This window comes from Pseudomonas farsensis (assembly GCF_014268805.2).
Taxonomy (GTDB): domain Bacteria; phylum Pseudomonadota; class Gammaproteobacteria; order Pseudomonadales; family Pseudomonadaceae; genus Aquipseudomonas; species Aquipseudomonas farsensis.
In genome coordinates this window covers 1-57671 of record NZ_JABWRF020000002.1, presented here as the reverse complement: position 1 = coordinate 57671, position 57671 = coordinate 1, and the positions used below count along the sequence as shown (strand labels likewise).

Annotated in this window: 47 protein-coding genes, 2 tRNA genes and 1 pseudogene (1 of these 50 running past the window's edge); 36 read left to right on the top strand and 14 right to left on the bottom strand. The window is 62.7% G+C overall.

What is annotated here, in order from left to right; translation table 11 throughout:
* The 9 genes from HU719_RS09715 to HU719_RS23765 form a co-directional block, all read left to right on the top strand.
* Positions 1–348, top strand: partial view of a DUF1249 domain-containing protein gene (locus HU719_RS09715; RefSeq protein ID WP_186536924.1) — the 3' portion only. 105 nt of this gene lie to the left of the window's left edge; only the last 348 of its 453 coding nucleotides appear in the window; its start codon lies off the left edge, out of view; the stop codon is at positions 346–348.
* Between the two features lie 85 nt (positions 349–433).
* Positions 434–1237, top strand: coding sequence for a 3',5'-cyclic-AMP phosphodiesterase (gene cpdA, locus HU719_RS09710; protein ID WP_186536925.1), 804 nt, complete (start codon positions 434–436; stop codon positions 1235–1237).
* Positions 1238–1687: 450 nt separating this feature from the next.
* Positions 1688–2296, top strand: a complete 609-nt coding sequence (locus HU719_RS09705; RefSeq protein WP_186537134.1) for a YqiA/YcfP family alpha/beta fold hydrolase — start codon at positions 1688–1690, stop codon at positions 2294–2296.
* 36 nt (positions 2297–2332) lie between these two features.
* Positions 2333–4237 carry a DNA topoisomerase IV subunit B gene (gene parE / locus HU719_RS09700; RefSeq protein WP_186537133.1) on the top strand — a complete coding sequence of 635 codons (1905 nt, stop codon included), beginning with the start codon at positions 2333–2335 and terminating at the stop codon, positions 4235–4237.
* On the top strand, positions 4234–5220 hold the full coding sequence (locus tag HU719_RS09695) for an esterase-like activity of phytase family protein (protein WP_186537132.1): 987 nt from the start codon (positions 4234–4236) through the stop codon (positions 5218–5220). The genes parE and HU719_RS09695 overlap by 4 nt, the downstream gene beginning before the upstream one ends.
* Positions 5217–5735: a retropepsin-like aspartic protease family protein gene (locus HU719_RS09690; protein ID WP_186537131.1), complete on the top strand. Its 519-nt coding sequence runs from the start codon at positions 5217–5219 to the stop codon at positions 5733–5735. The genes HU719_RS09695 and HU719_RS09690 overlap by 4 nt, the downstream gene beginning before the upstream one ends.
* A gap of 10 nt (positions 5736–5745) precedes the next feature.
* A complete protein-coding gene (parC, locus tag HU719_RS09685) occupies positions 5746–8004 on the top strand; it encodes a DNA topoisomerase IV subunit A (protein ID WP_186520543.1) in 2259 nt (752 codons plus the stop codon).
* Between the two features lie 175 nt (positions 8005–8179).
* Positions 8180–8890 carry a PqiC family protein gene (locus HU719_RS09680; RefSeq protein WP_186520544.1) on the top strand — a complete coding sequence of 237 codons (711 nt, stop codon included), beginning with the start codon at positions 8180–8182 and terminating at the stop codon, positions 8888–8890.
* 137 nt (positions 8891–9027) lie between these two features.
* Positions 9028–12225 (top strand): dermonecrotic toxin domain-containing protein, encoded by a 3198-nt coding sequence (locus HU719_RS23765; protein WP_186537130.1) that lies wholly within the window; start codon positions 9028–9030, stop codon positions 12223–12225.
* A gap of 40 nt (positions 12226–12265) precedes the next feature.
* Here the strand turns inward: HU719_RS23765 and HU719_RS09670 are convergent, their stop codons facing one another.
* The gene (locus HU719_RS09670) at positions 12266–13720 is read right to left on the bottom strand and encodes a histidine kinase (protein ID WP_186537129.1); all 1455 of its coding nucleotides are present in this window, start codon (positions 13718–13720) and stop codon (positions 12266–12268) included.
* A 136-nt stretch (positions 13721–13856) separates the two neighbouring features.
* Here HU719_RS09670 and serB point away from each other — a divergent pair, with 136 nt between their 5' ends.
* The gene (serB, locus tag HU719_RS09665; RefSeq protein ID WP_186520547.1) at positions 13857–15071 is read left to right on the top strand and encodes a phosphoserine phosphatase SerB; all 1215 of its coding nucleotides are present in this window, start codon (positions 13857–13859) and stop codon (positions 15069–15071) included.
* A gap of 346 nt (positions 15072–15417) precedes the next feature.
* Here serB and asd read toward each other — a convergent pair whose 3' ends face one another.
* Genes asd through HU719_RS09650 form a run of 3 tightly spaced genes read right to left on the bottom strand, consistent with a single transcriptional unit; the run spans position 15418 to position 18680 of the window.
* The gene (gene asd, locus HU719_RS09660) at positions 15418–16281 is read right to left on the bottom strand and encodes an archaetidylserine decarboxylase (protein ID WP_186520548.1); all 864 of its coding nucleotides are present in this window, start codon (positions 16279–16281) and stop codon (positions 15418–15420) included.
* Positions 16282–16290: 9 nt separating this feature from the next.
* A complete protein-coding gene (locus HU719_RS09655; RefSeq protein WP_186520549.1) occupies positions 16291–17100 on the bottom strand; it encodes a rhodanese-like domain-containing protein in 810 nt (269 codons plus the stop codon).
* A 44-nt stretch (positions 17101–17144) separates the two neighbouring features.
* A complete protein-coding gene (locus HU719_RS09650; RefSeq protein WP_186537128.1) occupies positions 17145–18680 on the bottom strand; it encodes an HDOD domain-containing protein in 1536 nt (511 codons plus the stop codon).
* Between the two features lie 130 nt (positions 18681–18810).
* Here HU719_RS09650 and motA point away from each other — a divergent pair, with 130 nt between their 5' ends.
* A complete protein-coding gene (motA, locus tag HU719_RS09645) occupies positions 18811–19662 on the top strand; it encodes a flagellar motor stator protein MotA (protein ID WP_186520551.1) in 852 nt (283 codons plus the stop codon).
* A 3-nt stretch (positions 19663–19665) separates the two neighbouring features.
* A complete protein-coding gene (gene motB / locus HU719_RS09640; RefSeq protein WP_186537127.1) occupies positions 19666–20676 on the top strand; it encodes a flagellar motor protein MotB in 1011 nt (336 codons plus the stop codon).
* 205 nt (positions 20677–20881) lie between these two features.
* On the opposite strand, the gene rsgA is transcribed toward motB, so the two are convergent.
* Entirely contained in the window at positions 20882–21913 is a 1032-nt protein-coding gene (gene rsgA, locus HU719_RS09635) for a small ribosomal subunit biogenesis GTPase RsgA (protein ID WP_186537126.1), read from the bottom strand.
* Between the two features lie 107 nt (positions 21914–22020).
* On the opposite strand from rsgA, the gene orn reads away from it, so the two are divergent.
* On the top strand, positions 22021–22563 hold the full coding sequence (gene orn / locus HU719_RS09630; protein WP_186537125.1) for an oligoribonuclease: 543 nt from the start codon (positions 22021–22023) through the stop codon (positions 22561–22563).
* A gap of 109 nt (positions 22564–22672) precedes the next feature.
* The gene (locus HU719_RS09625) at positions 22673–23284 is read left to right on the top strand and encodes a trimeric intracellular cation channel family protein (RefSeq protein ID WP_186520555.1); all 612 of its coding nucleotides are present in this window, start codon (positions 22673–22675) and stop codon (positions 23282–23284) included.
* Positions 23285–23628: 344 nt separating this feature from the next.
* On the opposite strand, the gene queG is transcribed toward HU719_RS09625, so the two are convergent.
* Entirely contained in the window at positions 23629–24693 is a 1065-nt protein-coding gene (queG, locus tag HU719_RS09620; RefSeq protein WP_186520556.1) for a tRNA epoxyqueuosine(34) reductase QueG, read from the bottom strand.
* 66 nt (positions 24694–24759) lie between these two features.
* Here queG and HU719_RS09615 point away from each other — a divergent pair, with 66 nt between their 5' ends.
* From HU719_RS09615 to HU719_RS23880, 13 genes and pseudogenes are all read left to right on the top strand, one after another.
* Positions 24760–25614: an NAD(P)H-hydrate dehydratase gene (locus HU719_RS09615; RefSeq protein WP_186536722.1), complete on the top strand. Its 855-nt coding sequence runs from the start codon at positions 24760–24762 to the stop codon at positions 25612–25614.
* A complete protein-coding gene (gene tsaE / locus HU719_RS09610; protein WP_437179660.1) occupies positions 25611–26075 on the top strand; it encodes a tRNA (adenosine(37)-N6)-threonylcarbamoyltransferase complex ATPase subunit type 1 TsaE in 465 nt (154 codons plus the stop codon). The genes HU719_RS09615 and tsaE overlap by 4 nt, the downstream gene beginning before the upstream one ends.
* Positions 26076–26087: 12 nt before the next feature.
* On the top strand, positions 26088–27518 hold the full coding sequence (locus tag HU719_RS09605; RefSeq protein ID WP_186520559.1) for an N-acetylmuramoyl-L-alanine amidase: 1431 nt from the start codon (positions 26088–26090) through the stop codon (positions 27516–27518).
* Positions 27515–29419, top strand: a complete 1905-nt coding sequence (mutL, locus tag HU719_RS09600; protein WP_186536720.1) for a DNA mismatch repair endonuclease MutL — start codon at positions 27515–27517, stop codon at positions 29417–29419. The genes HU719_RS09605 and mutL overlap by 4 nt, the downstream gene beginning before the upstream one ends.
* Before the next feature lies 1 nt (position 29420).
* Entirely contained in the window at positions 29421–30392 is a 972-nt protein-coding gene (gene miaA / locus HU719_RS09595) for a tRNA (adenosine(37)-N6)-dimethylallyltransferase MiaA (protein ID WP_186520561.1), read from the top strand.
* Positions 30393–30485: 93 nt separating this feature from the next.
* On the top strand, positions 30486–30746 hold the full coding sequence (gene hfq / locus HU719_RS09590; protein ID WP_023629894.1) for an RNA chaperone Hfq: 261 nt from the start codon (positions 30486–30488) through the stop codon (positions 30744–30746).
* 15 nt (positions 30747–30761) lie between these two features.
* A complete protein-coding gene (gene hflX, locus HU719_RS09585) occupies positions 30762–32063 on the top strand; it encodes a ribosome rescue GTPase HflX (RefSeq protein WP_186520562.1) in 1302 nt (433 codons plus the stop codon).
* 96 nt (positions 32064–32159) lie between these two features.
* The gene (hflK, locus tag HU719_RS09580) at positions 32160–33350 is read left to right on the top strand and encodes an FtsH protease activity modulator HflK (protein WP_186520563.1); all 1191 of its coding nucleotides are present in this window, start codon (positions 32160–32162) and stop codon (positions 33348–33350) included.
* Positions 33350–34219, top strand: coding sequence for a protease modulator HflC (gene hflC / locus HU719_RS09575; RefSeq protein ID WP_186520564.1), 870 nt, complete (start codon positions 33350–33352; stop codon positions 34217–34219). Before hflK ends, hflC begins: the two co-directional genes overlap by 1 nt.
* A gap of 290 nt (positions 34220–34509) precedes the next feature.
* Complete coding sequence (locus HU719_RS09570; protein WP_186520565.1) at positions 34510–35697, top strand: ATP phosphoribosyltransferase regulatory subunit; 1188 nt, start codon at positions 34510–34512, stop codon at positions 35695–35697.
* A gap of 54 nt (positions 35698–35751) precedes the next feature.
* Positions 35752–37044, top strand: a complete 1293-nt coding sequence (locus HU719_RS09565; RefSeq protein ID WP_186520566.1) for an adenylosuccinate synthase — start codon at positions 35752–35754, stop codon at positions 37042–37044.
* 636 nt (positions 37045–37680) lie between these two features.
* Positions 37681–38373, top strand: a pseudogene (locus tag HU719_RS23885) (methyl-accepting chemotaxis protein); the annotation flags it as partial.
* Positions 38374–38394: 21 nt separating this feature from the next.
* The gene (locus HU719_RS23880) at positions 38395–39279 is read left to right on the top strand and encodes a methyl-accepting chemotaxis protein (protein WP_424803971.1); all 885 of its coding nucleotides are present in this window, start codon (positions 38395–38397) and stop codon (positions 39277–39279) included.
* 361 nt (positions 39280–39640) lie between these two features.
* Here the strand turns inward: HU719_RS23880 and HU719_RS09555 are convergent, their stop codons facing one another.
* From HU719_RS09555 to HU719_RS09540, 4 genes are all read right to left on the bottom strand, one after another.
* Positions 39641–41206 (bottom strand): ABC transporter permease, encoded by a 1566-nt coding sequence (locus HU719_RS09555; protein ID WP_186523600.1) that lies wholly within the window; start codon positions 41204–41206, stop codon positions 39641–39643.
* Positions 41206–42219, bottom strand: a complete 1014-nt coding sequence (locus HU719_RS09550) for an extracellular solute-binding protein (RefSeq protein WP_186523599.1) — start codon at positions 42217–42219, stop codon at positions 41206–41208. The genes HU719_RS09555 and HU719_RS09550 overlap by 1 nt, the downstream gene beginning before the upstream one ends.
* Positions 42220–42386: 167 nt before the next feature.
* Positions 42387–42473, bottom strand: a tRNA-Leu gene (locus tag HU719_RS09545).
* Between the two features lie 86 nt (positions 42474–42559).
* Positions 42560–42646: transfer RNA gene (locus tag HU719_RS09540), tRNA-Leu, on the bottom strand.
* A gap of 269 nt (positions 42647–42915) precedes the next feature.
* Between HU719_RS09540 and rnr the strand changes: the two genes are divergently transcribed.
* The 7 genes from rnr (at position 42916) to dnaB (ending at position 50299) form a co-directional block, all read left to right on the top strand.
* On the top strand, positions 42916–45507 hold the full coding sequence (gene rnr / locus HU719_RS09535; RefSeq protein ID WP_186523035.1) for a ribonuclease R: 2592 nt from the start codon (positions 42916–42918) through the stop codon (positions 45505–45507).
* Positions 45504–46250: a 23S rRNA (guanosine(2251)-2'-O)-methyltransferase RlmB gene (gene rlmB / locus HU719_RS09530; RefSeq protein WP_186537314.1), complete on the top strand. Its 747-nt coding sequence runs from the start codon at positions 45504–45506 to the stop codon at positions 46248–46250. Before rnr ends, rlmB begins: the two co-directional genes overlap by 4 nt.
* A gap of 493 nt (positions 46251–46743) precedes the next feature.
* Positions 46744–47169: a 30S ribosomal protein S6 gene (gene rpsF, locus HU719_RS09525; protein WP_186523033.1), complete on the top strand. Its 426-nt coding sequence runs from the start codon at positions 46744–46746 to the stop codon at positions 47167–47169.
* Positions 47170–47197: 28 nt separating this feature from the next.
* Positions 47198–47428 carry a 30S ribosomal protein S18 gene (rpsR, locus tag HU719_RS09520; protein ID WP_003249563.1) on the top strand — a complete coding sequence of 77 codons (231 nt, stop codon included), beginning with the start codon at positions 47198–47200 and terminating at the stop codon, positions 47426–47428.
* 34 nt (positions 47429–47462) lie between these two features.
* Positions 47463–48329: a hypothetical protein gene (locus tag HU719_RS09515; RefSeq protein WP_186537313.1), complete on the top strand. Its 867-nt coding sequence runs from the start codon at positions 47463–47465 to the stop codon at positions 48327–48329.
* A gap of 20 nt (positions 48330–48349) precedes the next feature.
* On the top strand, positions 48350–48796 hold the full coding sequence (gene rplI, locus HU719_RS09510; RefSeq protein WP_186523031.1) for a 50S ribosomal protein L9: 447 nt from the start codon (positions 48350–48352) through the stop codon (positions 48794–48796).
* Between the two features lie 105 nt (positions 48797–48901).
* Positions 48902–50299 carry a replicative DNA helicase gene (gene dnaB, locus HU719_RS09505; RefSeq protein WP_186523030.1) on the top strand — a complete coding sequence of 466 codons (1398 nt, stop codon included), beginning with the start codon at positions 48902–48904 and terminating at the stop codon, positions 50297–50299.
* 43 nt (positions 50300–50342) lie between these two features.
* Here dnaB and HU719_RS09500 read toward each other — a convergent pair whose 3' ends face one another.
* The gene (locus HU719_RS09500; protein ID WP_225917206.1) at positions 50343–51164 is read right to left on the bottom strand and encodes an RHS repeat-associated core domain-containing protein; all 822 of its coding nucleotides are present in this window, start codon (positions 51162–51164) and stop codon (positions 50343–50345) included.
* Between the two features lie 455 nt (positions 51165–51619).
* Between HU719_RS09500 and HU719_RS09495 the strand changes: the two genes are divergently transcribed.
* Positions 51620–53917: a YgiQ family radical SAM protein gene (locus tag HU719_RS09495; protein ID WP_186537312.1), complete on the top strand. Its 2298-nt coding sequence runs from the start codon at positions 51620–51622 to the stop codon at positions 53915–53917.
* A 115-nt stretch (positions 53918–54032) separates the two neighbouring features.
* Here the strand turns inward: HU719_RS09495 and HU719_RS09490 are convergent, their stop codons facing one another.
* Positions 54033–54620 (bottom strand): cytokinin riboside 5'-monophosphate phosphoribohydrolase, encoded by a 588-nt coding sequence (locus HU719_RS09490; RefSeq protein ID WP_186523024.1) that lies wholly within the window; start codon positions 54618–54620, stop codon positions 54033–54035.
* Positions 54621–54964: 344 nt separating this feature from the next.
* On the opposite strand from HU719_RS09490, the gene azu reads away from it, so the two are divergent.
* Positions 54965–55414: an azurin gene (azu, locus tag HU719_RS09485; RefSeq protein ID WP_186537311.1), complete on the top strand. Its 450-nt coding sequence runs from the start codon at positions 54965–54967 to the stop codon at positions 55412–55414.
* 104 nt (positions 55415–55518) lie between these two features.
* Here the strand turns inward: azu and nadE are convergent, their stop codons facing one another.
* On the bottom strand, positions 55519–56346 hold the full coding sequence (gene nadE / locus HU719_RS09480) for an NAD(+) synthase (protein WP_186537310.1): 828 nt from the start codon (positions 56344–56346) through the stop codon (positions 55519–55521).
* A gap of 3 nt (positions 56347–56349) precedes the next feature.
* Entirely contained in the window at positions 56350–57555 is a 1206-nt protein-coding gene (pncB, locus tag HU719_RS09475) for a nicotinate phosphoribosyltransferase (RefSeq protein WP_186523612.1), read from the bottom strand.
* Positions 57556–57671 lie beyond the last annotated feature (116 nt).

Below are 57671 nucleotides of genomic sequence, written 5' to 3'. Positions count from 1 at the left end.
CGCACCACGCAAAGCTCGCGGCGTATCGGCATGACCCAAGGCGACCAGATGCTCGGCGTGCTGGTGCTCGAAGTGTTGCTGGCCTGCCCGTACACCACCACCCTGCGCATTCGCCAGGAACACAGCCTGCCGTGGCTGCCGGTGCCGGAGCTTGAAGTACAGGTGTATCACGATGCGCGCATGGCCGAGGTGGTCAGCGCCGAGCACACCCGGCGGCTGCGCAGCATTTACCCATACCCCAACAACGCGATGCACCAGCCGGACGAAAAAGCCCAGCTAAACCTGTTTCTGGGTGAATGGCTGAGCCACTGCCTGGCCTGTGGCCATGAACTGGCGGCCGTGCGCTGAAATGTGACGTGGTTTGGGTTGGCGTATTTGCTCACGCGTCATGCACCGCCATAATCGCTGCTGAATCCGCTTGAGGAGACGGCCGTTGCCGCACCCATCTTCCTACCCGTCACCCGTGCATGTGGTGCAAGTGACCGACGCCCACCTGTTTGCCGACCCGGCAGGCACCTTGCTGGGCCTCGATACCCGCGCCAGCCTCAGCCATGTGCTTGGCCAGGTGCGCCGAGAGCAGCCGCGTATCGATCTGGTGCTGTGCACGGGCGACCTGTCCCAGGACGCAAGCCGTGCCTCCTACGAAGCGTTTCGCGATCTGACCGATAGCCTGGGTGCCCCGACCCGCTGGTTGCCGGGCAACCACGATGAAGCCCGGGTCATGGCCGAAGTGGCGCCGCACTTGGTGCAGGCGGTTACCGATATCGGCGCCTGGCGTATCGTCATGCTGGATTCGGCAGTGATCGGCGCCACCTTCGGGTTGCTCGACGAGCAGCAACTGGCGGTGCTGGACGAGGCGTTGACCACAGCCGGCGCGCGCTATTGCCTGGTGTGCTGCCACCATCAGCCGGTGGATATCGGCTGTGCCTGGATGGCGCCCATCGGCCTGCGCAACGCCGATGCGCTGCTAGCGCGGGTAAAGCGTTATCCACAGGTCAAGGCCGTGCTGTGGGGGCATGTACATCAGGAATACGACCAAGAGCATGAAGGTGTGCGTTACCTGGCCACGCCCTCGACTTGCATCCAGTTCGCGCCCGGCAGTGAGGACTTCAAGGTCAGCGAAGAGCAACCCGGCTACCGCTGGCTGCGCCTGCATGACGACGGCAGGCTGGACACCGGCGTGGAGCGGGCGCTGGATTTAGTGGTGACCCTGGACTTCGACAGCCCTGGCTATTAATAGCGCGATGGCTTGCGATAACTGACAGGCATCAGGGCAAGCCCACTGCACCTCGGTTATGTGCCACCTGCACGGGCCTCATCGCAGGCTGGCGCCAGCTCCCACAGTGAACGCGCCCGTCTCGAATTTGGGGGCTGACACCGACCCTGAGGGAGATTCTAGGGGGGCGGGCAAGTCGCTTTTGATTGTGTAGGAGCGGCCTTGTGTCGCGAAAGGGCTGCGGAGCAGCCCCAGCGATTCTGGTGGGTGCGCAGATCCTGGGGCTGCTCCGCAGCCCTTTCGCGACACAAGGCCGCTCCTACACTGACCGCGTAGACGGCATCGATATGGGGATGGGCGAGCTCTGTGGGAGATCCGTGCAGGTAGTCAGGAGTGTGTTACGAAAACCCCTCCGGTGAACCAATGCCCTTCGAACAGGCTACACTGCGCGTCTTTGCGTCCGGGGGCAGCATGTCGGGTTCCATACTCTATATCCATGGTTTGAACAGCTCGCCGCTGTCTACCAAGGCGTCGCAGCTTCAGGCCGTCATGCAGCAGCTTGGCCTGGCTGAGCGCTTGCGCGTCCCGGCGCTGCACCACCACCCGCGCCAGGCCATGCAGCAACTCGAAGCGGCCATTGCCGAGCTTGGCGCGCCGCTGCTGGTCGGCAGCTCCCTTGGCGGCTACTATGCCACCCATCTGGCCGAGCGCCACGGGCTCAAGGCCCTGTTGATCAACCCGGCGGTCGCCCCGCACCGGCTGTTCGACGGCTACCTCGGCCCCCAGCGCAACCACTACACCGACCAAACCTGGGAACTGACCCAGGACCACGTCGTGGCTCTGGCTGAGCTTGAGGTGCCGCCGCCTGCGGACCCTGCGCGCTATCAAGTGTGGTTGCAGACCGCCGACGAAACACTGGACTATCGTCACGCCGAGCGCTATTACCGGGCCTGTGCCCTGCGCATCCAGGCCGGTGGCGACCACAGCTTCCAGGGCTTCGCCGAGCAGTTGCCGGCGTTGCTGGCCTTCGCAGGTATTGCCCGTGGGCAATACGCGGCGTTGGATTTTTCCGTACTTTGAGCTTTTTTGCATTCACCAGACTGACGACGAGACCCCATGGCCAATCCCAGCGCTAGCGCCTATAACGCAGACGCCATCGAAGTCCTCTCCGGCCTCGACCCGGTTCGCAAGCGGCCGGGCATGTACACCGACACCAGCCGGCCCAACCACCTGGCCCAGGAAGTCATCGACAACAGCGTCGACGAAGCCCTGGCAGGCCACGCCCGCTCGGTGCAAGTCATCCTGCATGCCGACCACTCGCTGGAAGTCAGCGACGATGGCCGTGGCATGCCGGTGGACATCCACCCCGAAGAGGGCGTATCTGGCGTCGAGCTGATCCTCACCAAACTGCACGCCGGCGGCAAGTTCTCCAACAAGAACTATCAGTTCTCCGGCGGCCTGCACGGCGTGGGTATTTCGGTGGTCAACGCCCTGTCCACGCAGGTGCGCGTGCGGGTCAAGCGCGACGGCAACGAATACCAGATGACCTTTGCCGATGGCTTCAAGGCCACCGAGCTGGAAGTGGTCGGCACGGTGGGCAAGCGCAACACCGGCACCAGCGTGTATTTCAGTCCCGACCCCAAGTATTTCGATTCGCCGAAGTTCTCCATCAGCCGCCTCAAGCACGTGCTCAAGGCCAAGGCGGTGCTGTGCCCGGGCCTGTCGATCAGCTTCGAAGACAAAGCCAGCGGCGAGAAGGTCGAGTGGCATTACGAAGACGGCTTGCGCTCCTACTTGGTCGACTCGGTCAGTGAGTACCTGCGCCTGCCTGACGAGCCGTTCTGCGGCAGCCTTGCCGGCAACAAGGAGGCGGTCGACTGGGCCTTGCTGTGGCTGCCCGAGGGCGGCGAGAGCATCCAGGAAAGCTACGTCAACCTGATCCCCACCGCCCAGGGCGGTACCCACGTCAACGGCCTGCGTCAGGGCCTGCTCGAAGCCATGCGCGAGTTCTGCGAGTTCCGCAACCTGCTGCCGCGTGGCGTCAAGCTGGCGCCCGAGGACGTCTGGGAGCGCATCAGCTTCGTGCTGTCGATGAAAATGCAGGAACCGCAGTTCTCGGGCCAGACCAAAGAGCGCCTGTCGTCGCGTGAAGCGGCGGCGTTCGTTTCGGGCGTGGTCAAGGACGCCTTCAGCCTGTGGCTCAACGCCCACCCAGAGCTGGGCATGCAACTGGCGGAGCTGGCTATCAGCAACGCCGGCCGCCGCCTCAAGGCCAGCAAGAAAGTCGAGCGCAAACGCATTACCCAAGGCCCGGCGCTGCCTGGCAAGCTGGCCGATTGCGCAGGCCAGGACCCGATGCGCGCCGAGCTGTTCCTGGTCGAGGGTGACTCTGCCGGTGGTTCGGCCAAGCAGGCCCGGGACAAAGAGTTCCAGGCCATCCTGCCGCTGCGCGGCAAGATCCTCAACACCTGGGAAGTCGATGGCGGCGAAGTATTGGCCAGCCAGGAAGTGCACAACATCGCCGTGGCGATCGGCGTTGACCCCGGCGCCACCGACCTTGGGCAACTGCGCTACGGCAAAGTGTGCATCCTGGCGGACGCCGACTCCGACGGCCTGCACATCGCCACTTTGCTGTGCGCGCTGTTCGTCCAGCACTTCCGGTCGCTGGTCGAAGCCGGGCACGTATACGTCGCCATGCCGCCGCTGTACCGCATCGACCTGGGCAAAGAAATCTACTACGCCCTGGACGAAGCCGAGCGTGACGGCATCCTTGACCGCCTGGTGGCCGAGAAGAAACGCGGCAAGCCGCAGGTCACCCGATTCAAGGGCCTGGGCGAAATGAACCCGCCGCAACTGCGCGAAACCACCATGGACCCGAACACTCGGCGCCTGGTGCAGCTGACCCTGGACGACGTGGCCGGCACGACCGAGATCATGGACATGCTGCTGGCAAAAAAACGCGCAGGCGATCGCAAGAACTGGCTGGAGACCAAAGGCAACCTGGCCGAGGTTCTGGTTTGATTCGTCCGCTACTGGCGGTCTGCCTGGCGCTGTTCACGTTACCGGCCCTGGCCGCTGACTGGCCAGAGCTCAAGCTGACCGCCGAGCATGCCGTTGACGGCATGCGCGGTGGCAACCTTTCGGGGCTGGCGCAGTGCCGGGGGGCGCTGTGGGCGGTGTCCGACCGTGACGATGACCGCATCTACCGGCTGGACCAGGCCGAAGCCACCTGGCGCGCCGCGCCGCTGGAGTTCATCGCGCCCATCCCGCCAGACACCGGCCTGCCGTGGGGGCTCAAGTCGCGCAGTTGGGCGGCTTCGTATATTCGCGGCGGTGAGCTGGACTTTGAAGGCATCACCTGCGATCAGGCGGGCAACCTCTACATTGTCAGCGAAGCCCATGCGGCTGTGCTGCAGTTACCGGTGGAGGGTGAGCCTGACTGGTTGAAAATTGACCAATCGATGGTTCGCCAGGCGCGCGCCAGCGGCATGTTGCTCAATTTCAATGCACTGTTCGAAGGCCTGGCCATCAACCCGGTCGGTGATCGGCTGTGGCTGGCCGCCGAGCGCGAGCGCCGTGGCCTGGTGTTGGTGCAGCGCCAGCAGTCGGTCTGGACCTGCGGGCAGAGCTGTGTGCTGTTCAGCGAAGCCGGGGTCGAGATGCAGCCGGCGCAGTTTCCGGGGGCCCGTGAGCAATCGCGCGACTTTGCCGACCTGGCATTGTTCGCCGGCAAGCTGTTTACCCTGGAGCGCAATGCTTACCGCATTTGCCGGCGTGATGCCGACAGCGGTGCAATCGAGCGCTGCTGGTCGTTCGCCGCTGATGCCTTGTTGCCTTCACGGCAGTACGCCGCGCCCTACGGCCTGGCCGAGGCGTTGGTAATCGACCAGGACGGCGCCTGGATTGGTGTCGACAACAACAACGACACCCGCGCCGATGGCGAAACACGGCCCATCGTCTGGCGCTTCGCCGCGCCCGATGGCGGCTGGAGTGCCAAACCATGAGCCAGGAGCCGGGCAAGCGCGCCGGCAAGGTATTGATGATGCTCGCCTGGGTGGCGGCGATGTTCCTCGCCACGCGGTTTTTCGGGCAATGGGAAGAGCGCCGGCAAAACCCCAACAGCGTGGTGCAAAGCCAGCAGGGCGATGGCTTCATCGAGGTGCGGCTGCTGGCCAACAGCCAAGGCCACTTCGTCGCCGATGGCGCGATCAACGGGCGGGTGGTGCATTTCATGCTCGACACCGGCGCCACCGACGTGGCCATCCCCGAGGCGCTGGCCGGCGAACTGGACCTGGCCCGCGGTGCGCCGGTCACCCTCAGTACCGCCAACGGCCGTGCCGAGGGCTATCGCACCCGCCTTGATACCCTGCAGCTGGGCGATATCCAGCTGCGCAATGTGCGCGCCGTGGTGGTGCCAGGCCTGGATGGCCGGGCCGTGCTGCTGGGCATGAGCGCACTGAAACAACTTGAATTCACCCAGCGCGGCGGCACCATGCTGCTGCGCCAGAACCTGAAATGACGAGGCCCGCATGAGCGACTCACTGGAACTCAGCCTAGACGGCGTCGAACGCCGTTCACTGGCTGACTTCACCGAACAGGCCTACCTCAACTACTCCATGTACGTGATCATGGACCGCGCGCTGCCGCACATCGGTGACGGCCTCAAGCCCGTGCAGCGCCGCATCGTCTATGCCATGAGCGAGTTGGGGCTCGATGCCGATTCCAAGCACAAGAAGTCGGCGCGCACCGTCGGCGACGTGCTGGGCAAGTTCCACCCCCACGGCGATTCGGCCTGCTATGAAGCCATGGTGCTGATGGCCCAGCCGTTCAGCTACCGCTACACCCTGGTCGACGGCCAGGGCAACTGGGGTGCGCCGGACGATCCGAAGTCGTTCGCCGCCATGCGTTACACCGAGGCGCGCCTGTCGCGCTACTCCGAGGTGCTGCTCAGCGAGCTAGGTCAGGGTACTGCCGACTGGGTGCCGAACTTCGACGGCACCTTGCAGGAACCGGCTGTGCTGCCGGCGCGCCTGCCGAACATTCTGCTCAACGGCACCACCGGCATTGCCGTGGGCATGGCCACCGACGTACCGCCGCACAACCTGCGTGAAGTGGCCAGCGCCTGTGTGCGCCTGCTCGACGAGCCCAAGGCCACCCTTGAACAGTTGTGCGAGCACATTCAGGGCCCGGACTACCCGACCGAAGCGGAAATCATCACCCCGCGTGCCGATATCCTGAAAATCTACGAAACCGGCAAAGGCTCGATCCGCATGCGTGCGGTGTATCGCGTCGAAGACGGCGACATCGTCGTTACCGCGCTGCCGCACCAAGTGTCCGGGGCCAAGGTGCTGGAGCAGATCGCCGCGCAGATGCAGGCCAAGAAACTGCCCATGGTCGCCGACCTGCGCGATGAGTCAGACCACGAGAACCCATGCCGCATCGTCATCATTCCGCGCTCCAACCGCGTCGATGCTGCCGAACTGATGCAGCATCTGTTCGCCACCACCGAGCTTGAGAGCACCTACCGGGTCAACGTCAACATCATCGGCCTGGACGGGCGCCCACAGCTGAAGAACCTGCGGGCCCTGCTGCTGGAGTGGCTGGAGTTCCGTATCGGCACCGTCCGTCGTCGCCTGCAGCACCGCCTGGACAAGGTCGACCGCCGCCTGCACCTGTTGGATGGTTTGCTCACAGCGTTCCTCAACCTGGATGAAGTGATCCACATCATCCGCACCGAGGAGCACCCCAAGCAGGCGCTGATCGCCCGCTTCGAGCTGACCGAAACCCAGGCCGACTACATCCTCGAGACCCGCCTGCGCCAGTTGGCCCGTCTTGAAGAAATGAAAATCCGCGGCGAGCAGGACGAGCTGCTTAAAGAGCAGAAACGCCTGACCACCTTGCTGGGCAGCGATGCCAAGCTGCGCAAACTGGTACGCAGCGAGCTGATTGCCGACGCCGAAACCTATGGCGATGACCGCCGTTCGCCGATCGTCGCCCGCGCCGAGGCCAAGGCCCTGTCGGAAAACGAGCTGATGCCGACCGAGCCGGTGACGGTGGTGTTGTCGGAGAAGGGCTGGGTGCGCTGTGCCAAGGGCCACGACATCGACGCCACGGGGCTTTCCTATAAAGCCGGGGACGGCTTCAAGGCTGCAGCGGCGGGGCGCTCCAACCAATTTGCCGTGCTTATCGATTCAACCGGGCGCAGCTATTCGCTGGCCGCCCACAGCCTGCCTTCTGCACGTGGCCAGGGCGAGCCGTTGACCGGCCGTCTGACGCCGCCGCCGGGCGCCACGTTCGAATGCGTGCTGCTGCCTGAGGACGACGCGCTGTATGTGGTGGCCTCCGATGCCGGCTACGGTTTCGTGGTCAAGGGCGAAGATTTGCAGGCCAAGAACAAGGCCGGCAAGGGCCTGTTGAGCCTGCCCAATGGTGCCAAGGTCATGACCCCACGCCCGGTTGCGAGCCGCGAGCAGGACTGGCTGGCGGCGGTCACCACCGAAGGCCGGCTGCTGGTATTCAAGGTCGCCGACTTGCCGCAACTGGGTAAAGGCAAGGGCAACAAGATCATCGGCGTGCCGGGTGACCGAGTGGCCAGCCGTGAAGAGTTCGTCACCGATCTTGCGGTGATCAGTGAGGGATCTACCCTTGTATTGCAGGCTGGCAAGCGTACCCTGTCTCTCAAGCCTGACGATCTTGAGCACTACAAAGGTGAGCGCGGCCGTCGTGGTAGCAAATTGCCCCGTGGCTTCCAGCGCGTTGATGCGTTGCTGGTGGAAAATCCGGCCTGACGCCGCAACGAGTCTGAAACGCCACTTTCGGCGCTTTTGCAGGCAGAAATGCTGGAGTCGGGCGGTCATTTCGCGGATGATAGCCCCCTCGCGGCGCCGGCGTGGCCGAGCGCCCAGACGAATTTACCTGAGTATCACTGCGGTCAGTCTTGTGACGGCCGCCTGGATGGGATGAATGAAATTTCTGCGCCTTCCATTTGCACTGCTGATGACAGGCCTGCTGGGCCTGAGCGGATGCAGCATGCATCAGCCGGTCGCGCTTTATCAGCTCGACAGCGGTGAACCCGGCCAGCCTTCACAGGCAGCGGGGATGGCAGTGGTCGTGGGCCCGGTATCGGTGGCCGACTACCTGCAACGCGAAACCTTTTTGCAACGCCAGGCCGATGGCAGCCTGACCGCAGCGACCAACGGTCGTTGGGCCGGCAGCCTTTCGTCGGATATCGACCAGTTGCTGGTGCGCCAGCTCGCCTGGCGCCTGGACAGCCAACGCGTGGTGCTGGCACCGGCCAGCGCCGGCTTTACCCCGGATGTACAGGTGCTGCTGAGCATTACCCGCCTGGACTCAGGCAAGAATCAACCGGCGATCCTGGATGCGCAGTGGCGTGTGCTGGACCGTCGTGGCCGGGTGCGTGACAACCGCATCGTGCACCTCGAACAGCCCCATGAGGGCAGTGAGTCGGCGCAGGTTCAAGCCCAGGGCCAGTTGCTGCAAAAACTCGCCGAGCAGCTCAGCGCCACGGTCAAGCCGCTGGCCAACCAACCGGCCATTGCCGAAGAAACACCGCGCCGGCAGGCTGCGCCGGTACAGGTGAAGAAGGAACCTGAGAAGCCAAAGATCCCCATGGCATCGCCGATCCGTACCGATATGGAAGTCTTCCGCTTCTGACCCGCCATACATGAAAAACCCGCAGCGATGCGGGTTTTTTTTCGACTGTGCGCAGCGCAGGTGCGGTATTCCTGCATCGCCACCAGCGCGAGGTATAAAAGTACGGTTGCTGCTCACTCAAGCCAGAGAGCACGACTGTGGCATACCGTCCTACACATCCCGAGACACCGGAACCGGGCGAGCCCTATAGCCCTGAGCCTGCAACACACCCCGATACCGACTTCGAAGCGGGCTCGCATCACTTTGTTTCGCTGGTGCCCGCCGCCCCTGAGGAGGATGAAGATATCCTTCTGTCCATCAAGCAGGGCTTTGACCGAGAACATATCCAGCTGCAGACCCCGCACGACTTCGCTGCAGCCAGCTTGCGAGAGTTTCTGGACAAGCATGGCATCAGTGACTCCCCCGACGACCTGTTGCTCACCACCCTGTACCTGCATCTGGTCAACGAACGGCCTGGCCCTTGGCGCGCCCAGGTCGCTCATTCGATGACGCTCACCCAGGCACTGATCGCCAACTGGCAGCAGGAAGGTAGCGGCAGCCTGACCGATCACCTGGGTTTTCCCAAGCCTTGGCGCAGCGGGGGCTACGAAGTATCGGAAACAGTCGAACTAAGCTACAACGAGCAAGGTGACAGCTGGTCGTACGATGCCATCTATCGCCGCACAGATGCGCAAACCTACGGCGCGGCCACTCAGATCGAGCTCGACCCGGCCGTACTGCGTGCGTTCATCTGGGATGCGAAGTTACAGGGCCATTATCTGGAGTATCTGAGGCATTTCTGGAGTAATCATGGTGCTGATTACCCAATCATGTTCAAAGGCAATTTGGTGCATGCTGCGCTGCTGCAGCGCGATGAAAAATCGCTGAGTGCCGAGCACGCCGCGCTGGTGCTCAAAAGCATGATGCTGAGCCCCGACACCAGCTGGGAAAATACATCATTCCAGTATTTCGCCGACAACCCGGTTTCGACGAAGCGAACCCTATCGTCGCTGAAGATTTACGGTTTTGAAGCAACGGACATATTGGTATTCGCCGAACATGGCAGCGACCATACCGTGCTGTATATCCCAGGCAATTCTTCGCCGTTACATGGCTTCGCCAACATGCAGGAGTTGCGCGACTGGTTCACCCAGCAGTGCCGCGATCCGCGTAAGAGGGCGGCACTGGCCAGCCATTTCAGCAGCAAGGACCGCAAAGATGGCTTCTTCAGTAGTGGCGTCAATACCGCTCTGGATGGCTTGGCAGTGCACCCTCGGCGCCTCAACGACAGCACCGGGCACTGGTATCCCGCTAGCACCATCACCGTTGGCGATGCGCTGTTCCCCAGCCCGTTCGAGCATATAAGCGAGCGTATCCGGCAGCGCATGTTCAGCGATGCTGATTACGACATTGGCAGCCAGGGCAAGTACTACCGCCGGGTGCTTGGCTATGGCATGGAGCTGGCAGCCAACGTGGTGGGTGCAATAGCACTGGCGGTGCCGGTGCTCACACCTGTAGCCGTTGCCCTTGGGGTCGGCCTGGTGGTAGTCGGCGCTGGGGAGATGATCACTGCCCATGATCGTGAGGAGCAGGTCGAGGGCGCCCAGCGCCTGGCTTTCGGGCTGCTGAATGCGTTGCCGCTGCTGGGGGAAGTGTCGCAGTTGACGGCAGTCAAGGCCACGCTCAGTGCAACGCAGCGCGCCCCTGCCGAGGCCTCAGAGGCGGAACATGCCGCGCAGCTGGTCGCGGATACCGCCTTGGAGGGTGTCCAGGGCGAGGTACCTGACACGTTCGAGGAGTTCAAGGTCGTGCGCCCGGTGCACGATACCTTGCCGGATTACCTCAAGGGCCAGCTCAAGGATCTCGCGATCGACCGGCCAGTAACAGTGGTGGGCGGCGGCAAGGGCACTTTTCTTGATGACGGCAAGCTGTACGTCAGGATCCGGCCGCAGGTCTACCGTGTGCAGTGGCTGGAACACGAGCAGCAACTGCGCATTCGCTCGGAGGGCGAACCCGTGGTCTGGGGGCCGTTCCTGCGAAGCATGGACAGCGGTTACTGGGACATTGACCTGCGGTTTGGGCTGCGCGGCGGCACGACGCCGGTCACGGTGTTGGAGCATGCGCCGTTGCCGTCTGAGGTGATCGACGGGATCGCGAGCGAACCGCTGGTGCCCAAGGTCGAAACCAGTTTTGCCGTGGATGACTTGATCTGGAGCCATGAAAACGAGTGCTACGAGGCAGATATCGTGCTGACCCATGATGATCTCGGCGAGAAGTTCGACGAAAAGGTCACCTCGCGTCAGCCGGTCTGGTATGACGCAGACGCCGCTGCCTGGCGCCGCTTTGCCACCGACCACTATATCTGGCGCGAGTCCTACGGGCGCGACGGTGCAATTCGTTGGCGAGCCGGTAGCGCCAAGGATTTTGCTCGGGTGCGCCACCGCCTGCCATTCGAACAGAATATCAGCGAGTATCGGTTTCCTGACTTGCCGCAAATTCCAGTCGATGCGGCGCCCATCGCCAATGAAATCCATATGATCTGGGTGGGCGAGAAGGAACTTAACTACATGATCAAACGCAATATTCTGAAGAATACCCGTAACAAGCACTTCAAGTTCATCCTGCACCTGGACTGTGACGAGGTTGCGCTGCAAGCCAACCAGGCTTGGTGCGAGCAAATCGGCATCGAGTCGCGAAACCTGCGCGAACAACCTTATTTCAATGCGTTTATTGCCGATGCCCAGGGTGCTGCCTACAACTATTTCCGCAATCCGGTCGCTACTTCACGCAACTACGCAGCAGCCTCGGACTACCTGCGGCTGCGGTTGATCGATGAGAACGGAGGTATCTACATGGATGTCGATGACGTGTTGCTTACCCCTGATCCTAAGCCGCTGCTGGCCGCCCCCGAGGATGTTCTGGTTGGCGGGCAGTACCGGATGCCGTGGAACAAGCAGATGCGGGTCAACACCTCACACTTTGCCAGCCACCCTGGTAATCCGGTGCTCAAGCGCCTGCTGAGGGAGGCTGCGGATCGTTTCGATAAGTTGCCTTACACCTTCAAGAACTCGCCTCGGCCGGTCGTCAGAGATTTCACCAGCAAAGCTGAAGCTGAGCGCGTGATGAACGCGTACATGCAGACCATTTCGGACTTGGCAGGCCCTGACGCCTTTAACAAAGGCATGAAGGCCATCAGGCCGAATTCGTTCGGCTTGATCCAGCGCCAGCAGGGGTGGGTGCATTCCCAGGTATACGAAGAGTTTTACGAGGCAGCGCTCGAGCACTGGTTCCCGCTGCGGATGGGCGGCTCAATAGGGGCACAGCCAGGTAGCGCGCACACCTGGATGCATACCTGAAGGTCGACGGGCTGCGCGCTTGCAGCCCGTCGCGTGCCGATCAGGCCCGGCGTTCGTGCATACGCGCCAGCTGGCGCTCCAGCATAGATGGATAGGGCTCCATCAGGCGCTCGACACAGCACGCCCCCTCGGGGCTTGCGATCGGGCGAATGCGCGCACGCTGGCGCAGCAGCACGTCATCATTGATGCGGCGCTCCACCAGCAGCAGGTTGCGGCTGTGTTGCGACAGCGCCAGGGCATCCTGGGCCGGCTCGGTGATCAGCACGTCGACCAGTTCCAGCCCTTGCAGGTCATTGGCCAGCACCAGGCCCAGTTGCAGTTGCAAGGTGATGCCACTGTCGGCTACCTCGATTTGCAGGGCATGGCCCAAGGCACGCAACAACTCACCACAGCACACGGCGTTGGTCAGGTAGTCCTCGCCGCTGTCACGGCTGTGGAACAGCACCAGTGTGCTGCCGTCGTTCAGCGTATGCACTTCGCCTTCATAGAGCGACGCCGCCTGGTCGAGGCAGTCGCGATAACGCTCCAGCAGCTCGGTCAGACGGGTGCGAGGCAGGCGCCGCAGTTGTTCCTGCGAACCCAGTTGCACGGCCAGGATGGCGCTGCTCTGCGGCTCGTCGGACTCAATGGCGACCGGCTTGGCGGGTGCGGTTTCGTCGTCCATCAGGCCGGCGAAGGCGTCGTCGTCGTGCTCATCGGCTGGCGCTACGGCCGCTTTGGCGCGCGGAGCGGTTTTGACGAGTGCTGGGGCGTCGTCGTAATCGTCGTCGTCCTCGTCCTCATCTTCGGGCTCTGGCGGCGGCGGCGGTGCCAGGCGGGCGTGCAGCTGGCGGGCCAGGTCGCCGATTTCGTCCTGGCGATCGATGGCCGGCGTATACGGATGCGGGTCGCGCAGCCAGACGCGCAACTGCAGCAGCGGGGTGGAAATGAACCGCCCCAGGCGCAGGCTCAGGGTCAATGCCAATGCCAGCAGGATGGCCGCAAGGATGCCCATGCTTTGCAGGCTGATCAGCATCGGCTGCTGAAACTGACTCATGTCCAGGCTGATGCGCAACTGACCAGCGGTCACGTCCTGGAAGGTGATCTTGGTCTGGTAGAGGCCCTCGGCTTCGCCCAACAGGGTGTTGCGCGGACGCTGGCCGGCCTCGGCGAGGATGCGGTTGTCGACGCTGTAGATGGCGGCGTGGGCCACCAGCGGGTTCTTCACCAGGTTGCCCAGCAGCACGTTGAGGCTGAGGATGTCGTTGGACACCAACAGTTCGGTGGCCGAGGTGGCGGTCTGCGTGGTCAGGCTCTGCCCGACGGCGTCGGCCTGCTCGTGCATGGCCTGTTTGAACTGCAAACCCATTACGCAGGCATAGATCACCAAGGCCAAGGCCACCAGGAAGATGTTATGGCTGGCAATGCGCAAAGCCAGCGGGATTCGCCGTTGGCTCAGGGCTCGATAGATCATCAGGAAGAAGTTTTCGTTTTTGACTGGCGTGGGCCGGTTCACAGAGCGCGGCTCTTTATGGCGAGAAAGTTGCTGCGCAGTATAGCGACCGGAGTTTTGTCGGCAAAGTATCGATGGCGCCCGTCTGGCACTGAAAGTGAGTAGAATGCGCATTTTTCATCGAAGTCGGAGCCCGGTCTTGCGCGAAATCGTCCTGATCAACATCACTGGTGAAGACCGTCCGGGTCTGACCGCTGCCATCACCGGCGTCCTGCTCCAGGGCGGTGTGAACATTCTCGACATCGGTCTTGCGGTCATGCACGGCACGTTGTCGTTCGGCATCTTGGTCGACATCCCCGACAACGAAGTGGCCACGGCGCTGTTGCACAGCGTGCAATCCAAGGCTCACGAACTCAATTTACAGGCCCGCTACACGCCGGTTTCCGAGGCTGACTACCAGCATTGGGCGGACAGCCAGGGCGATGCGCGGCAGGTCGTTACCCTGCTGAGCCGCAAGATCACCCCCGAGCAACTGCAGCGGGTGAGTGCGGTGATCAGCCAGTACGGCCTGACCATCGAGCGCATCGAGCGCCTTTCGGCGCGTGTACTGCTGGATGCCGAGCAGGACAAGAGCAAGGCCGCGCTGGAAATTTCCGTGCGCGGCGAGCCGAGCGATGCCCAGGCCCTGCGCGCGGCGTTCTTTGCGCTGTCCGATGAGCTGAACATCGACATTGCCTTCCAGCGCGACGACCTGTTCCGCCGCAACCGCCGTCTGGCGGTGTTCGACATGGACTCGACGCTGATCGAGGCTGAAGTGATCGACGAGCTGGCCAAGGCAGCCGGTGTTGGCGAGCAAGTTGCGGCCATCACCGAGCGGGCGATGCGCGGCGAGCTGGATTTCCGTGCCAGCTTCAAGGAACGCATGGCGCTGCTCAAAGGCCTGGACGTCGGCGTGCTGGACCAGATTGGCGCTTCGCTGCGCCTGACCGAAGGTGCCGAGCACCTGTTCGCCGAGCTCAAGCGCCTGGGTTACAAGACGGCAATCCTGTCCGGCGGCTTTACCTACTTTGCCAAGCAGGTGCAGGCGCGCCTGGGTATCGACTATGTGTTCGCCAACGAGCTCGAAGTGGTCGATGGCAAGGTGACGGGCGTTGCGGTCGAGCCAATTGTCGACGCCCAGCGCAAGGCCGAGCTGCTGCAGCAGTTGGCTAGCCAGGAAGGTTTGCAGTTGGAGCAGACCATTGCCGTAGGCGATGGCGCCAACGATTTGCCGATGCTGGCGCTGGCCGGGCTGGGCGTGGCCTTCCGTGCCAAGCCGCTGGTGCGCCAGTCGGCCAGGCAGGCGATTTCGACCTTGGGCCTGGATGGTGTGCTGTATCTGCTGGGCGTGCGTGACCGCGAGGCCCGCGGTTGAGCTGAAACAGCGGGGCTGCTGTGCAGCCCTTTCGCGGCACAAGGCCGCTCCTACAGGGGGCATGAACCCTGCTTTTGTGGGAAATTCTATGGTTTTGTACAACCCTGTCCGGGCCTCATCGCAGGCTGTCGCCAGCTCCCACAAAGACCGCGCACAAACCCAATATCGAGGCCTGACCTGGGTTCCTGTGGGAGCTGGCGTCAGCCTGCGATGAGGCCAGGACAGGCCTGCACATGACTGTGCCCCCCAAAACCCGGCGTGGGAGCGGGCTTGCCCCGCGATGGGCCGCAAAGCGGCCCCAATAAAAAGGCCCTGCATGCGCAGGGCCTTTTTTATAGCGCGGCAATCAGGCCTGTGCAGGCACTGCCAGCAACTCACCCATGCGCACAGCCGACGCTGCGCCCAGGTTCTGCGCCCACTTCACCTGCTCTGGTCCGAACAGCACGATCGCGGTAGAACCCAGCTTGAAGCGCCCCAGTTCAGCGCCTTTTTCCAGGTGGATAGGCGCACGGCTGGCGTCGTCGTAGCGGAAGGTCTTCAGCTCACGCTTGGGGGGGGTGACCAGGCCAGCCCAGACGGTCTCGATGGAGGCGACGATCATCGCGCCGACCAGCACCACAGCCATTGGCCCGCGCTCGGTATCGAACAGGCATACCACACGCTCGTTGCGGGCGAACAGCTCCGGCACGTTTTCGGCAGTAGTCTGGTTGACCGAGAACAGCCGGCCCGGCACATAGACCATTTCGCGCAGGGTGCCTGCCAGCGGCATGTGTACGCGGTGGTAGTCCTTCGGCGACAGGTAGATGGTCGCGAACTCGCCGCCCATGAACGGCGCTGCCAGCGCCGGGTCGCCGCCGAGCAGCTCCAGCGCGCTGAAGCTATGGCCTTTGGCCTGGAAAATACGGCCGTGCTCGATAGGGCCCAGCTGGCTTACCGCGCCGTCTGCGGGGCAAACAATAGCGCCCGGGGTTTCGTCCAGCGGGCGTGCGCCTGGTTTGAGGGCGCGAGTAAAGAAGGCGTTGAAGTGCTCGTAGGCGCTTAGGTCTTCGACCAGTGCCTCGGACATGTTGACCTGGTAGCGCTTGGCGAACCAGGCCGTAAAGGCATTCTTGAACCAGCGCGCGCGGCACTCGGCAACGCAGCCGGCCAACCGCGACAGCAGGTGGTGCGGCAACAGGTGCTGGCTGATGATGAACAGACGGGATTTCATGCGGGTTCCTTAAACTTCTACAGGCGTGTCCGGGTGGTTGCCCCATTCGCTCCACGAACCGGCATAGGCCTTGATACGTGGGTAGCCGAGGGCTTTGGCCACCAGGTAGGTGAAGCCGGAGCGGCGGTGGGTCTGGCAATGGGTGATCACCTCTTTGTCAGGGGTGATGCCCAGTTGTTCGAGCACTTGGGCGATGTCCTTGCGGATGCGCAGGTGGTCGTTGAGGTCCATGCCGGCGGTCCATTCGAAATTGATCGCGCCGGGGATGTGCCCGCCTTTGGCGGCAAGCACCTTCTCGCCGTTGAATTCCTGTGGGCCGCGGGCATCCCAGATGACCAGGTCATCGGCGCCCAGGCGGCTTTGCAGGTATTCACGGGTGGCAGTTGGCTCGCTGTGGAGCTGCAAGCGCACGGGAGTATTGCCAGGCGCAGGCACGTCGGTGGACAACAGGTCGGCAGGCCAGGCCTGAATACCGCCGTTCAGGTAGTGGTAGCGGGTGTGGCCGATGACATCGAGCAGCCAGATGAAGCGCCCGGCCCAACCGCCGCCTTCGTCGTCGTACACCACATAGACGGCATCGTCACGGTGGCCGAGTTCGCTGAACAGTTTTTCAAGGTCAGCCTGGGCCGGCAGCAGGCCCGGGGCTGGCGGCTGGCCGAGTTGCGTGCGCTTGCCTTCGACAAAGCGCGCCCCGGGGATATGCCCGCTGACATAGCGGTTGGCGCTGCTCAGGTCGACCAGAATCAGCTGCTGCGAGCCAAGGCGCGGTAGCAGCTCAGCCGCTTCGATCACCAGGGGCAAGCCGGAAAAGTCAGTCATCCACGGTCTCCGGGGTGCAAAGAGAGGCGATTGTAGCGCAAGGCTCACGCATTGCGACTGGCAAACACTGCCAGGGCACGCTCGATGCATTGCGCGGTTTTACCAAACGCCTGCACACTGACATCGGCCAGCGGTTTGCCGCCTTGGTCGGCCACTGCCAGCATCAGCACCTGGTTGTTCACTGCCAGCGAGCGCAACAGCAGGTGCTCGCCACGGAAGAACGCGCGCAGCGGCGCCGGCAGCAAGGCCGAGAATTGCGCGTGGTTGTCTGGGGTCAGGCGCAGCTGGCCGGCCTGGGCCATGAGCTTTTTCAGCAGTTTGTTCTGGCCCAGCGGCAACGCCATGGTGCTCGCCTCGGCAGGCAGCCCGGCGATTTGCTGCACGCGCAGGTAGTCGCAGGCCTTGTCCAGGCTCAGCAGCATCACCCGCTCCATGCCACACGCCTGCAGTGCTTCACGGGCATGACTGGCCAGGTGCACGGTGTTGCTGAACGACGTCGGCTGGCTCAGCAGTTCCTGGCACAGCGCACGCCAGCGGGCGAGGTCTTCGGTTTTGGGCGGTGGCGGGGTGAGCATGTCCGGGTGTGGGCGGCGCTGGTGCCAGGGCCAGATCAACGCCTCGGCCGGGTGGAACAGCGCGTGGCGGGCATGATGACGGGCACTGGCGGCGGCCTGCTGGTGAACCTGCTGCTGGACGTCGTCCAGCGAGGTCTGCAGGTACAGCGCGGTCAGCAACTGCCAGCGCAGCAGGTGCGGGTTGTCCCAGCCCACCTGGGCGGCCAGCGCCAGGCCGTTGGCCAGCAGCACGGTGTTGGGCGGCTGGTTGAACCAGCGCCGCAGCGCCGGCTCTTCGTCAAGGCGGTGCTGCTGCACCAGCGGGTCGGGCTCACGGGCGATGTTCAGCACCTGGGCCAGCAATTCGCGCTCTTCGAGCAGCAGGTGGTAGCCCTGGGTCACCCAGCCCGGCAGCCGCCAGTGCTCGGCAACGGCTTGGCACAGCGGCATCAGGCGTACGCCGAACAGCTCGTGCTCGACTTCGGCAGCATCCTCGCCCTTGTGGATAACCCGCAGCTCCCACGCATCGAGCAGTTTGGGGTAAGCCAGGGCCATGGCCCACATCGGCGACAGAAACAACAGGCTGCCCCAATGGATGTCTTGCCACAGGCGCGCCAGGCGCGCACCGAACAAGCCGTTGGCCTGCTGGGTGGCATGCTGGCTGATCAACAGAAACTGGCGCAGCACGGGCGGGATGTCATCGCCGGGCACCGCCGGCAGGCGGGCCAACAGCTCGCTGGCGCGGCTCAGGCCCAGGCGGGTGAGGGCCACTTCGAGGCTTTCGGCGGGCGCGGCCTGGCTGGCGTTGGCCGGGTGATTGGCCTCGCGCATCACGCACAGCGCCAGGGCCGGGCTGTCCTGCATCAGGTCGGCGATCTCGCGCATCGACCGGCGGCTGTCGTTGATTGCCTGCAGGACGCGGTCATGGCTCTCTTTGGGGATGGGTATGCGCACCCCGTCGAGCAGCTTTACCCAAGCCTCAAGACTTGAAGGGACGCGAGTTGGTACCTTGGTTTCAATTGGCATTTTGACATCAGTCCGAACTGGCTTTTCGCTTGGAGTGGCTATAGTCTGGCGCAGTTCTGCCGATAAGTAGAAGAAGAGTTTTAAAGCTCCCGTCCCCGACCCTGACCACGACAGCAAGTGCTTTGAACCTATGGCTAAGATTATCGGCATCATCGTCGTATTCGCGAGCGTGCTCGGCGGGTACGTGCTTTCCCACGGCAAGATCGCTGCACTGATTCAGCCATTTGAAGTGCTGATCATCGGTGGCGCGGCGCTTGGCGCGTTCCTCCAGGCCAACCCTGGTTGGATGACCATGCACGTGCTCAAGAAGTCGCTGAAGATGTTCGGCAGCCGCTTCACCCACACCTTCTACCTTGAGGTGCTGGGCCTGGTGTACGAAATTCTCAACAAGAGTCGCCGCGAGGGCATGATGGCCATCGAGGGCGACATCGAAGACGCCTCGTCCAGCCCGATCTTCGCCAAGTACCCAGCGGTACTGGGCGATGAGCGCATGACCGCGTATATCTGCGACTACCTGCGCATCATGTCCACCGGCAACATGGCGCCGCACGAGCTCGAAGGCCTGTTCGACATGGAACTGCTGAGCCTGAAGGAAGAACTCGAGCACCCATCCCATGCGGTCAACGGCATCGCCGACGGCATGCCCGGCTTCGGTATCGTCGCGGCAGTACTGGGTATCGTGGTGACCATGGCTTCGCTGGGTGATGGCGATCAGGCGTCCATCGGCCTGCACGTCGGTGCGGCGTTGGTGGGTACCTTCTTCGGTATTCTGGCGGCCTATGGCTTCTTCGGCCCGCTGGCCAAGTGCCTGGAGCACGATGCCAAGGAAGAAGTGAACCTGTACGAATCGATCAAGGCGTCGCTGGTGGCTTCGGCCTCGGGCATGCCGCCGTCGCTGGCCGTGGAATTCGGGCGCAAGGTGCTGTACCCCAAGCACCGTCCGAGCTTTGCCGAGCTGGAACAAGCAGTTCGCGGTCGCTGAGTCATGGAAAACAACCAGCCGATAATCATCAAGCGCGTCAAGCGCTTCGGTGGCGGGCACCATGGCGGTGCCTGGAAAATCGCCTTCGCCGACTTCGCGACGGCGATGATGGCGTTTTTCCTTGTACTGTGGCTGCTGTCGACCGCCACCCCCGAGCAGAAGCTGGCCATCGCCGGCTACTTCAAGGACCCGATCGGCTTCTCCGAAAGCGGCACGCCCTACATCATCGACCTGGGCGGTACGCCGGAGCTCGCCCCAGAAAAGACCATCAACCCGGAAGTCAAATCCGAACCTACCCCTGACACCAGCCTGCAGCTGGACAAGGACAAGGTCGAGACCCTGGCCGAGCAGGTTGAGCGCGAGCGCCTCGAGCTGCTGTTGCAAGAGCTGCAGAACAAGGTCGAAGAGAACCCGCAACTGCAGAAGTTCAAGGACCAGATCCTGTTCGAGATTACCCAGGACGGCCTGCGCATCCAGATCATGGATGCCGAGAACCGGCCGATGTTCGACATCGGCAGCGCGCGACTGCAGCCGTATTTCGAAGACATTTTGCTGGCCATGGCCGACACCATCAAGGCGGTGCCGAACAAGATCAGCGTCAGTGGCCACACCGATGCCAAGCCGTTTGCCGGGATGGGTGATTTTGGCAACTGGGAATTGTCGGCCAACCGTGCCAACGCTGCGCGCCGCGCCTTGGTGGCCGGTGGCTACCCGGACGGGCAGGTGGCGCGGGTGGTGGGGTATGCGTCGTCGTCGCTGTTTGACCGCAAGAACCCGTTCAACCCGGTCAACCGCCGTATCGATATCATCGTGCTGACCAAAAAGGCCCAGCGCGACATCGAAGGCGAGCAGGGTACGCCAGAGGCTCCGTCCGCTACACCGCCGGCGGGTGCTGCACCTGGCGCGGCGACACCTGGCGATGCCGGTGCACCGATGCAGCCGCGTGAGCTTCGGCAGAAGCTGAACATCTTCGAAGATGGTGTGTTGAAGATGGACGATGCCAAAGAGCAGTAACTGAGAAGGGCCGCTGATGCGGTGATGCTGTTCACTCGGGGCTGCCGTGCAGCCCATCGCGACACAAGGCCGCTCCTGCCTGGGACTACGGTCTTCTGTAGGAGCGGCCTTGTGCCGCGATGGGCCGCAAAGCGGCCCCGGCGATCTCAAGTGAGCAGCATTACGCTGATGCGGCCCTTTTTCATGACCGCTCCAACGACAACGGCTAGTAGCTATCCTGCGGCAGGCTGGCGATGATCGAGCGGTAGCTGTTCATGCGCTGCTGGGTTACCTGGCCTTCTTCAAGGCCCTTGAGCAGTGCGCAGCCAGGTTCGCGGTCGTGCTTGCAGTCGCGGAAGCGGCAGTTGCCGATCAGCTCGCGGAACTCGATGAAGCCGTCCTCGACGTCATCCCGGCTGACATGCCCCAGGCCGAACTCGCGGATGCCCGGTGAGTCGATCAGGTCGCCGCCGTTGGGGAAGTGATACAGCCGCGCGGTGGTGGTGGTGTGGGTACCCTGGCCCGACCATTCCGACAGGTCTCCAACGCGGGTGCCGGCGTCCGGCAGCAGGCTGTTGACCAGCGACGACTTGCCCACCCCCGACTGCCCTACGAACACGCTGATGTGCCCATCGAGCGCCTGCTGCAGGCGTTGCATGCCGTCACCGTGGTGCGCCGACACTTCCAGCAGCGGGTAGCCGAGGCCGCGGTACACCTCAAGCATGGCGTTGAGCACTGGCGCGTTGTCGTCGTTGATCAGGTCGGCCTTGTTCAGCAGCAGCAGCGGGCGAATGCCGGCGTGCTCGGCGGCTACCAGGTAGCGGTCGATCAGGTTGGGGTGCGGCTCGGGCGCCGGAGCGAAGACGATGACGATCAAGTCAACGTTGGAGGCGACCGGTTTGAGCTGCCCATGGTTGTTTGGCCGGCACAGCTCGGTGGTGCGTGGCATCTGCGCCACGATCACGCCGATACCCTGGTTGCCGGCACGCCACACCACGCGGTCGCCAGTGACCAATGCAGGCAGGTTGGCGCGCAGGTGGCAGCGGAATACCTGGCCGGCGACGTCGCCGTCCTGTGCTTCGACTTCTACCTGGACGCCAAAGTGGGCGATGACCAGGCCCAACTGCTCAGGCCCCAGATCGCCGCCTTCAAGCTCCTGCAGCGCGTGCTGCTCGCGTTTGGCGGCGCGGGCGGCGCGTTCACCTTGGATCTTTTCGATGCGCCAGTTCTGGCGGCGGTTGAGCTGGCGTTTGGCCATGAAGGTTCCGTGTCGGCATGCAATAGGAAAACGGTTCGCAGTCTAGCACGGTGCGCCCATCGCCAGCCGCGCTAGGCTACTATGGCGGCCTATCCGAGGAGCCTTTCATGCAAAACCCACAGAACCTGATCTGGATCGATCTGGAAATGACCGGTCTGGACCCTGATCACGATGTCATCATCGAGATGGCTACCATCGTCACCGACAGCCAACTGAACACCTTGGCCGAAGGCCCGGTGATCGCCATCCATCAAAGCGACGAAGTGCTGGCGCGCATGGATGAGTGGAATACCCGCACCCACGGCAACTCGGGCCTGACCCAGCGTGTGCGCGAGAGCAAGGTCAGCATGGCCGAGGCCGAGGCGCAGACCATCGCATTCCTTGAGCAGTGGGTGCCCAAAGGCAAGTCGCCGATCTGCGGCAACAGCATCTGCCAGGACCGTCGCTTCCTTTATCGCCACATGCGTGCGCTGGAAAACTACTTCCACTACCGCAACCTGGACGTTTCGACCCTCAAGGAGCTCGCCGCGCGCTGGGCGCCAGAGGTGCGTGACAGCTTCCAGAAGGGCGGCACCCACCTGGCCCTGGACGACATTCGCGAGTCGATCGCAGAACTGCGCCACTACCGCGAGCACTTCATCAAGGTGTAAGCCGCAAGCCGCAGCGGGTCGGCAGCGTCCTTGGGGCCGGGTGATGTTCCCGGGCCATGGGCTTTTGCCTACAGATTGCAGCTTTTCATTTCTTTTCTGGGCTCGAAACATGTTGTTGATGCTTTACCTCATCGCCATCACTGCTGAGGCGATGACCGGCGCGCTGTCTGCGGGGCGCCGTGGCATGGACTGGTTTGGTGTGGTGCTGATCGCCTGTGTGACCGCGCTAGGCGGCGGCTCGGTGCGTGATGTGCTACTGGGCCATTACCCGCTGACCTGGGTCAAACACCCCGAATACCTGGTGCTGACCAGCCTGGCGGCGCTGTTGACTATTTTCATCGCGCCCTTGATGCGCCACTTGCGCTCGCTGTTTCTGGTGCTCGATGCGCTAGGGCTGGTGGCCTTCACCCTGATCGGCTGCATGACCGCGCTGGAAATGGGGCAGGGCATGCTGGTGGCCTCGATCAGCGGGGTGATCACAGGTGTGTTCGGCGGCATCCTGCGGGATATCTTCTGCAACGATATTCCGCTGGTGTTCCGCCGTGAGCTGTATGCCAGTGTGTCGTTTGCGGCGGCTTGGTTCTACCTGGGCTGCGTGTACTTCAAGGTGCCAGCGGAGCAGGCCATGCTGCTGACCCTGTTCGGTGGCTTTCTGGTGCGGTTGTTGGCGATCCGCTTCCATTGGGAAATGCCCAAGTTCCACTACAACGACCAGCAGTGAGATCGCCGGGGCTGCGCTGCAGCCCATCGCAGGCTAGCGCCAGCTCCCACGCAGGCCGTGCTCAACCGCAACATTGGTGGTTGGACCCAATCCTGAGGGAAATGATAGAGAGTCGTGGCGAGCGGGCTTGTCCCGCGTTGGGCTGCAGCAGCCCCGAAAACCCCAGGGGCTGCTGCGCAGCCCAACGCGGGACAAGCCCGCTCGCCACAAGTAGATATATCTGGCGGGAACAGGCTTGTACCAACCCATAGAATCTTCCACAGGAATCGAGCCAGACACCCATGTTGCAGCTGGCGCGGTCACTGTGGGAGCTGGCGCCAGCCTGCGATGAGGCCGTAACAGGCTCAAGCAACCCCGTGCTGGGCCAGCGCCCACTGCACATGCTCGCGCACCAGCTCCGACGGGTCGTCCTGGCGCGCCTTCAGTGCTTCGATCACCGGTATGGTCGATGGCGCATTGCCCAGCCCGACCGCAAGGTTGCGCGAAAACCGTTCGTAGCCAGCGCGGCGTAACGGTGAACCCTCGGTACGTGCCAGAAAACGCTTTTCATCCCAGCCGAACAGCTCGGCCAGCTCGATGTTGTCCAGCCCACGGCGGGGCATGAAGTCATCTTCGGTGGTGGTCTTGGCGAAGCGGTTCCACGGGCATACCAGCTGGCAGTCGTCACAGCCGAACACGCGGTTGCCGATCAGTGGGCGCAATTCCACCGGGATGGCGTGGCGCAGCTCGATGGTCAGGTACGAGATGCAGCGCCGCGCATCGAGCTGGTAAGGGCCGACGAAGGCCTGGGTTGGGCAGATATCCAGGCAGGCCTGGCAGCGGCCGCAGTGGTCGCTGCCCTGGACGCCGTCAATTGGCAGCGGCAGGTCGACAAACAGCTCGGCCAGGAAGAAGTAACTGCCAGCCTTGCGGTTGAGCAGCAGGGTATTCTTGCCGATCCAGCCCAGCCCGGCTTCCTGCGCCAGGGCCTTTTCCAGCACCGGGGCGCTATCGACGAAGGCGCGGTAGCCGAATGGGCCAATGGCCTGCTGGATGCGGTCAGCAAAGTGCTGCACCCGCTTGCGCACCAGCTTGTGGTAATCGCGGCCCAGCGCGTAGCGGGCGATATAGGCTTTTTCCGGCTCGGCCAGGCGCTTGGCCATCTCGGTGTCGCCGGGCAGGTAGTCCATGCGCAGCGAAATTACCCGCACGGTGCCCGGTATCAACTGGTCGGGGTGCGACCGCTTGCTGCCGTGCTCGCCCATGTACTCCATCTCGCCGTTATACCCGGCCTCGAGCCAGCGCTGCAGGTGCTGTTCATGTTCGCCAAGGTCGACCCCGGCGATGCCGACATGGGCAAAACCGAGTTCCTGGCCCCAATCCTTGATCGATTGGGCCAGCGCGGCGGGGTCTGGATGAGTCACGGACATTGGAAGGGGCAAGCATTACAGGGAGAGGTGCGTATAATTCTGCCAGACATCGGAGCCTTTGACCCCATGCCTCAGACCAAACACCCGGCCAATGCGCCGCAAGCCCTCGATCGCCTGGCCTTGGCGGGCCTTGCGCCGCGCCCGTTGGATGCCCACAAAGGCGATTTTGGCCATGTGCTGGTGGTCGGCGGCGACCTGGGCACGGGCGGGGCGGTGATGCTCAGTGCGCAGGCGGCGCTGCGCTGTGGCGCCGGGCTGGTCAGCGTGGCTACGCGGCCCGAGCATGTGGGCGCGGGCCTGGCCCGGCTGCCTGAAACCATGTGGCTTGGCGTCAGTTCGGCCAACCAGTTGCCGGGTGTGCTGGCGCGGGCCAGTGTGGTCGTGGTCGGGCCCGGCCTTGGCCAGGCGGCATGGGGGCGCAGCCTGCTGTCGGCCGTGGCCGGTGCGCACGTTGCGCAGGTGTGGGATGCCGATGCGCTCAACCTGCTGGCCGGCGCCCCGCTAAGCGTGCCTGGCGGCAGCGTGCTGACCCCGCATCCGGGTGAGGCTGCGCGCCTGCTGGGCATCTCTACCGAGGCCGTGCAGGCTGACCGCCCGGGCGCTGCGCGCAAACTGGCACGGCGTTACGCAAGTGTCTGTGTGCTCAAGGGGGCAGGCACGCTGATAGCAGGCCCCGATGGGCGCCTGGCGCTGTGCGAGCGTGGCCACCCGGCGATGGCAGGTGCCGGGCTGGGCGATGTGCTGACAGGCGTGCTGGCCGCGTTGCTGGCCCAAGGCCTGCAAGCGTGGCAGGCGGCGTGCCTTGGCGTCTGGCTGCATGCCCGCGCCGGCGAGCGCCTGGGGCGCGGGGGGAGAGGGCTGGCCGCCAGCGATCTGGTGCCGGTCATAAGAGAGTTACTTGAGGAGCATTGTGCGTGTTGACCCTGTTTCTGGCCGACGAATCGGCCACTGAAGTGTTTGGCGCGACGCTCGCCCAGGTGACTGGCGGGCATGGCGTGATTTTTCTCGAAGGTGACCTGGGCGCGGGCAAGACCACGCTGTCGCGCGGTCTGATCCGCGGGCTGGGCCATGCCGGGCCGGTCAAGAGCCCGACCTTCACCGTGGTTGAACCTTATGAGATTGGCGACATCCGAGCCTTTCACTTCGACCTGTATCGCCTGGTCGATCCGGAAGAACTCGAGTACCTGGGTATTCGCGATTACTTCGAAGGCGACGCCTTGTGCCTGTTCGAGTGGCCAGATAAAGGTGCGGGCGTTTTGCCAAAGCCTGACCTGACCATTACCATAAGCCCGCAAGCGGGCGGACGCTCGTTGCACCTTGCGCCACAAGGCGCGCGCGGCGAGGCATGGTGTGCCGTCCTGGCCAAAGAATTCTTAAAGTAAGTGGGGAAAGGTATGCGCATACGCGCACTGGTCGCTGTCGTTGGATTGCTGCTGACAACGGTGGCCGTGGAGGCTCTGGCCGTCACTCAAGTCAAGAGCGTGCGCCTGTGGCGCGCGCCGGACAACACGCGGCTGGTCTTCGACCTGTCCGGGCCTGTGCAGCACAGCGTCTTCACCCTGTCCGCGCCTGATCGGCTGGTCATCGACATCAATGGTGCCACCTTGGGCGGGCCATTGAACGTTGCCACCTCGAACACGCCGATCACCAGCGTGCGTTCGGCCCAGCGCACCCCCACCGACCTGCGCGTGGTGGTCGACCTGAAAAAGTCGGTCACCCCGAAAAGCTTCACCCTGGCGCCCAACGCCCAGTATGGCAACCGCCTGGTGGTCGACCTGTACGACCAGGAAGCCGATGCCATCGCTGCCAGCAACCCGACGCCTACGCCGCCGCCACAAACCCCGGCCACTACCCCGGCGGTGCCCGTTACCCCGGCACAGCCGGCTATCAAGCTGCCGCCAGTGCCTTCGGGCAAGCGTGACATCGTGGTGGCCATCGACGCCGGCCACGGCGGTGAAGACCCAGGCGCCTCTGGTTCGCGTGGCCAGCACGAAAAAGACATCGTGCTGCAGATCGCCAAGGAGCTGCAGCGCCAGATCAACGCCGAGAAAGGCTTCCGGGCCGAGCTGACCCGCACCGGCGACTACTTCATCCCGTTGCGCAAGCGCACCGAGATCGCCCGCAAGAAGGGCGCCGACCTGTTCGTGTCGATCCACGCCGATGCCGCGCCGTCCAAGGCCGCCTTTGGCGCCTCGGTGTTCGCCCTGTCAGACCGTGGCGCCACCTCCGAAACCGCGCGCTGGCTGGCCGATACCGAAAACCGTTCCGACCTGATCGGTGGTGCTGGCAACGTCAGCCTCGATGACAAGGACCGCATGCTCGCCGGCGTGCTGCTCGACCTGTCGATGACCGCGACCCTCAGTTCCAGCCTCAACGTCGGGCAGAAGGTGCTGGGCAACATGGGCCGGGTCACGCCGCTGCACAAGCAGCGCGTCGAGCAGGCCGGGTTCATGGTGCTGAAGTCGCCGGATATCCCGTCGATCCTGGTCGAAACCGGGTTTATCTCCAACGCCAACGAAGCCGCCAAACTGGCCACGGCCAGCCACCAGCAAGCCCTGGCGCGCTCGATCCACACCGGCGTGCGGCAGTTCTTCCAGCAGAACCCGCCGCCAGGCACCTACATTGCCTGGCTGCGCGACAGCGGCAAGATCGCCCAGGGCCCGCGTGACCATACCGTGCGCTCCGGCGAGACCCTGGCGATGATTGCCGTACGCTATCAGGTGAGCGTTGCCAGCCTGCGCGCCAGTAACAACCTCAAGACGGACGAACTGAAAATCGGCCAGCACCTGGACATCCCGGCTACCACCCTGGCGTCGCAACAATGAGTGGTGGCTCGCGCATCCAGCTGCTCAGCCCGCGGCTGGCCAACCAGATTGCTGCGGGCGAAGTCGTCGAGCGGCCGGCGTCGGTGGCCAAGGAACTGCTGGAAAACAGCCTCGACTCCGGTGCCCGGCGCATCGAGGTCGAGGTCGAGCAGGGCGGCGTGAAGCTGCTGCGGGTACGTGACAACGGCAGCGGTATCTCCGCTGATGACCTGCCACTGGCCCTGGCCCGCCATGCCACCAGCAAAATCCGCGAACTTGAAGACCTCGAAGGCGTGCTCAGCCTCGGTTTTCGCGGGGAGGCGCTGGCCTCGATCAGCTCGGTGGCGCGCCTGACCATGACCTCGCGCACTGCCGACGCCACCGAGGCCTGGCAGGTCGAAACCGAGGGCCGCGACATGGTCCCGCGCGTGCAGCCCGCCGCACACCCGGTCGGCACGTCGGTGGAAGTGCGCGACCTGTTCTTCAATACCCCGGCCCGGCGCAAGTTCCTCAAGGCCGAGAAGACCGAATTCGATCACCTGCAGGAAGTCATCCGGCGCCTGGCGCTGGCGCGCTTCGATGTGGGCTTTCACCTGCGCCACAACGGCAAGACCGTCTTCAGCCTGCACGAGGCCGGCGACGACATGGCCCGCGCGCGGCGCGTCGGCACCATCTGCGGCCCCGGCTTCCTGGAGCAGGCGCTGCCCATTGATGTCGAGCGCAATGGCTTGCGCCTGTGGGGCTGGGTTGGGTTGCCGACCTTCTCGCGCAGCCAGGCCGACCTGCAGTACTTTTTCGTCAATGGCCGCGCCGTGCGCGACAAACTGGTCGCCCATGCGGTGCGCCAGGCTTATCGCGACGTGCTGTTCAATGGCCGGCACCCGACCTTCGTGCTGTTTCTTGAACTCGACCCCACAGGCGTCGACGTCAACGTGCACCCGACCAAGCATGAAGTGCGCTTCCGTGAAGGGCGCTCGGTGCACGACTTTCTGTACGGCACCTTGCACCGCGCCCTCGCTGATGTGCGCCCCGAAGACCAGTTGGCGGCACCCGCTGCAACCACCGAGATGCTCCGCCCCAGTGGCCAGCAGGCCGGTGAATTCGGGCCCCAGGGCGAGATGCGCCTGGCCTCGCCGGTGCTGGAGCAGCCCCAAGGCGAGCCGCGGCAGCCGTTCACCTCTTCGGGTGCCGGCGCCGGCTACCAGTATCAATACACGCCGCGCCCGGCACAGCCGCTGAACAGCGGTGAAAGCCAGGCGGTGTATCGCGAGTTCTACGCGCCGCTGGCCAACGGCACTGCCGCCCCCGCGTCAGCATTGCCGGACAGCCAGGGCGACATTCCGCCGCTGGGCTACGCGCTGGCGCAGCTCAAGGGTATCTACATACTGGCTGAAAACGCTGTCGGCCTGGTGCTGGTGGACATGCACGCCGCCCACGAGCGCATCATGTACGAGCGTTTGAAGGTGGCCATGGCCAGCGAGGGCCTTAGCGGTCAGCCGCTGCTGGTGCCCGAAACGTTGGCCCTGAGCCAGCGCGAAGCAGATTGCGCCGAAGAGCACGCGCAGTGGTTCCAGCGCCTGGGCTTCGAGCTGCAGCGCCTTGGCCCGGAAACCCTGGCCATCCGGCAGATCCCGGCCTTGCTCAAGCAGGCCGAGGCCAACCGCCTGGTGATGGATGTGCTGGCCGACCTCATGGAGTACGGCACCAGCGACCGCATTCAGGCGCACCTGAACGAACTGCTGGGCACCATGGCCTGCCACGGCGCGGTGCGTGCCAACCGGCGCCTGGCCATCCCCGAGATGAACGCGCTGCTGCGCGACATGGAAAACACCGAGCGCAGCGGCCAGTGCAACCATGGCCGGCCGACCTGGACCCAGATGGGCCTGGACGATCTCGACAAGCTGTTCCTGCGGGGGCGATGACATGAGCAGCCTGCCTCCGGCGATTTTCCTCATGGGCCCGACCGCAGCCGGCAAGACCGACCTTGCCATCGAGCTGACCAAGGTGCTGCCGTGCGAGCTGATCAGCGTCGACTCGGCGCTCGTCTACCGCGACATGGACATCGGTACCGCAAAACCGTCCAAGGACATTCTCGCCGCCTATCCGCACCGCCTGGTCGACATCATCGACCCGGCCGAAAGCTATTCGGCCAAGCAATTCTGCACCGATGCGCTGGCGGCCATGGCCGAAATCACCGCGCGCGGCAAGATTCCGCTGCTGGTCGGCGGCACCATGCTGTATTACAAGGCGTTGCTCGAAGGCCTGGCCGACATGCCGCCGGCCGACCCTGAAGTGCGTGCTTCGCTTGAGGCCCAGGCCCGTGCCCTGGGGCTTGGCGAGCTGCACCGGCAGTTGGCCGAGGTCGACCCCGAGTCGGCGGCACGCATCCATCCGAATGACCCGCAGCGGCTGATTCGCGCACTTGAGGTGTACCGGGTCAGCGGCCTGAGCATGACCGCGCACCGCCAGCGTCAATTGGCGCAAAGTAGCGGCGCAGACGCAGGCGCGAACGGGCATTTGCCCTATACTGTGGCCAGTCTCGCCATCGCCCCTGCAGATCGTCACGTTCTGCATGAGCGAATTGCGCTACGATTTTCGCAGATGCTGGAACAGGGCTTTGTCGACGAGGTCCGATCGTTGCGGGCCAGAAGTGACTTGCACGTGGGGCTGCCGTCTATACGGGCAGTGGGGTATCGGCAGGTCTGGGAGTATCTCGACGGCGCGCTGGATGAGAATGAGATGCGCGAACGCGGTATCATTGCTACGCGTCAGCTGGCCAAGCGGCAGTTTACCTGGCTGCGTGGCTGGTCCGATGTGCATTGGCTCGATAGCCTGGCCTGCGACAATCTGTCCCGCACCTTGAAATACCTGGGAAGCGTCTCCATATTGAGCTGAGTCCCTGCTCATCGCCGTCCAGTCTTTCGACGGGCGGTGTGAATCACTGAATTCATTACTTTTTTATTATTGATCCTTACAGGAGTGCGGCACATGTCAAAAGGGCATTCGCTACAAGACCCTTACTTGAACACCTTGAGAAAAGAAAAGGTCCCGGTTTCGATCTATCTGGTAAACGGCATCAAGCTGCAGGGCCAGATCGAATCGTTTGACCAGTTCGTTGTGCTGCTGAAGAACACTGTCAGCCAGATGGTCTACAAGCACGCAATTTCCACTGTCGTGCCTGCCCGTCCTGTACGTCTGCCTAGCCCGACTGATGGCGAGCACGGCGACAGCGAGCCAGGTAACGCTTGAAAGTAGGAGCCTGCATTGTTCTTTGAGCGCCACGGTGGTGGTGAGCGGGCGTTGCTCGTTCACTTGGAAGGTCAGAACCCTGAGGCGCGCGAAGACCCGCAGGAGTTTCAGGAGCTGGCGTTGTCGGCCGGAGCCGATATCGTCTCGCTGTTGACAGTGACGCGGCATCAGCCCTCCGCCAAGTTTCTGATCGGCAGCGGCAAGGTCGAAGAGCTACGCGACCTGGTCAAAACTGCTGAAGCCGACCTTGTGATTTTCAATCACACCCTCACGCCCAGCCAGGAACGCAACCTCGAGCGCGTCTTCGAGTGTCGCGTGCTGGATCGCACCGGGCTGATCCTCGATATCTTCGCCCAGCGGGCGCGTACTCACGAAGGCAAGCTGCAGGTCGAACTGGCCCAGCTTGAGCACATGAGCACGCGGCTGGTACGCGGCTGGACCCACCTTGAGCGGCAAAAAGGGGGTATTGGCCTGCGCGGCCCGGGTGAAACCCAGCTCGAAACCGACCGCCGCCTGTTGCGGGTGCGTCTGCGCCAGATCAAAGGGCGCCTGGAGAAGGTGCGCAGCCAGCGCGAGCAGGCTCGCCGTGGGCGCAAGCGCGCCGACATCCCTTCGGTATCGCTGGTCGGCTACACCAACGCCGGCAAGTCGACGCTGTTCAACGCGCTGACGCATTCCGATGTGTACGCCGCCGACCAGCTGTTCGCCACCCTCGACCCCACGCTGCGCCGGCTTGAACTGGCGGACCTTGGGCCGATCGTGCTGGCCGATACCGTGGGCTTCATCCGCCACCTGCCGCACAAGCTGGTCGAGGCATTTCGGGCTACGCTCGAAGAGTCGAGCAACTCCGACCTTCTGCTGCACGTCATCGACGCCCATGAGCCTGAGCGCATGGAGCAGATCGAACAGGTGCTGGCGGTGTTGGGCGAGATCGGTGCTGAAGGCTTGCCGATCCTTGAGGTGTATAACAAACTCGACCTGCTTGAAGGCGTCGAGCCGCAGATTCAGCGCGATGCCGACGGCAAGCCGCAGCGGGTCTGGGTGTCGGCCCGTGATGGGCGCGGCCTGGAGCTGGTGGGGCAGGCGGTTGCCGAACTGCTGGGCAATGATCTGTTTGTCGCCACCCTGTGTCTTGAGCAGCGTTTTGCCCGCTTGCGCGCGCAATTCTTTGCCTTGGGGGCGGTGCAGAGCGAAGAGCACGATGAAGAAGGGCGCAGCCTGCTGAGCGTGCGACTGCCCAGGGTGGAACTCAACCGCTTGGTCAGCCGCGAAGGCATGGAGCCGCAAGTGTTTGTCGAGCAACACACTTTGCAATAAATGCTCGTCGAGGTCGCCGGGCAGCTGTGACAGGCATTCTGTAGCATTGGACGGCGCGCCGTGGGCGCGTCTTTGCTTTATCAGATGGAGAGCGCTATGGCTTGGAATGAGCCGGGTGGCAACTCGAACAATCAGGATCCCTGGGGCGGTCGTCGCGGTGGCGGCGGCGGCGGTGGCGATAAAAAAGGCCCACCGGATCTGGACGAGGCCTTCCGCAAACTGCAGGACAGCCTCAATGGCATGTTCGGCAGCGGCAAAAAAAGAGGCGGTGGCGGCGGCGACCGCAACATCGGCAAGGGTGGCGGCTACGGCTTGCTGGGCATCGGCCTGGCGGTACTGGCGGCTATCTGGCTGTACAACGCCGTGTACGTGGTAGACGAGCAGGAGCAGGCCGTCGTGCTGCGCTTCGGCAAGTACCACGAAACCGTCGGTCCCGGCCTGAATATCTATTTCCCGCCGATCGATCGCAAGTTCATGGAAAACGTGACCCGCGAGCGTGCCTACACCAAGCAGGGCCAGATGCTCACCGAAGACGAGAACATCGTCGAAGTGCCGCTGACCGTGCAGTACCGCATCAGCAACCTGCAGGACTTCGTGCTTAACGTCGACCAGCCGGAAGTCAGCTTGCAGCATGCCACCGACAGCGCCCTGCGCCACGTGGTGGGTTCCACCTCGATGGACCAGGTGCTGACCGAAGGTCGTGAGCAAATGGCCGTGGATATCCGCGAGCGTCTGCAGCGTTTCCTCGACACCTACCGTACCGGTATCACCGTTACCCAGGTGAACGTACAGAGCGCGGCAGCCCCGCGTGAAGTGCAGGAAGCCTTCGATGACGTGATCCGTGCCCGTGAAGACGAGCAGCGTGCCCGCAACCAGGCCGAGTCCTACGCCAACGGCGTGGTCCCCGAGGCCCGTGGTCAGGCGCAGCGCATCATCGAGGACGCCAATGGCTACCGCGATGAAGTCATCGCCCGCGCCAAAGGTGAAGCCGACCGCTTCAGCAAGCTGTACAGCGAGTACCGCAAGGCGCCGGACGTGACCCGTCAGCGTCTGTACCTTGAGACCATGCAGGAGGTTTACAGCAACTCCAGCAAAGTCATGGTGGCAACCAAGGACGGGCAGAACAACCTGCTCTACCTGCCGCTGGACAAAATGGTTGAAGCCGGCCGCAACGCTGCAGCACCGGCCGCGAGCACCGCGCCGTCGGCCAACAATGACGCCGCTGCGCGCGCTGCTGCCCAGGAACTGCAACAACAACCGCCGCTGCGTTCGAGGGAGAGCCGCTGATGAGCAATAAATCGCTGTTCGCCCTGATTGGCGCCGTGGTGCTGGGTATCGCTGCCTGGAACTGCTTCTACATCGTTTCGCAAACCGAACGCGCGGTACTGCTGCAGTTCGGTCGCGTGGTCAAGGCCGATGTCCAGCCTGGCCTGCATGTGAAGGTTCCGTATGTGAACCAGGTGCGCAAGTTCGACGCCCGCCTGATGACCCTCGACGCGCCGACTCAACGGTTCCTGACCCTTGAGAAAAAAGCCGTGATGGTCGACGCCTACGCCAAGTGGCGGGTCAAGGATGCCGAGCGTTTCTACACCGCTACTTCCGGCATGAAGCAGATCGCCGACGAGCGTCTGTCGCGTCGTCTGGAAAGCGGCCTGCGTGACCAGTTCGGCAAGCGCACCCTGCACGAAGTCGTGTCGGGTGAGCGTGACGCGCTGATGGCTGACATCACGGCTTCGCTCAACCGCATGGCCAGCAAAGAGCTGGGCATCGAGGTTGTCGATGTGCGGGTCAAGGCCATCGACCTGCCCAAGGAAGTCAACCGCAGCGTGTTCGACCGTATGAGCACCGAGCGTGAGCGTGAAGCCCGCGAGCACCGTGCCAAAGGTAACGAGCTGGCTGAAGGTATCCGTGCCGACGCCGACCGTCAGCGCCGTGTGCTGCTGGCCGAAGCGTATCGTGAAGCAGAAGAAACCCGTGGTGATGGCGACGCCGAGGCGGCCTCCATCTATGCCAAGGCCTACACCCAGGACGCTGACTTCTATGCGTTCTACCGTAGCCTGCAGGCCTACCGCGAGAGCTTCTCGAACAAGAGCGACGTGCTGATCCTGGACCCGAAGAACGAGTTCTTCCGGTACCTGGACAAGAGCAAGCCCTGATGTTGCTCGCATGACGGGTGCCCCGCCTGGCAGCTAAAACGCCAGGCGGGGTGCATCCTGAATGAAAAGGGGTGTATGATGCGGCAGCCGGGAAATTCCCGGCTTTTTTGCGTCTGCAAGGTCAATTGGGCAGCGCCCAATCGCGGATCCTGGCAGTGCGCAAGGCTATTCGAGGGTATTGGCTACGGTGGTTGCGCTGGGATCAGTGCTGCCCGTTGTAGTGGCCAGTGCCTGCTTTACTCACGGCTCGCCATGGTGCAGGCCGCCCGGACCAGAGGGGAAATGGCGTAATGGCAACGGTAGACCGCTGGCTACTGCCAGATGGCATCGAGGAAGTACTGCCACCTGAGGCGGCGCGTATCGAGATCGCGCGGCGTCAGGTGTTGGACCTGTTCCAGAGTTGGGGTTACGAACTGGTCGTCACTCCGCATATCGAGTACCTGGAATCGCTGCTCACCGGCGCCGGCCAGGACCTGGATCAGCGCACCTTCAAGGTGGTAGACCCGCAGTCCGGCCGCCTGATGGGCTTTCGTGCCGACTTCACCCCGCAGGTAGCGCGTATCGATGCCCATACCCTGCGTCATGAGGGCCCGAGCCGCCTGTGCTACGCCGGCAGCGTACTGCACGCAGAACCGCGTGCCCTGTCCACCTCGCGCAGCCCGATCCAACTGGGCGCCGAGTTGTACGGCGATGCCAGCCCAAGCAGCGATGTCGAAGTCATCAGCCTGATGCTGACCACGCTGCAGCTCACCGATGTGGCAGATGTGCACATGGACCTTGGCCATGTCGGTATCTACCGCGGCCTGGCCCGCGCCGCTGGCCTTTCGGGTGCGGTCGAGCAGCAGCTGTTCGACGCCCTGCAGCGCAAGGCCGTCGATGAAGTACAGGCACTGACCGCCGACCTGCCAAAAGACACCGGCAACATGCTGCGCGCCCTGTGCGAGCTGTGCGGTGGCCGTGAAGTGCTGGCCGAGGCCCGTGTACGCCTGGGCCGTGCCCCGGCCAGCGTGCTGGCTGCACTGGACGACCTGCTGGCCATTGCCGATCGCCTGGCGGCGCGCTACCCGCAGCTGCCGCTGTACTTCGACCTCGGCGAGCTGCGCGGCTACAACTACCACACCGGCGTGGTATTCGCGGTGTTCGTGCCTGGGGTCGGTTCGTCGATTGCCCAGGGCGGTCGCTACGACGACATCGGCGCTGACTTTGGCCGGGCGCGCCCGGCGACTGGTTTCTCAACAGATTTGAAGACCCTGGTCACACTGGGGCGAGCAGAGGTCGTGTTGCCGGCCGGTGGCATCTGGATGCCCGACAGCAGCGATACGGCCCTCTGGCAGCAGGTCTGCCAGTTGCGTAACGAGGGCCAGCGTGTGGTCCAGGCTCTGCCTGGCCAGCCGCTGAGTGCTGCCTTCGAGGCGGATTGTGATCGTCAATTGATTCAGCAAGAAGGGCGCTGGCAGGTACTGCCGCTGACCCATTGATTCTTCGCCGGCAATGGGCCGGCAACCAAGTTTGCGCGAATGAGGACAAGTTTTATGGGTAAGAATGTCGTCGTCCTTGGCACCCAGTGGGGTGATGAAGGCAAAGGCAAGATCGTCGATCTGCTGACCGAACATGCTGCCGCCGTAGTGCGTTACCAAGGCGGTCACAACGCTGGGCACACTCTGGTGATCAACGGTGAGAAGACCGTGCTGCACCTGATCCCGTCCGGCATCCTGCGCGAAGGCGTGCAGTGCCTGATCGGCAACGGCGTCGTCGTTGCGCCCGATGCCTTGATGCGTGAAATCACCAAGCTCGAAGAAAAAGGCGTACCGGTACGTGAGCGCCTGCGCATCAGCCCGGCTGCTCCGCTGATCCTGTCGTATCACGTGGCCCTCGACCAGGCTCGTGAAAAAGCCCGTGGCGAAGCCAAGATCGGCACCACTGGCCGCGGTATCGGCCCAGCCTACGAAGACAAAGTCGCGCGCCGCGGCCTGCGCATTGGCGACCTGTTCCACCGCGAGCGTTTCGCGGCCAAGCTCGGTGAGCTGCTGGACTACCACAACTTCCAGCTGGTCAATTACTACAAAGAGCCGGCCATCGACTTCCAGCAGACCCTGGACGAGTGCATGGCCTACGCCGAGCAGCTCAAGCCGATGATGCTCGACGTCACTGCCGAGCTGCACAACCTGCGCCGCGCCGGCAAGGACATCATGTTCGAAGGTGCCCAGGGCTCGCTGCTGGACATCGACCACGGGACCTACCCGTACGTCACCAGCTCCAACACCACGGCTGGCGGCATCTCCACCGGTTCCGGCGTTGGCCCGATGTACCTGGACTACATCCTCGGTATCACCAAGGCCTACACCACGCGTGTCGGTTCCGGCCCGTTCCCGACCGAGCTGTTCGATGACACCGGCGCCACCCTTGCCAAGCGCGGCCACGAGTTCGGTTCGACCACTGGCCGTGCCCGTCGTTGCGGCTGGTTCGATGCCGTGATCCTGCGTCGCGCCATCGACGTCAACAGCATCTCGGGCATCTGCCTGACCAAGCTGGACGTGCTGGACGGCCTGGAAACCATCAACATCTGTGTTGGCTACAAGAACGAGAACGGCGCTGTCATCGACGCACCGTCCGACGCCGACAGCTACATTGGCCTGGAGCCGGTGTACGAAGAGATGCCGGGCTGGAGCGAGTCGACCCTGGGCGCCAAGACCCTGGAAGAGCTGCCACAGGCTGCGCGCGATTACATCAAGCGCATCGAGGAGCTGGTTGGCGCGCCGATCGACATCATCTCCACCGGCCCGGACCGCAACGAGACCATCGTGCTGCGTCACCCGTTCGCCTGATCCGCGTTCTGCGTTGATCCAACGCCGCGTCCCGCAAGGGGCGCGGCGTTTTTCGTTTCGGCGCCTGGGTGGGCTAATCGCAGGCTGTCGCCAGCTCCCACAGGGTTCTGCGCCAGGCATCGTTATCGCGGCCGGGGGGGGGGCGGTCTCTGTGGGAGCTGGCGACAGCCTGCGATAGGGTTTAAAGCGATGACTCCAGCTATTGGCCGATATACCTGCTGTTTCAGGCACAACCCTTGCTGTAAGAATAGTCTGCGGATGCCATCAAAGTAATGGCTCCAGAAACACGAGGGATTACACGTGTCTGCCATCCTTTCATTGTTACGAAGCCGCCTGTTGCGGCCTGTGTTTGTTGCGCTTGGTATCGCTCTTTTGGTGCAAGTGCTGGTTGCAGTTGCCCTGACTCGGAGCACGGTCACGGCGCTTGAAGCGGATCTTGATCAGCGTTTGGGTAACGATACCCGGCAATTGGCCACGGAGCTTGAGCAGGCCGGCAAGGATGTTCGCGCCGGCCTCGACAGCCTCTCGGCAAGTACCCGCCAGCGCTTGAGCGCAGGCCTTTCCGAGCGGCTGCATGACGAACAGCTGCAATTGCGCGCCACCCTTGAACAAACCCTCAAGGAGTCGGCCAACGACATGGCCGAGCTGCTTGCCTCGGTGGCGCCTCGGGCGATCTGGGACAACGACGTGCCCATGCTTTCGGACTTCGCCCGCCGCGCCCAGCGCAACCCCAATGTGTTGTTCGTGATCTACAACGACGCCGAGGGCCAGCACCTGACCCGCTACCTCAACCGGCAAAACCCGATAAACGAAGCGTTGATGGCCAAAGGGCAGGGCGAGCGTGCGCTGGACAAAGTCATCGACGCGGCGCGCAACGACCCGTCGGTGTACTTCGTCGAAGCACCGATCAGCCCCAATGGCGTGGAAATCGGCAAGGTGCTGATGGGCGTCTCTACTGCAAGCGTCGACCAGCAGCTCAAGGCGCTCGACCAGCGCTTCACTGCGCTGATCGCCAGCGGCGAGCAACTGGTTGGCGACAGCCTGGTGGCGGCTGCCGCCGACAGCGGCAAGGCCCTGCGTGCACGCCTGGAGACGGCGCAGAACAGCGCCACGGCGATGCAGGCCAACACCGCGCAAACCGTCCGCGATGCCGCTGGCGAGCTGCGCTGGCGCATCGGGCTGGGTCTGGTGCTGGTGGGCCTTGGCGTGTTGCTGGTGGTGGCCGTGGTGCTGGGCCGGCGCGTACTGAGCAAGCTGCGGCTGCTGATTACTGCGCTCAATGACCTGGCGGCGGGCGAGGGCGACCTGACCAAGCGGGTGACGCTGGACAGCCGTGACGAGATCGGCGACATGGCTTCGGCCGTGAACCGCTTCGTCGACAAGCTCCAGCCCATCGTGCGCGAGGCCGGTGAAGTGGCCCAGCGCACCGGCGTCGAGATCGGCAGCATGGCCCAGCGCAACGCCGGTGCCGATGCCGCCGCTGCCCTGCAGCGTGACGAAGTGGCGGCCAGCCTGCGTGATCTGTCGAGCATGGCCGATGAGGCCCAGGCTGAAAGCCATGCCATGCAGGCGGCGTTGCAGCAGGTTGTGGATATCCGCCAGGCCACCGATGAAAACAGCGTGGCGTCGACGCAACTGGCGCGGTTGATCGAAAACCTGGCCGGCGAGGTGCAATCGGGCTCGCAGGTGATCGAGCGCTTGGCCAAGCAGAGCGAGCAGATCGAAGTGGTGCTGACGGTGATCCACGGTATTGCCGAGCAGACCAACCTGTTGGCGCTCAACGCGGCCATCGAAGCGGCCCGTGCCGGCGAGACTGGGCGAGGCTTTGCGGTGGTGGCCGACGAAGTGCGCGCGCTAGCCAGCAAGACACAAAGCTCCACCGGCGATATCCAGTCGCACATCACCGCGCTGCAACAAGGGGCCAAGGAGGCGGTGGCGACCATCGGCCAGGCCGGGCGCCAGGCCAGCGAAGGGCTGCTGGTGCTGCGTGACAACGAGCGCCGGCAGCAGTCGGTGCAGGCCGCGGTGGAGCAGGTGCATGCGGCCATTGGCCTGGCCACCCGCGCGGCCGAGCAGCAGGCGCATGGCGCGCAGGCGGTGCGGGGGCGGGTGGAGAATATCCATGCCCAGGCTGAGCGTTCGGCTGAAGTGGTGATGCAGACCACTGCCAGCAGCAAGGTGCTGGATGACCTGGCTGCGCAGTTGCGGGCGAGCCTGGGGCAGTTCAGGGCGTAAAAACGGAGCTGGGAGTGCTGGCCTCATCGCAGGCTAGCGCCAGCTCCCACGCAGGCCGTGCTCAACCGCAACATTGCTGGTTGGACCCTATCCTGTGGAAAATGATAGAGAGCCGTGGCGAGCGGGCTTGTCCCGCGTTGGGCTGCGCAGCAGCCCTGAAAACCCAAGGGGCTGCTGCGCAGCCCAACGCGGGGCAAGCCCGCTCGCCACAAGGGAGCTCGCCACAAGGAGATATGTCTAGTGGGAACAGGCTTGTACAAAACCATAGAATCTCCCACAGAGACCGCGCACAGTCGCAATATTGAGGCCTTATCCAGACCCTGTGGGAGCTGGCGCCAGCCTGCGATGAGGCCGGTATGGCCTACGCCCGGTTCAGATACATTCGCGTCGTCAGCAGATACACCGGCAACCCCGACACCACAATCAACAGCGCCGCATAAGGCGCTGCTGCGGCGAACTCGACGTTGGCGGTATGCGCCCACACCTCGGTGGCCAAGGTGGTCATGCCTGTCGGGCTGAGCAGCAAGGTTGCGGTCAGCTCCTTCATGGCATCCAGAAACACCAGGGCGAATGCTGCCGCCATGGCCGGGAAGATAATCGGCAGGGTCACGCGGCAAAACGCTGTGAAACTGCTCGCGCCCAAGGTCCGTGCTGCCTCTTCAAGGGTCGGTGAGGCCTTGTTCAGCGCCGTTCGCACCGGCGACTGGGCCAGCGGCAGGAACAGCAGGGCGTACGCCAGAATCAGCAGCGCGGTGGTCTGGTACAGCGCCGGCACATAGTGCAGGGCGAAGAACACCAGCGTCAGCGCGATCACCAGCCCCGGCAGGGCATGCAGCAAATACGGCAGGCGTTCGGCCCAGATCGCCAGGCGGCCCTTGTAGCGCACCACCAGGAAACTGATCGGCAGCGCCAGCAGCACACAGAACCCTGCGCCACCCAGCGAAACCGACAACGAAGTCACCAGCGCCTTGCTGATTGCCGCCACCGGGAAGGCCGCCGACGAGCCGACGCTAAGCCAGTAGCCGAGCATGGCCAGCGGAATGCCGCTGCCCAGTATCGCCAGGCCCAGGCAGAAAAGCTGCGCCAGCGGCGTCCAGCCGCGCAGGCGCACGGGCTGCGCACGGCGCGCCACACCTTGGCCAATGCGTACATGGCGAGCCTTGCCACGCACGCGCAGTTCCAGCCACAGCATGATCAGGCACAGCGCCAGCAGTACCGCCGACAGCATGGCGGCGTTGGCGTTGCTGAATTCCAGTTCGAATTGCTGGTAGATCGCCGTGGTGAACGTCTGCAGGCCAAGAATCGACAGCGCGCCGAACTCCACCAGCATGTGCAGGGCAATCAGCAATGCACCGGCCAGCATCGACGGCCACAGCAGCGGCAGGGTGATTTTGACGAACACGCCCCAGCGGCTACAGCCCAACGTACGCGCCGACTCCTCGAGCGAGGTGTCGAGGTTGCGCAGTGTCGCCGCCACAGGCAGAAACACCAGCGGGTATTTCGACAGCGCCATGACCAGAATCGCCCCGCCGAGGCCTTCGAAGTCCGAACTCAGCGACACCCAGGTGAAGCTGCTGACGAACGACGGCACGGCAAATGGCAGGCACAGCACCACGCCCCACAGGCGACGGCCCGGCAGGTTGCTGCGTTCGAGCAGCCAGGCCAAGGCCATGCCGACCACCATGCACACCAGTGTCACCCCGGCCATGAGCATCAGTGTGTTGCGCATCAGCCCCCAGACGAACGGGCGCCACAGCAGGTGCAGCGCCTCGCGCCAGCCGGCTTCCCAGGCCTTGAGGCCTACGTACAGCAGTGGCAGCAAGCTCATTGCCACCAGAAACAACACGGGCAGCACCACCCATACAGAAGGGCGCTTGCGGCCCGGCACGAAGCGTACCGGGGGCGGCGTGGACAGGGCGGCGGTCATCAGAGCAGGCCAACCTCGCGCTCAAGCTCGATGGCTTCTTCGGCATTGCCAAGGTCGGCCGGGGAGATTTTCGGCGGGCGCAGCTCATCGAACGGCTTCAGGCCGCGGTCGGAGACCATGCCTTTATGCAGCGGGTATTCAGCGGTGGTCTGGGTGATCACGCGCTGGCCTTCTTCGCTGGCCATCCAGTTGAGCAGGGCCTGGGCTTCTTTCGGGTGTTTGCTGGCTTTTACCGCAGCTGCGCCGGAAATGGTCACCAGGTTGCCGGCATCGCCATCGGCCAGGTAGTACAGCTTGGAGTCAAGCTTGCCGCGCTCGCGCTCCAGGGCGTACCAGTAATAGTTGTTCACCAGCACCGCAGCGACTTCACCTTTTTCTACGGCTTTGAGGGCAACCATGTTGTTGGTGTAGGTTTTGCCAAAGGCTTTAAGGCCGGTCAGCCATTCTTCGGTGGCTTCACGCCCGTGCATCTTGAGGATGGCTACAGCCTGCTCCTGGAATGCACCGCTGGTCGGAACGTAGCCGACGCGGCCGTCCCATTCTGGGCTGGCGAAGTCCATGACCGAGGTCGGCAGGTCTTTCTCGTCGATCTTCTTCGGGTTGAACACCACCACGCGGGTGCGGGCAGTGACGCCCATCCAGGTGCCGTTGGCGCCGACATACTCTTTAGGCAGCATGTTCAGCGTGGCATCGTCGATCTTGGCCAGCAGGCCCAGTTCGCCGAGGTTGTTCAGCGGCGGGGATTCTTCGGTATAGATGATGTCGGCCGGCGAGCGGTCGCCTTCCTCGATGATCTGGCTGGCCAGCTGGTTGCTGCTGCCTTTGCGAATATTGATGCGGATGCCGGTCTTGGCCTCGTAGGCCTTGGCGATGGCTTCGCCGATTTCCTTGTGCTGACCGTTGTACATGGTCAGGCTGGCCGGTGCGTCTGCCAGGGCGGCCGGAGCGCCAATCACCAGGCTCAGGACGGCAGCGGCCAGGGTGCGCATCAGCGGTTGCGGACGGATCGTCATGCGGGTACTTCCTCGCTTACGGCTACATATTCAGAAACAATGGTAAACGAAATCGTTTCTCAAGTGGCCGCATGACGGGAAATTCATGGCCAGCGGCCAGGGCAGGGCGGTGGTTGCATAAATCGCAGGCAAGAAAAAACCCACTAGCAAGCTAGTGGGTTTTTGTATGGTGCCCAGGAGAAGACTCGAACTTCCACGACCGTTAAGTCACTGATACCTGAAACCAGCGCGTCTACCAATTCCGCCACCTGGGCAAAGCTTTGCATCGTCTGCCGAAGGAGATAACATCGCCTTCACGCAGTAGTAACAGATCCTTGGTCATCTATTACTTGAAAATTTTTGGTGCCCAGGAGAAGACTCGAACTTCCACGACCGTTAAGTCACTGATACCTGAAACCAGCGCGTCTACCAATTCCGCCACCTGGGCACACATTCGAGATAAAAGATGCTTTACAGCGCCGTTCATCTCTACTACAACTTCGGGGTTGCCCGTCGTTGTGGTGCGCACTATACGGGCGGCTCTCGGGGCTGTAAAGCCCTGGGCTCAAAAAAAATTCAAAAAATTCAACTTGTTGATTCCGCAGGCCATTGCCCGTCACCAGACATGCCTTCAGGGCTGTCCAACGGTGACATTTCCGGTTTCAATAGGCCTATGCCAGAATTCATATCTATAGACACCAAGGTGAACCCCTTCTGATGGCCGATTGGCAATCCCTCGATCCCGAGGCCGCTCGCGAAGCGGAAAAATACGATAATCCCATCCCCAGCCGTGAGCTGATCCTGCAGCGCCTCGCCGACCGTGGCGAGCCAGCCGCCCGCGAGGAGCTGGCGGCAGAGTTCGGTCTTTACGAAGAAGACCAGATCGAAGCCCTGCGCCGCCGCCTGCGAGCAATGGAGCGTGATGGCCAGCTTATCTACACCCGGCGCGGCACTTATGCCCCGGTAGACAAACTCGACCTGATCTGTGGCCGCGTTTCCGGCCACCGTGACGGCTTCGGCTTCCTCATCCCCGATGACGGCAGCGAGGACCTGTTCCTCAGCCCGGCGCAGATGCGCCTGGTGTTCGACGGTGACCGTGCATTGGCGCGTGTCTCCGGCGTCGACCGCCGTGGCCGCCGTGAAGGCGCGCTGGTCGAAGTCATCTCCCGTGCCCACGAGACCGTGGTCGGCCGCTACTTCGAAGAAGGCGGCATCGGCTACGTGACCCCGGACAACCCGAAAATCCAGCAGGAAGTGCTGGTGACGGCCGGGCGTAGCAATGGCGCCAAGATCGGGCAGTTCGTCTCGATCAAGATCACCCACTGGCCAACCCCGCGCTTCCAGCCGCAGGGTGATGTGGTCGAGGTGATCGGTAACTACATGGCCCCGGGCATGGAAATCGACATCGCCCTGCGCAGCTATGACATCCCGCATGTCTGGCCGCAGGACGTAATCAAGGAAGCGCGCAAGTTCCGCTCCGAAGTCGAAGACAAAGACAAAGAAAAGCGCATCGACCTGCGCCACCTGCCGTTCGTCACCATCGACGGCGAAGACGCCCGCGACTTCGACGACGCCGTGTACTGCGAGCCACAGGGCAAACTGCGCCTGTTCTCCGGCGGCTGGCGCCTGTACGTGGCGATTGCCGACGTGTCGAGCTACGTGCGCCTGGGTTCGGCCCTGGACGTCGAGGCCCAGCAGCGCGGCAACTCGGTTTACTTCCCCGAGCGCGTCATCCCCATGCTGCCCGAGGAGTTGTCCAACGGCCTGTGCTCGCTGAACCCGCACGTTGATCGCCTGGCGATGGTCTGTGAAATGACCATCAACAAGACCGGCCAGATGGTCGACTACCAGTTCTACGAGGCGGTCATCCATTCCCACGCGCGCCTGACCTACAACAAGGTCAGCAGCATGCTCGAGCACGCCCGCACCCGTGAGGGCAAGGCGCTGCGTGACGAGTACAGCGCAGTAGTGCCGGACCTGAAGAACCTCTACGCCCTGTACAAGGTGTTGCTGGCGGCCCGTCACACCCGTGGCGCGATCGACTTCGAAACCCAGGAAACCCGGATCATCTTCGGCGAAGACCGCAAGATCGACGAAATTCGTCCGACCGTGCGCAACGACGCCCACAAGTTGATCGAGGAATGCATGCTGGCGGCCAACGTCGCCACTGCCGAGTTCATGCGCAAGCACAACGTGCCGTCGCTGTACCGCGTGCACGATGGCCCGCCGCCGGAGCGCCTGGAAAAACTGCGCGCCTTCCTCGGCGAGCTGGGGCTTTCGCTGCACAAGGGCAAGGATCCGTCGCCCAAGGATTATCAGGCGCTGCTGGCAAGCATTGCCGGGCGCCCGGACTTCCACCTGATCCAGACCGTCATGCTGCGCTCGTTGAGCCAGGCGGTGTACAGCGTCGAGAACAATGGCCACTTCGGCCTGAACTACGAAGCCTACACCCACTTCACCTCGCCGATCCGGCGTTACCCGGACCTGCTGGTGCACCGTGCCATTCGCAGCGTCATCCGTTCCAAGGTCGACACCCCGCACGTCAAGCGTGCAGGCGCCGCGAGCATTCCGAAGGCGCGTATCTACCCGTACGACGAGACCAGCCTGGAGCAGATGGGCGAGCAATGCTCGATGACCGAGCGGCGTGCCGACGAAGCCACCCGCGACGTGGTCAACTGGCTCAAGTGCGAGTACATGCGTGACCGTGTGGGCGAAACCTTCCCAGGCGTCATCACGGCGGTGACCGGTTTTGGCTTGTTCATCGAGCTGACCGACATCTATGTCGAAGGCCTGGTGCATGTCAGCGCCTTGCCGGGTGACTACTACCACTTCGATCCAGTCCATCACCGCCTGGCGGGTGAGCGCACCGGGCGCAGTTTCCGCCTGGGCGATACCGTCGAGGTCAAGGTCATGCGCGTCGACCTCGAACAGCGCAAGATCGACTTCGAAATGGCCGATGCCACCATCAACGCGCCGATCGGTCGCAAGAACCGCTCCGCTGCCGGTGAAACCGCACCTGCCGCCGCTGCGCCTGCCGCTGCTGCGCCGAGCGAAGCGAAAATCTCGCCCAAGCCGCGCAGCCGCAAGGGCGAAACCGCTGATGCGTACTTCCCCAAGGATGCCGTGCAGCGCAACGCCGAAGTGCGCAAAAGCCGCGAAATGAAAAAGGCGCTAATGGGCGAAGCGCGCACCAGCGGTGCTGGCAGCAAGGCCGACAAAGGCAGCAGCAAGCCGGCCGGCAAGCCAAGCAAGCATCGCAAAGGGCCGCCGAAGTCCGGCGCGCCACGTAAAGGCAAGACCAAGTCATGAGTCAGCTGGAAAAAATCTACGGCGTGCACGCGGTTCAGGCGTTGTTGCAGCACCATCCAAAGCGGGTCAAGCAGATCTGGCTGTCGGAAGGTCGCAGCGAGCCTCGCCTGCAGGCGCTGCTTGAGCTGGCCGCGCAGAACCGCGTGCAGGTCGGTCAGGCCGAGCGTCGTGAGCTCGACGCCTGGGTCGAGGGTGTGCACCAAGGCGTTGTCGCCGAGGTGAGCCCAAGCCAGGTGTGGGGCGAGGCGATGCTCGACGAGTTGCTCGAGCGCAGCGAAACGCCGCCGTTGATTCTGGTGCTCGACGGCGTCACCGACCCGCACAACCTCGGCGCGTGCCTGCGCACCGCCGATGCGGCCGGTGCTACCGCCGTGGTTATCCCCAAGGACAAATCCGCCACGCTTACCGGCGTGGTGCGCAAGGTCGCTTGTGGTGCTGCCGAGGTGATTCCGCTGGTGGCGGTGACCAACCTGTCGCGCACGCTGGAAAAACTCCAGCAGCGCGGTTTGTGGGTGGTCGGCACGGCGGGTGAGGCCGAGCAGGAGATCTACCAGCAAGACCTCACCGGGCCACTGGTGATGATCATGGGCGCCGAAGGCCGCGGCATGCGCCGCCTGACCCGCGAGCACTGCGACTTTCTGGTGAAGCTGCCGATGGCTGGCAGCGTCAGCAGCCTGAACGTCTCGGTGGCCACCGGGGTGTGCCTGTTCGAAGCGGTGCGTCAGCGTCAGCTCAAACGCTGATCGGGTAGTTTTCGTGGGTGGCGCAGTTATGTGCAGGCCTGTTCCGGCCTCGTAGCAGGCTGTCGCCAGCTCCCACGCAGGCCCTGCTCAATGGCAACATCGCTGGTCGGACCCAATCCTGTGGGAAATGTTAGACAGTCGTGGCGAGCGGGCTTGTCCCGCGTTGGGCTGCGAAGCAGCCCCTTGGGTTTTCAGGGCTGCTACGCAGCCCAGCGCGGGACAAGCCCGCTCGCCACGAGAAGGTATGTCTGGCGAGAACAGGCTTATACCAAACCATAGAGTCCCCGCCGTTGCCGTTCACTTGGCCAAATTGTTGCGAGCTGTTCAAATATTCGCCAATTACCTTGCTTGTCCCTCGGGGCTTCTCTACAATTGCGCCCCTTGCCGAGCTGGCAGGCGCGCATGCGTCTCCCCTCAGGGCAAGACATACAGTGTCATTCACTCCTTGTCTGACCACAGTTGCTGGCAGACTACTAACCCGTAAGGAGCATTCATGCGTCATTACGAAATCATCTTCCTGGTTCACCCGGACCAGAGCGAGCAAGTCGGCGGCATGGTTGAGCGTTACACCAAGCTGATCGAAGAAGATGGTGGCAAGATCCACCGCCTGGAAGATTGGGGCCGTCGTCAACTGGCCTACGCAATCAACAATGTTCACAAGGCTCACTACGTGATGCTGAACGTTGAATGCACCGGCAAGGCCCTGGCCGAGCTGGAAGACAACTTCCGCTACAACGATGCCGTGATCCGTAACCTGGTCATCCGTCGCGACGAAGCCGTTACCGGCCCGTCCGAGATGCTCAAGGCCGAAGAGAACCGCAGCGAGCGCCGTGAGCGTCGTGAACGTCCTGACAATGCTGATGGCGTCGATGGTGACGACAGCAATGACAGCGACAACAGCGATAACGCTGACGAGTAATCCACGGACTTTTTGAGGAGCCAATTACATGGCACGTTTCTTCCGTCGTCGTAAATTCTGCCGCTTCACTGCTGAAGACGTGAAAGAGATCGACTTCAAAGATCTCAACACCCTGAAAGCTTACGTATCCGAAACCGGCAAGATCGTTCCAAGCCGCATCACCGGTACCAAAGCTCGTTATCAGCGTCAGCTGGCTACCGCTATCAAGCGCGCCCGCTTCCTGGCCCTGCTGCCCTACACCGACAGCCACGGCCGCTGAGACCGGGTTGTCGACTGAGTAGTAAGGGATAGGCATGCGATCGTTGGCAAGCTACATCATGCGCGGTCGTATGCAGGCCATCCTCGTGGTGGTCATCAGCGCGGTACTACCGCTGCTGTTCTGGTTGAGTGCCGCCGCTGGGAGCCTTGTGTTCCTGCGGCGTGGTTTCAAGGATGCATCATCGGTCATCGTCTGGGGCCTTTTGCCAGCGGTGGCCATGTGGGTCTTCGGCGAACCCAGCGTGTTGCTGGTTATGGTGGGAACGCTGGGTCTGGCCGCTTTGTTGCGTGCCGGGCATTCCTGGAACCGGGTGCTGTTGTCCAGCATCGTATTAGGCTTGTTTTACGGCCTGATTCTGGACGTGGTACTGCGCGACACCTTCGAGGTGCTGGCCAAGGTGCTTGAAAAAGCCCTGCCGCAAATCGAAGGCAAGCCGGTATTGCCTGGTGAGCTGATCGGCCCTTTGCTGGTCGCTTCCAGTGCGGTAATGCTGCAGTTGTTCAGCGTGGTGGCTTTGATGCTGGCGCGCTATTGGCAGGCTGCGTTGTACAACCCCGGTGGTTTCGGTCGCGAGTTTCGCGAGGTGAGGCTACCGCTGGTACCCATGCTGGTACTGGTGTCGCTGATGGTGTTGGGCCCATTCATCGGGCCGCAATTCATCGTGCTGGCATCGGCTTCGAGCCTGGTGCTGCTGCTGGCCGCCCTTGCCTTGATTCACGGGCTGGTGGCTCAGAAGCGATTGGCCGGTTTCTGGCTGGTTGGGTTGTACGTGACGCTGCCGCTGATCATGCAGCTGGTCTATCCGTTGCTCGTGGTTTTGGCCATTGTCGACAGCCTGATTGATTTTCGCGGTCGCAAGTCCCCTGAAAAGGGTGACGACTCCGCGAACGGTGAAGGTTAAAAGTTAAGAGGTTTTACCAAATGGAACTGATCCTGCTGGAAAAAGTCGCTAACCTGGGCAACCTGGGCGACAAAGTAAATGTTAAGGCCGGTTACGGCCGTAACTTCCTGCTGCCATTCGGCAAGGCCACCGTTGCCAATGCCGCCAACCTGGCCGCGTTCGAAGAACGCCGCGCCGAGCTGGAAAAAGCTGCAGCAGACAAGAAAGTGTCGGCTGAAAGCCGCGCTGCCCAACTGGCCGAGCTGGAAGTGACCATCACTGCCACCGCTGGCGACGAAGGCAAGCTGTTCGGTTCGATCGGCACCCACGACATCGCTGACGCCCTGACCGCCTCCGGCGTTGAAGTGGCCAAAGCTGAAGTTCGTCTGCCGAACGGCACTATCCGTCAGGTTGGCGAATACGACGTAGCCGTGCACCTGCACAGCGACGTTGAAGCCACCGTACGTGTGGTTGTCGTAGCTGCCTAAATCGGCTGGCCCCTTTGTGGGCCAGGCGGTTAACATCGGGCACGGTCCTGTTCCATACAGGCCGTGCCCTTTGTTTTTTTCACCTTCCAGAATTCTTTCGTGGCCATGAACGAGATCACCACCTCCGAACAGCTCGACCTGCAAACCGCCTCCCTGAAGGTGCCGCCGCATTCCATCGAGGCCGAACAGGCCGTACTCGGTGGCCTGATGCTGGACAACAATGCCTGGGAGCGCGTGCTGGATCAGGTATCGGACGGCGATTTCTATCGGCATGACCACCGGCTGATCTTCCGCGCCATCCACAAACTGGTGGATGCCAACCAGCCGTTCGACGTGGTGACGCTGCACGAACAGCTCGACAAGGAAGGCGTATCGACCCAGGTCGGCGGGCTGGCGTACCTGGCAGAGCTGGCCAAGAACACGCCGTCGGTGGCCAACATCAAGGCCTACGCCGCGATCATTCGCGAGCGGGCCACGTTGCGCCAACTGATCAGCATCAGCACCGACATCGCCGACAACGCGTTCAACCCGCAAGGGCGTGATGCTGCGGAGATTCTCGACGATGCCGAGCGGCAGATCTTCCAGATCGCCGAAGCGCGGCCAAAGACCGGCGGCCCGGTGGGCGTCAACGACCTGCTGACCAAAGCCATTGACCGCATCGATACGCTGTTCAACTCCGACAGCGACATCACCGGTATCTCCACCGGCTACACCGACCTGGACGGCAAGACCAGCGGCCTGCAGGCAGCGGACTTGATCATCGTGGCCGGCCGTCCGTCGATGGGCAAGACCACCTTCGCCATGAACCTTGTCGAAAACGCCGTGTTGCGCAGCGACAAGGTGGTGCTGGTGTTCTCCCTCGAGATGCCAGGTGAATCGCTGGTCATGCGTATGCTGTCCTCGCTTGGCCGTATCGACCAGACCAAGGTGCGTTCCGGCCAGCTGGACGACGATGACTGGCCGCGCCTGACCTCGGCGGTGAACCTGCTCAACGACCGCAAGCTGTTCATCGACGATACCGCCGGCATCAGCCCGTCGGAAATGCGTGCCCGCACGCGCCGCCTTGCCCGGGAGCACGGCGAGATCGGCATGATCATGGTCGACTACCTGCAGCTGATGCAGATCCCGGGCTCGTCGGGCGATAACCGGACCAACGAGATTTCCGAGATCTCTCGCTCCTTGAAAGCCCTGGCCAAGGAATTCAACTGCCCGGTCATTGCCCTGTCCCAGCTCAACCGCTCCCTGGAGCAGCGCCCCAACAAGCGCCCGGTGAACTCCGACTTGCGCGAATCCGGTGCAATCGAGCAGGACGCCGACGTGATCATGTTCGTCTACCGTGACGAGGTGTATCACCCTGACACCGAGCACAAGGGCGTTGCCGAGATCATCATTGGTAAACAGCGTAACGGCCCCATCGGCTTCATTCGCCTGGCCTTCATCGGCAAGTACACCCGGTTCGAGAACCTGGCGCCGGGCATGTACAACTTCGACGATGATGAGTGAATCAGATCTGGTTAGATCTGACCTTACAAGATTTGTTGAGGTTTTAGACAGTTATGATTCGACCCGGCTGCGCAGACTGCCGGTCGGTTGCGTTCTTGTGAGGGTTTCTAATGTTGCCTGCTCGGGTCTTCGTAGCGGTGAAACCATAAGAAAGCGGTAGTACTCTTTGTTTCTCTGCAATGAACACGTTACCTTGTCGTCTTTCTACGACCGGAACTGAGCCCCCGTAGCCGGAGGTCTGCGCGCCCGTATGGTCGCTGAATTCCTCAATAAAGGATTTGCCGGTATGGCTATTGGGAATCGCTGAGTCGCAGGCTAATACGTGAGTCTGTCTCCTGTGCATATCGACCCCTTGCCTTCTCAGTTCTTCGAACGTGTCTGTGGCGCTGAATGTATGGATTCGGTCAGCGGATATCACGCCAGGCTTACCATGGGCGCTGATGTAGAGAGTGGGCAATTTTCCGTCCGCTCTTGAGGGGCCAGTAAAGGCAATAATTTCATGGAACTCTGCCACGATTTTTCCGGAGTAGGTCTTACTGACTGAGAGTTTGTTTATTGCATAGGTGATGAACTCGAAGAAATGCCCCGTTGGGTCGTTGCGATTAATTGGATCGCAAAGGCAGAAGGCGTAGGCATTCAGCCACCCTCGCGCAAAAGGGCTTTCGTTATCGGGGCTGTTGAAGCGCCTGAGAGTCGGGTAGTAGGCGCGGTAGCCATTCCCCAGTAGGTAAAAGCCAGTGATTGGATCCTGTCGCTCACCTTTAAAAGCCAGGGAATGTTTCTTGCCATTACTGTATCCGTAAGCACAGAAAGCCGCATCGAAGCGGCCTTCCAGTCCAATTTCACGGTTGGCTGAGTTGAACATTTCAATCCCTCTCATGGGTGTGACTGATTCGGCGAGTGATAAGGCTCGCGGGGGCCGCTTTGAAGAAAGGGCTCCCGATCATTCCAGAGTAGATTTGCGTCATGCAGTGCGTGGAAGTTCTTCATTTCCTAGTCTGCCTGCTTGTATATTTCAGAATCCTACCTGCATCCAACAGGTTGGTAGAACTGGCAAAAATGATAGGGGTGACGATAGGTAAATCACTCGACCATCGCTATTGGATCGACATTTTTTATGTGCTCGCGTCCGCGACTTCCAATTACATCAGCGCCGCTCCCTGGGGCGATGGATAGAACCACCTGCGTTGAACCACCCCGGTGGCAGCGGGTTTTGCCTGGGCGACTTCGATGAATCCGACCACCACCGTCGGATTTGGTCAATTTTTGTGCTATATTCCGCGCCCGCGATTTCCCTGAACACCAGAACCGGTCACTGACATGCAAGCAGCCAAACCACTCTACGACTATCCCAAGTACTGGGCCGAATGCTTCGGCCCGGCGCCTTTCCTGCCAATGAGCAGGGAGGAGATGGATCAGCTCGGCTGGGATTCCTGCGACATCATCATCGTGACCGGTGACGCCTACGTCGACCACGCGTCGTTCGGCATGGCCATCATCGGCCGCCTGCTGGAAGCCCAGGGCTTCCGCGTCGGCATCATTGCCCAGCCCAACTGGCAGTCCAAAGACGACTTCATGAAGCTCGGCGAGCCGAACCTGTTCTTCGGCGTCGCGGCCGGCAACATGGACTCGATGATCAACCGCTACACCGCCGACAAGAAAGTGCGCTCCGACGACGCCTATACCCCAGGTGGCCTGGCCGGCAAACGCCCGGACCGCGCAAGCCTTGTGTACAGCCAGCGCTGCAAGGAAGCCTACAAGCACGTGCCGATCGTGCTCGGCGGCATCGAGGCCTCGCTGCGCCGCATCGCCCACTACGACTACTGGCAGGACAAGGTCCGTCATTCGATTTTGGTCGATGCCAGCGCCGACATCCTGCTGTACGGCAACGCCGAGCGGGCCATTGTCGAGGTCGCCCAGCGCATGTCCCAGGGCGAGCGCATCGAACAGATCACCGATGTGCGCGGCACCGCGTTCATCCGCCGCGATACGCCGCAAGGCTGGTACGAGATCGACTCCACCCGTATCGACCGCCCAGGCCGGGTCGAGAAGATCATCAACCCGTACGTCAACACCCAGGACACCCAGGCCTGCGCTATCGAGCAGGCGAAGGGCGAGCAGGAAGACCCGAACGAAGCCAAGGTGGTGCAGATTCTCGACAGCCCAAGCGTGACCCGCGAAAAATCGGTGATCCGCCTGCCGTCGTTCGAGAAAGTGCGCAACGACCCGGTGCTGTACGCCCACGCCAACCGCGTGCTGCACCTGGAAACCAACCCAGGCAACGCCCGCGCCCTGGTGCAGAAGCATGGCGAAGTGGATGTGTGGTTCAACCCGCCACCCATCCCCATGACTACCGAAGAAATGGACTACGTGTTCGGCATGCCTTACGCGCGCATCCCGCACCCGGCCTATGGCAAGGAGCGCATCCCGGCCTACGAGATGATTCGTTTCTCGGTCAACATCATGCGTGGCTGCTTTGGCGGTTGCACCTTCTGCTCTATCACCGAGCACGAAGGGCGGATCATCCAGAACCGCTCCCATGAGTCGATCCTGCACGAAATCGAAGAGATGCGTGACAAGGTGCCGGGCTTTACCGGGGTGGTTTCCGACCTCGGCGGGCCGACCGCCAACATGTACCGCATCGCCTGCAAGAGCCACGAAATCGAGAAGCACTGCCGCAAGCCATCGTGCGTGTTCCCGGGTATCTGCGAGAACCTCAACACAGACCACAGCTCGCTGATCGAGTTGTACCGCAAGGCCCGCGCCTTGCCGGGGGTGAAGAAGATCCTGATCGCCTCGGGCCTGCGTTACGACCTGGCGGTGGAATCGCCGGAGTATGTCCGCGAGCTGGTTACCCATCACGTGGGCGGCTACCTGAAGATTGCCCCGGAGCACACCGAGCGTGGCCCGCTGGACAAGATGATGAAGCCGGGCATCGGCACCTATGACCGCTTCAAGCGCATGTTCGAGAAGTTCTCGAAAGAAGCGGGCAAGGAGCAGTACCTGATCCCGTACTTCATCGCAGCCCACCCCGGCACCACCGATGAAGACATGATGAACCTGGCCTTGTGGCTCAAGGGCAATGGCTTCCGCGCCGACCAGGTGCAGGCGTTCTACCCCTCGCCAATGGCCTCGGCCACGGCCATGTACCACTCGGGCAAGAACCCGCTGCGCAAGGTCACCTACAAGAGTGAAGGGGTGGATATCGTCAAGAGCGAGGAGCAGCGGCGCTTGCACAAGGCGTTTCTGCGATACCACGACCCGAAGGGCTGGCCGATGCTGCGTGAAGCGCTGGAGCGCATGGGCCGCGCTGACCTGATCGGGCCTGGCAAGCACCAGTTGATCCCGCTGCACCAGCCGCAGAGCGACACTTACCAGAGCGCACGGCGCAAAAACTCCACCCCTGCCGGCAGCCACAAGCTGGGCAAGGACCAGAAGATCCTCACCCAGCACACCGGCCTGCCGCCGCGTGCCAGCGATGGCAGCCAGCCATGGGACAAGCGCGAGAAAGCCAAGGCCGAAGCGTTTGCCCGTAACCAGCAGGCGGCCAAGGAGCGCAAAGAGGCGGCCAAGGGCGGCAAAGGCAAGAAGCCGCGCCAGCCTGTGATTCCGCGCTGATTTGAATGTCATGGGGCCGCTTTGCGGCCCTTTCGCGATACAAGGGGTTGCGGTCTTTCTGTAGGAGCGGCCTTGTGTCGCGATAGGACCGCAAAGCGGTTCCACATTCCGAGAATCAATCCGGGGTCTTGTCGACCCACTTCGGCACCACTGGCGCCACGAAGCTATCCATCGCATCCAGCAGCTCATCGGGCTGCTGCGCCAACTGCAGCATCGCCCGGTGCTGCGGCCGCACAAAGCCTTCCTCGACCACATGGTCCAGGAACCCGCCGAGTTTTTCGTAGAAGCCATTCACATCCAACAGCCCCAGCGGCTTGGCGTGATAGCCCAGTTGGCCCCAGGTCCACACTTCGAACAGTTCTTCCAGCGTGCCCAGGCCGCCAGGCAATGCGATGAAGGCATCGCTGAGTTCGGCCATGCGCGCCTTGCGTGCGTGCATGCCATCGACCACTTCAAGTCGGGTCAGGCCTTTGTGGCCGACCTCGGCATCCAGGAGGCTTTGCGGGATGATGCCGACCACCTCGCCACCTGCGGCCATGGCCGCGTTGGCGACGATGCCCATCAGGCCGACCGCCCCACCGCCATATACCAACTTCAGGCCGCGCTGGGCGATGGCCTGGCCCAGCGCAATGGCGGCGTCACGGTAGGCTGGGTTGGCGCCGGTGCTGGCGCCACAGAACACACAAACGGAACGTACTGGCATTGCTTGTCTCCCTTCACAGGGCTGACAGGTTAAGGCGCGCCGCCTGCACTTCCAAGGGTATTCACTCCGGGCGGGAGAATTCGCAGGCAGCACCGGTAGCGCCCTGGGCGTAGGCGGCGAGCATGCTGTTGAAGAAATTTGCGAGGGACATTGCCGTTACTCCTAAATGAGAGGTTGTCCCATCGTCTATCAAGAGGGCATGATGTGCTCTTAGATTGGTTGTATACAATCCATTGAACAATTCAACTGGCTGGCCACTTGACACCCTTTGACCCAGGTCACCAAGGGTTGCCTCGGTTTCAGGCAGTCTCGCAATTGATAAAACCCTGCCAAGGAGATTCATGATGTTTGCGAAAGCTGTAGCGGTATCCCTGCTGACCCTCGCCAGTGCCTCCGTGTTTGCAGCCGAGTGTTCGGTCACTGTCGACTCCACCGACCAGATGTCCTTCAACACCAAGGAAATCACCGTCGACAAGAGCTGCAAGGAATTCACCGTCAAACTGACCCATTCCGGCAACCTGCCGAAAAACGTCATGGGCCATAACCTGGTGATCAGCAAGACGGCCGACATGCAGGCGATTGCTACCGAAGGCATGAGCCAAGGCCTGGACAAGGACTACATCAAGGCCGACAACGCCGCGATCATCGCCCACACCAAGATGATTGGCGCGCCGGAAAAACAAACCGAAGTGAAGTTCGACGCTACCAAGCTCGAAGCCGGTGGCGACTACAGCTTCTTCTGCACCTTCCCAGGCCACATCTCGATGATGAAGGGCAAGGTTGTCGTCAAGTAAGCAAAGCCTGACGTAGAACGTGGGAGCGGGCTTGCCCCGCGATGGCGATGGAGGGTCCACCATCGCCATCGCGGGGCAAGCCCGCTCCCACGACTACGGTTTGATCAAGGGGCGAACGGCAGTTCGCGCTTGTGCTGGGTCTTGCGGTAGTTGGCAATGATGATTTCAGCCGCTGCCGGGTCAACCGGCAAGCCTTGCAGGAAATCGTCGATCTGCTGGTAGGTCACGCCGTGGGACGCCTCGTCCGGCTTGCCCGGCTCCAGGTCTTCGAGGTCGGCAGTCGGTACCTTTTCCACCAGCGCCTCAGGCGCACCAAAGCTGCGCGCAATCGCCCGCACCTGGTTTTTCACCAGCCCGCTCAGCGGCGCCAGGTCGCAAGCGCCATCACCGAACTTGGTAAAGAAGCCCATCACTGCTTCGGCGGCATGGTCGGTGCCGATCACCAGCCCCGCACGGGCGCCGGCGATGGTGTACTGAGCAACCATGCGCGTACGCGCCTTGACGTTGCCCACCACGAAATCCACCAAGGTTGGCGAGCCGTTTTTCAGCTCCTGCACCTTGGCCGCCAGTGCGCGCACCGCCGGGGCGATGTCGATGGTGTGGGTTTCGTCGGGCTTGATTACCTCCAGGCAGGCCTGGGCGTCGTGCTCGTCGTGCTGCACCTGGTACGGCAGGCGCACGGCGATGAAGGCATAGGCCTGGTCCCCGGTCTCGGCGCGCAGCTCGTTGATGGCGCGCTGGGCGAGCAGGGCGGCGGTCAGCGAATCGACGCCGCCACTGATGCCCAATACCAGGGTCTTGAGCCGGGCATTGGCCAGGCAATCCTTGATGAACGCCACGCGCCGGGCCACTTCCTGACCCAGGGCAGCGGCGTCTGCGAACGGCGGCTGCACCTTGAGCGCCTGGGCAATCTCTTGCTGAACGGCTTGCATGGGTTACTCCTTGCTGGGGACGTTGAAAACGTGACGCATATAGGTGACGAAGTTGTGGTCACGACACTGGGTCTTGGCGGCCTCGTCGGAAATCTTCGCCACCGGCGCGCCATTGCAGTCGGTCATTTTAAGCACGATGTTCATCGGTGCCACGCCTGGGATATCGCAGGTCAGGTTGGTACCGATGCCGAAGCTGACGTTGATGCGACCACGCAGGGCGCGAAAGATTTCCAGCGAGCGCGGCAGGTTCAGGCCATCGGAGAACACCAGGGTCTTGGTCATCGGGTCGATCCCCAGTTTCTGGTAATGGGCGATGGCCTTTTCAGCCCAGGCCACAGGTTCTCCGGAGTCGTGGCGCAGGCCATCGAACAGCTTGGCGAAGTACAGATCGAAGTCCTTGAGGAACGCATCCATGGTGATGCAGTCTGTCAGGGCAATGCCCAGCAGGCCTCGGTATTCGCGCACCCAGCAGTCCAGCGCGGCAATCTGGCTGTCGATCAACCGCGGGCCGAGTTGCTGGTGGGCCATGAACCATTCGTGGGCCATGGTGCCCAGCGGCTTGATGTCGAGCTTCCAGGCAAGGTCGACGTTGCTGGTGCCCACGAAGCGGCCCGGGAAGTCATCGCGCAGCACTCGGACCACTTCCTCCTGCACGCGGCTGGAAAAACGCCGGCGGGTGCCGAAGTCGGCCACTTGGAGTTCGGCCAGCTCATCGTCGCTGGCATTCGCCCCCAGCCAGTCGAACTTGCGTTGCAACTGGTCGCGGGCCTCTGAAAGCCGCATGTAGGGGTGCAGGTGGCGGTTGCGCACTTCGCTGATGATGGCCAGCAGCGGCACTTCGAACAGGATCACATGCAGCCATGGGCCTTTCAGGCGCAGGAACAGCTGGTCGTTTTCGATGCCGATGTGCACATAGCGCAGGTTGAAGCGGAACAGCCGCAAAAAGCGCAGGAAGTCTGGCTTGAGAAAGCTGATGCGTTCGAGGAAAGCGAGCTGGCCGTCGTCCAGGGTCAGCTCGCACAGTTGTTCGAGCTGGTGGCGGATCTCGCCGAGGTAGGGGCGAAGGTCTTCGCCGTTGCGGCAGCGCATTTCCCATTCGACGTCGGCGTCTGGGTAGTTGTGCAGCACGCCCTGCATCATCGTCAATTTGTAAAAGTCGGTGTCTAGCAGGTTGTGCACGATGCGCTGGGCGAATGCGCTCTCGCTCATCAGGGGACGCTCCAAAGCGGGCAATGGCGGCTATTGTGCCAGTCTTTGGCCTTGCTGTGGCTGTACCGGCCTCATCGCAGGCGGCTGCCAGCTCCCACAAGAGAGCGCGCTCAACC

Excerpts from the sequence above, each read along its gene's own strand:
- HU719_RS09705 (WP_186537134.1), top strand. The coding sequence starts at position 1,688 with ATGTCGGGTTCCATACTCTATATCCATGGTTTGAACAGCTCGCCGCTG.
- parE (WP_186537133.1), top strand. The coding sequence starts at position 2,333 with ATGGCCAATCCCAGCGCTAGCGCCTATAACGCAGACGCCATCGAAGTC.
- HU719_RS09690 (WP_186537131.1), top strand. The coding sequence starts at position 5,217 with ATGAGCCAGGAGCCGGGCAAGCGCGCCGGCAAGGTATTGATGATGCTC.
- parC (WP_186520543.1), top strand. The coding sequence starts at position 5,746 with ATGAGCGACTCACTGGAACTCAGCCTAGACGGCGTCGAACGCCGTTCA.
- HU719_RS09680 (WP_186520544.1), top strand. The coding sequence starts at position 8,180 with ATGAAATTTCTGCGCCTTCCATTTGCACTGCTGATGACAGGCCTGCTG.
- asd (WP_186520548.1), bottom strand. The coding sequence starts at position 16,281 with ATGAAATCCCGTCTGTTCATCATCAGCCAGCACCTGTTGCCGCACCAC.
- HU719_RS09655 (WP_186520549.1), bottom strand. The coding sequence starts at position 17,100 with ATGACTGACTTTTCCGGCTTGCCCCTGGTGATCGAAGCGGCTGAGCTG.
- HU719_RS09650 (WP_186537128.1), bottom strand. The coding sequence starts at position 18,680 with ATGCCAATTGAAACCAAGGTACCAACTCGCGTCCCTTCAAGTCTTGAG.
- motA (WP_186520551.1), top strand. The coding sequence starts at position 18,811 with ATGGCTAAGATTATCGGCATCATCGTCGTATTCGCGAGCGTGCTCGGC.
- motB (WP_186537127.1), top strand. The coding sequence starts at position 19,666 with ATGGAAAACAACCAGCCGATAATCATCAAGCGCGTCAAGCGCTTCGGT.
- rsgA (WP_186537126.1), bottom strand. The coding sequence starts at position 21,913 with ATGGCCAAACGCCAGCTCAACCGCCGCCAGAACTGGCGCATCGAAAAG.
- orn (WP_186537125.1), top strand. The coding sequence starts at position 22,021 with ATGCAAAACCCACAGAACCTGATCTGGATCGATCTGGAAATGACCGGT.
- HU719_RS09625 (WP_186520555.1), top strand. The coding sequence starts at position 22,673 with ATGTTGTTGATGCTTTACCTCATCGCCATCACTGCTGAGGCGATGACC.
- queG (WP_186520556.1), bottom strand. The coding sequence starts at position 24,693 with ATGTCCGTGACTCATCCAGACCCCGCCGCGCTGGCCCAATCGATCAAG.
- HU719_RS09615 (WP_186536722.1), top strand. The coding sequence starts at position 24,760 with ATGCCTCAGACCAAACACCCGGCCAATGCGCCGCAAGCCCTCGATCGC.
- HU719_RS09605 (WP_186520559.1), top strand. The coding sequence starts at position 26,088 with ATGCGCATACGCGCACTGGTCGCTGTCGTTGGATTGCTGCTGACAACG.
- mutL (WP_186536720.1), top strand. The coding sequence starts at position 27,515 with ATGAGTGGTGGCTCGCGCATCCAGCTGCTCAGCCCGCGGCTGGCCAAC.
- miaA (WP_186520561.1), top strand. The coding sequence starts at position 29,421 with ATGAGCAGCCTGCCTCCGGCGATTTTCCTCATGGGCCCGACCGCAGCC.
- hfq (WP_023629894.1), top strand. The coding sequence starts at position 30,486 with ATGTCAAAAGGGCATTCGCTACAAGACCCTTACTTGAACACCTTGAGA.
- hflK (WP_186520563.1), top strand. The coding sequence starts at position 32,160 with ATGGCTTGGAATGAGCCGGGTGGCAACTCGAACAATCAGGATCCCTGG.
- hflC (WP_186520564.1), top strand. The coding sequence starts at position 33,350 with ATGAGCAATAAATCGCTGTTCGCCCTGATTGGCGCCGTGGTGCTGGGT.
- HU719_RS09570 (WP_186520565.1), top strand. The coding sequence starts at position 34,510 with ATGGCAACGGTAGACCGCTGGCTACTGCCAGATGGCATCGAGGAAGTA.
- HU719_RS09565 (WP_186520566.1), top strand. The coding sequence starts at position 35,752 with ATGGGTAAGAATGTCGTCGTCCTTGGCACCCAGTGGGGTGATGAAGGC.
- HU719_RS23880 (WP_424803971.1), top strand. The coding sequence starts at position 38,395 with ATGGCTTCGGCCGTGAACCGCTTCGTCGACAAGCTCCAGCCCATCGTG.
- HU719_RS09555 (WP_186523600.1), bottom strand. The coding sequence starts at position 41,206 with ATGACCGCCGCCCTGTCCACGCCGCCCCCGGTACGCTTCGTGCCGGGC.
- HU719_RS09550 (WP_186523599.1), bottom strand. The coding sequence starts at position 42,219 with ATGACGATCCGTCCGCAACCGCTGATGCGCACCCTGGCCGCTGCCGTC.
- rnr (WP_186523035.1), top strand. The coding sequence starts at position 42,916 with ATGGCCGATTGGCAATCCCTCGATCCCGAGGCCGCTCGCGAAGCGGAA.
- rlmB (WP_186537314.1), top strand. The coding sequence starts at position 45,504 with ATGAGTCAGCTGGAAAAAATCTACGGCGTGCACGCGGTTCAGGCGTTG.
- rpsF (WP_186523033.1), top strand. The coding sequence starts at position 46,744 with ATGCGTCATTACGAAATCATCTTCCTGGTTCACCCGGACCAGAGCGAG.
- rpsR (WP_003249563.1), top strand. The coding sequence starts at position 47,198 with ATGGCACGTTTCTTCCGTCGTCGTAAATTCTGCCGCTTCACTGCTGAA.
- HU719_RS09515 (WP_186537313.1), top strand. The coding sequence starts at position 47,463 with ATGCGATCGTTGGCAAGCTACATCATGCGCGGTCGTATGCAGGCCATC.
- rplI (WP_186523031.1), top strand. The coding sequence starts at position 48,350 with ATGGAACTGATCCTGCTGGAAAAAGTCGCTAACCTGGGCAACCTGGGC.
- dnaB (WP_186523030.1), top strand. The coding sequence starts at position 48,902 with ATGAACGAGATCACCACCTCCGAACAGCTCGACCTGCAAACCGCCTCC.
- HU719_RS09500 (WP_225917206.1), bottom strand. The coding sequence starts at position 51,164 with ATGTTCAACTCAGCCAACCGTGAAATTGGACTGGAAGGCCGCTTCGAT.
- HU719_RS09495 (WP_186537312.1), top strand. The coding sequence starts at position 51,620 with ATGCAAGCAGCCAAACCACTCTACGACTATCCCAAGTACTGGGCCGAA.
- HU719_RS09490 (WP_186523024.1), bottom strand. The coding sequence starts at position 54,620 with ATGCCAGTACGTTCCGTTTGTGTGTTCTGTGGCGCCAGCACCGGCGCC.
- azu (WP_186537311.1), top strand. The coding sequence starts at position 54,965 with ATGTTTGCGAAAGCTGTAGCGGTATCCCTGCTGACCCTCGCCAGTGCC.
- nadE (WP_186537310.1), bottom strand. The coding sequence starts at position 56,346 with ATGCAAGCCGTTCAGCAAGAGATTGCCCAGGCGCTCAAGGTGCAGCCG.
- pncB (WP_186523612.1), bottom strand. The coding sequence starts at position 57,555 with ATGAGCGAGAGCGCATTCGCCCAGCGCATCGTGCACAACCTGCTAGAC.